The 55,137-nt window shown below is 43.1% G+C and carries 42 protein-coding genes and 1 pseudogene (1 of these 43 only partly in view); 29 read left to right on the top strand and 14 right to left on the bottom strand.

Annotated elements, in window-relative coordinates; all coding sequences use genetic code 11:
• Window positions 1-125: 125 nt before the first annotated feature.
• Window positions 126-470, top strand: a pseudogene (locus AACW75_RS04425) (diguanylate cyclase); the annotation flags it as partial.
• A gap of 91 nt (window positions 471-561) precedes the next feature.
• On the opposite strand, the gene AACW75_RS04420 reads toward AACW75_RS04425, so the two are convergent.
• On the bottom strand, window positions 562-1,821 hold the full coding sequence (locus tag AACW75_RS04420; RefSeq protein ID WP_145568304.1) for an adenylosuccinate synthase: 1,260 nt from the start codon (window positions 1,819-1,821) through the stop codon (window positions 562-564).
• A gap of 214 nt (window positions 1,822-2,035) precedes the next feature.
• Here AACW75_RS04420 and AACW75_RS04415 point away from each other — a divergent pair, with 214 nt between their 5' ends.
• From AACW75_RS04415 to AACW75_RS04400, 4 genes are all read left to right on the top strand, one after another.
• Entirely contained in the window at window positions 2,036-2,908 is an 873-nt protein-coding gene (locus AACW75_RS04415) for a LysR family transcriptional regulator (protein WP_108194186.1), read from the top strand.
• 282 nt (window positions 2,909-3,190) lie between these two features.
• Window positions 3,191-4,189, top strand: coding sequence for a CDF family Co(II)/Ni(II) efflux transporter DmeF (gene dmeF / locus AACW75_RS04410; protein WP_145568305.1), 999 nt, complete (start codon window positions 3,191-3,193; stop codon window positions 4,187-4,189).
• Window positions 4,167-4,583 (top strand): MarR family winged helix-turn-helix transcriptional regulator, encoded by a 417-nt coding sequence (locus tag AACW75_RS04405; RefSeq protein WP_017070724.1) that lies wholly within the window; start codon window positions 4,167-4,169, stop codon window positions 4,581-4,583. The genes dmeF and AACW75_RS04405 overlap by 23 nt, the downstream gene beginning before the upstream one ends.
• Window positions 4,584-5,219: 636 nt before the next feature.
• Window positions 5,220-6,944, top strand: coding sequence for a methyl-accepting chemotaxis protein (locus AACW75_RS04400; protein WP_029224161.1), 1,725 nt, complete (start codon window positions 5,220-5,222; stop codon window positions 6,942-6,944).
• Between the two features lie 140 nt (window positions 6,945-7,084).
• On the opposite strand, the gene AACW75_RS04395 is transcribed toward AACW75_RS04400, so the two are convergent.
• From AACW75_RS04395 to AACW75_RS04380, 4 genes are all read right to left on the bottom strand, one after another.
• Window positions 7,085-7,324, bottom strand: a complete 240-nt coding sequence (locus AACW75_RS04395; protein WP_004733935.1) for a PAS factor family protein — start codon at window positions 7,322-7,324, stop codon at window positions 7,085-7,087.
• A 112-nt stretch (window positions 7,325-7,436) separates the two neighbouring features.
• Complete coding sequence (locus AACW75_RS04390) at window positions 7,437-8,081, bottom strand: HAD family hydrolase (RefSeq protein WP_102497870.1); 645 nt, start codon at window positions 8,079-8,081, stop codon at window positions 7,437-7,439.
• A 20-nt stretch (window positions 8,082-8,101) separates the two neighbouring features.
• A complete protein-coding gene (locus AACW75_RS04385; RefSeq protein WP_145568306.1) occupies window positions 8,102-9,187 on the bottom strand; it encodes a class I mannose-6-phosphate isomerase in 1,086 nt (361 codons plus the stop codon).
• A gap of 2 nt (window positions 9,188-9,189) precedes the next feature.
• On the bottom strand, window positions 9,190-10,644 hold the full coding sequence (locus AACW75_RS04380; RefSeq protein WP_145568307.1) for a mannitol dehydrogenase family protein: 1,455 nt from the start codon (window positions 10,642-10,644) through the stop codon (window positions 9,190-9,192).
• 223 nt (window positions 10,645-10,867) lie between these two features.
• Between AACW75_RS04380 and AACW75_RS04375 the strand changes: the two genes are divergently transcribed.
• The 4 genes from AACW75_RS04375 to AACW75_RS04360 all read left to right on the top strand — a co-directional run bounded on the left by AACW75_RS04375 (window position 10,868) and on the right by AACW75_RS04360 (window position 16,864).
• Complete coding sequence (locus AACW75_RS04375; protein ID WP_145568308.1) at window positions 10,868-12,640, top strand: sodium:solute symporter family transporter; 1,773 nt, start codon at window positions 10,868-10,870, stop codon at window positions 12,638-12,640.
• 66 nt (window positions 12,641-12,706) lie between these two features.
• A complete protein-coding gene (gene uxuA / locus AACW75_RS04370; protein WP_145568309.1) occupies window positions 12,707-13,888 on the top strand; it encodes a mannonate dehydratase in 1,182 nt (393 codons plus the stop codon).
• 142 nt (window positions 13,889-14,030) lie between these two features.
• The gene (locus AACW75_RS04365; protein ID WP_017075017.1) at window positions 14,031-14,573 is read left to right on the top strand and encodes an acyltransferase; all 543 of its coding nucleotides are present in this window, start codon (window positions 14,031-14,033) and stop codon (window positions 14,571-14,573) included.
• Between the two features lie 11 nt (window positions 14,574-14,584).
• On the top strand, window positions 14,585-16,864 hold the full coding sequence (locus tag AACW75_RS04360; RefSeq protein ID WP_145568310.1) for a heparinase II/III domain-containing protein: 2,280 nt from the start codon (window positions 14,585-14,587) through the stop codon (window positions 16,862-16,864).
• 37 nt (window positions 16,865-16,901) lie between these two features.
• Here AACW75_RS04360 and AACW75_RS04355 read toward each other — a convergent pair whose 3' ends face one another.
• Complete coding sequence (locus AACW75_RS04355; protein WP_145568311.1) at window positions 16,902-17,660, bottom strand: FCD domain-containing protein; 759 nt, start codon at window positions 17,658-17,660, stop codon at window positions 16,902-16,904.
• Between the two features lie 414 nt (window positions 17,661-18,074).
• Between AACW75_RS04355 and AACW75_RS04350 the strand changes: the two genes are divergently transcribed.
• From AACW75_RS04350 to AACW75_RS04335, 4 genes are all read left to right on the top strand, one after another.
• Window positions 18,075-19,076, top strand: a complete 1,002-nt coding sequence (locus tag AACW75_RS04350) for a DHH family phosphoesterase (RefSeq protein ID WP_237297608.1) — start codon at window positions 18,075-18,077, stop codon at window positions 19,074-19,076.
• Between the two features lie 488 nt (window positions 19,077-19,564).
• Window positions 19,565-21,754: an immunoglobulin-like domain-containing protein gene (locus tag AACW75_RS04345; protein WP_237297607.1), complete on the top strand. Its 2,190-nt coding sequence runs from the start codon at window positions 19,565-19,567 to the stop codon at window positions 21,752-21,754.
• Between the two features lie 233 nt (window positions 21,755-21,987).
• On the top strand, window positions 21,988-22,908 hold the full coding sequence (locus AACW75_RS04340) for a LysR family transcriptional regulator (protein WP_135458500.1): 921 nt from the start codon (window positions 21,988-21,990) through the stop codon (window positions 22,906-22,908).
• 239 nt (window positions 22,909-23,147) lie between these two features.
• A complete protein-coding gene (locus AACW75_RS04335; protein ID WP_237297606.1) occupies window positions 23,148-25,196 on the top strand; it encodes a TonB-dependent receptor domain-containing protein in 2,049 nt (682 codons plus the stop codon).
• A gap of 144 nt (window positions 25,197-25,340) precedes the next feature.
• Here the strand turns inward: AACW75_RS04335 and AACW75_RS04330 are convergent, their stop codons facing one another.
• The gene (locus AACW75_RS04330; protein WP_145568315.1) at window positions 25,341-26,084 is read right to left on the bottom strand and encodes a class I SAM-dependent DNA methyltransferase; all 744 of its coding nucleotides are present in this window, start codon (window positions 26,082-26,084) and stop codon (window positions 25,341-25,343) included.
• A gap of 113 nt (window positions 26,085-26,197) precedes the next feature.
• Window positions 26,198-27,493: a sensor domain-containing diguanylate cyclase gene (locus tag AACW75_RS04325; RefSeq protein WP_145568316.1), complete on the bottom strand. Its 1,296-nt coding sequence runs from the start codon at window positions 27,491-27,493 to the stop codon at window positions 26,198-26,200.
• Between the two features lie 220 nt (window positions 27,494-27,713).
• On the opposite strand from AACW75_RS04325, the gene AACW75_RS04320 reads away from it, so the two are divergent.
• Window positions 27,714-28,172: a GNAT family N-acetyltransferase gene (locus AACW75_RS04320; protein WP_145568317.1), complete on the top strand. Its 459-nt coding sequence runs from the start codon at window positions 27,714-27,716 to the stop codon at window positions 28,170-28,172.
• 220 nt (window positions 28,173-28,392) lie between these two features.
• Here the strand turns inward: AACW75_RS04320 and AACW75_RS04315 are convergent, their stop codons facing one another.
• Window positions 28,393-30,111 (bottom strand): S8 family peptidase, encoded by a 1,719-nt coding sequence (locus AACW75_RS04315; RefSeq protein WP_145568318.1) that lies wholly within the window; start codon window positions 30,109-30,111, stop codon window positions 28,393-28,395.
• 457 nt (window positions 30,112-30,568) lie between these two features.
• On the opposite strand from AACW75_RS04315, the gene AACW75_RS04310 reads away from it, so the two are divergent.
• The 7 genes from AACW75_RS04310 to AACW75_RS04280 all read left to right on the top strand — a co-directional run bounded on the left by AACW75_RS04310 (window position 30,569) and on the right by AACW75_RS04280 (window position 39,630).
• Window positions 30,569-31,165: a LysE/ArgO family amino acid transporter gene (locus AACW75_RS04310; protein WP_145568319.1), complete on the top strand. Its 597-nt coding sequence runs from the start codon at window positions 30,569-30,571 to the stop codon at window positions 31,163-31,165.
• A gap of 512 nt (window positions 31,166-31,677) precedes the next feature.
• Entirely contained in the window at window positions 31,678-32,247 is a 570-nt protein-coding gene (locus AACW75_RS04305) for a porin family protein (RefSeq protein ID WP_017075005.1), read from the top strand.
• 243 nt (window positions 32,248-32,490) lie between these two features.
• Entirely contained in the window at window positions 32,491-32,904 is a 414-nt protein-coding gene (locus tag AACW75_RS04300; RefSeq protein ID WP_017075004.1) for a VOC family protein, read from the top strand.
• A 218-nt stretch (window positions 32,905-33,122) separates the two neighbouring features.
• Window positions 33,123-34,376 (top strand): exonuclease subunit SbcD, encoded by a 1,254-nt coding sequence (sbcD, locus tag AACW75_RS04295; RefSeq protein WP_145568320.1) that lies wholly within the window; start codon window positions 33,123-33,125, stop codon window positions 34,374-34,376.
• A 6-nt stretch (window positions 34,377-34,382) separates the two neighbouring features.
• Window positions 34,383-38,105 carry an SbcC/MukB-like Walker B domain-containing protein gene (locus AACW75_RS04290; protein ID WP_145568321.1) on the top strand — a complete coding sequence of 1,241 codons (3,723 nt, stop codon included), beginning with the start codon at window positions 34,383-34,385 and terminating at the stop codon, window positions 38,103-38,105.
• A gap of 206 nt (window positions 38,106-38,311) precedes the next feature.
• On the top strand, window positions 38,312-38,446 hold the full coding sequence (locus AACW75_RS04285) for a DUF2256 domain-containing protein (protein WP_102551758.1): 135 nt from the start codon (window positions 38,312-38,314) through the stop codon (window positions 38,444-38,446).
• 296 nt (window positions 38,447-38,742) lie between these two features.
• On the top strand, window positions 38,743-39,630 hold the full coding sequence (locus AACW75_RS04280) for a PA4780 family RIO1-like protein kinase (protein ID WP_017075000.1): 888 nt from the start codon (window positions 38,743-38,745) through the stop codon (window positions 39,628-39,630).
• 297 nt (window positions 39,631-39,927) lie between these two features.
• On the opposite strand, the gene AACW75_RS04275 is transcribed toward AACW75_RS04280, so the two are convergent.
• The 4 genes from AACW75_RS04275 to AACW75_RS04260 all read right to left on the bottom strand — a co-directional run bounded on the left by AACW75_RS04275 (window position 39,928) and on the right by AACW75_RS04260 (window position 44,302).
• On the bottom strand, window positions 39,928-40,668 hold the full coding sequence (locus AACW75_RS04275; RefSeq protein WP_145568322.1) for an SDR family oxidoreductase: 741 nt from the start codon (window positions 40,666-40,668) through the stop codon (window positions 39,928-39,930).
• Entirely contained in the window at window positions 40,668-42,227 is a 1,560-nt protein-coding gene (locus AACW75_RS04270; protein WP_237297605.1) for a cryptochrome/photolyase family protein, read from the bottom strand. Before AACW75_RS04270 ends, AACW75_RS04275 begins: the two co-directional genes overlap by 1 nt.
• The gene (locus AACW75_RS04265) at window positions 42,224-43,639 is read right to left on the bottom strand and encodes a DASH family cryptochrome (protein ID WP_145568324.1); all 1,416 of its coding nucleotides are present in this window, start codon (window positions 43,637-43,639) and stop codon (window positions 42,224-42,226) included. The genes AACW75_RS04270 and AACW75_RS04265 overlap by 4 nt, the downstream gene beginning before the upstream one ends.
• 240 nt (window positions 43,640-43,879) lie before the next feature.
• A complete protein-coding gene (locus AACW75_RS04260) occupies window positions 43,880-44,302 on the bottom strand; it encodes a universal stress protein (RefSeq protein WP_017074996.1) in 423 nt (140 codons plus the stop codon).
• 243 nt (window positions 44,303-44,545) lie between these two features.
• Here AACW75_RS04260 and AACW75_RS04255 point away from each other — a divergent pair, with 243 nt between their 5' ends.
• A complete protein-coding gene (locus AACW75_RS04255; RefSeq protein WP_145568325.1) occupies window positions 44,546-45,688 on the top strand; it encodes a PcfJ domain-containing protein in 1,143 nt (380 codons plus the stop codon).
• Window positions 45,689-45,720: 32 nt separating this feature from the next.
• Window positions 45,721-46,170, top strand: coding sequence for a GNAT family N-acetyltransferase (locus tag AACW75_RS04250; protein ID WP_135458472.1), 450 nt, complete (start codon window positions 45,721-45,723; stop codon window positions 46,168-46,170).
• 146 nt (window positions 46,171-46,316) lie between these two features.
• On the opposite strand, the gene AACW75_RS04245 is transcribed toward AACW75_RS04250, so the two are convergent.
• Window positions 46,317-47,060 (bottom strand): 4'-phosphopantetheinyl transferase family protein, encoded by a 744-nt coding sequence (locus AACW75_RS04245; protein ID WP_145568326.1) that lies wholly within the window; start codon window positions 47,058-47,060, stop codon window positions 46,317-46,319.
• A gap of 241 nt (window positions 47,061-47,301) precedes the next feature.
• Between AACW75_RS04245 and AACW75_RS04240 the strand changes: the two genes are divergently transcribed.
• The 6 genes from AACW75_RS04240 to AACW75_RS04215 all read left to right on the top strand — a co-directional run.
• Window positions 47,302-48,081: an ABC transporter ATP-binding protein gene (locus tag AACW75_RS04240; protein ID WP_017074992.1), complete on the top strand. Its 780-nt coding sequence runs from the start codon at window positions 47,302-47,304 to the stop codon at window positions 48,079-48,081.
• Window positions 48,078-49,106, top strand: a complete 1,029-nt coding sequence (locus AACW75_RS04235) for an ABC transporter substrate-binding protein (protein ID WP_237297604.1) — start codon at window positions 48,078-48,080, stop codon at window positions 49,104-49,106. The genes AACW75_RS04240 and AACW75_RS04235 overlap by 4 nt, the downstream gene beginning before the upstream one ends.
• Window positions 49,103-51,079 carry a Fe(3+)-hydroxamate ABC transporter permease FhuB gene (gene fhuB, locus AACW75_RS04230; protein ID WP_145568327.1) on the top strand — a complete coding sequence of 659 codons (1,977 nt, stop codon included), beginning with the start codon at window positions 49,103-49,105 and terminating at the stop codon, window positions 51,077-51,079. The genes AACW75_RS04235 and fhuB overlap by 4 nt, the downstream gene beginning before the upstream one ends.
• A 170-nt stretch (window positions 51,080-51,249) precedes the next feature.
• Entirely contained in the window at window positions 51,250-52,905 is a 1,656-nt protein-coding gene (locus tag AACW75_RS04225; RefSeq protein ID WP_145568328.1) for a multidrug ABC transporter permease/ATP-binding protein, read from the top strand.
• Window positions 52,906-52,964: 59 nt separating this feature from the next.
• Window positions 52,965-53,177 carry an MbtH family protein gene (locus tag AACW75_RS04220; protein WP_017074988.1) on the top strand — a complete coding sequence of 71 codons (213 nt, stop codon included), beginning with the start codon at window positions 52,965-52,967 and terminating at the stop codon, window positions 53,175-53,177.
• A 92-nt stretch (window positions 53,178-53,269) separates the two neighbouring features.
• Window positions 53,270-55,137, top strand: the start of a protein-coding gene (locus AACW75_RS04215) for a non-ribosomal peptide synthetase (protein ID WP_145568329.1). It continues 9,079 nt past the right edge of the window; 1,868 of the gene's 10,947 nt are visible here — the first part of the coding sequence; the start codon lies at window positions 53,270-53,272; the stop codon falls past the right edge of the window.

The following is a 55,137-nucleotide window of genomic DNA, read 5'->3' as shown; positions in this document are numbered from 1 at the left end:
AACTTACGCGATGATAAAAGCGTTGAACAAGCTTATTGGGTTAGGTATGCCTGAAACTTGTCGTATTGACTAAGAAATACGCGAAACGGGGTGGCTCTATCTCTAAATTTAATTACGCAACAAAGCCGTACATCAATGATACCTATGGTCACTTCAAAGGTGATGATTATATCTCTGGCTTTGCGTCATGCATAAAAAACAATGCAAAGTACAACATCATATCGGCTAGGGTCGGTGGTGATGAGTTCATTGTCGTCATACATTCAGAAGAGGCTGGTTATGCTTCTGAGTTGATCAATAAAATTCACGCTGAATTTTATGACTTCATTGAAAGCTTTCGTTGTGATGATGAGGTGCCACTCGGTTTTTCATATGGTTGTGGTACGGCGGATTCCCGAAGTTTCAACATCATAAATCTAATAAAGTCTTCCGATGAAAACATGTACCTCAATAAGAAAAACAAGATTTAGATGTTCGTGACAGGCGTAAAAAAGCCCACTAGTGTGGGCTTAGATGTAGATGTAGATGTAGATGTAGATGTAGATGTAGTAGTCTTCTCAACTAAGCTCGAATGATCATTTGCTCGCGCTCAGGACCTACCGATACCATCACAATTGGTACACCCATCAGCTCTTCGATACGTGTAACGTAATCTTGTGCTGCTTGAGGAAGGCTCTCAAACGTGCGGCAACCCGTGATGTCTTCATCCCAGCCAGCCATATCTTCATATACAGGTTTTAGCTCAGCCGTTTGTGGCCAAATCGGGTTTTCAGTGTGTTCACCAGAGTAAGCCGTACAGATCTTAAGTTCAGACAAACCAGACAGGCAATCAATCTTAGTCAGTGCGATTTCCGTTGCAGCTTGCAGGTCAACACCGTTGCGAGTTGCTACTGCATCAAAGTAACCCATATCACGTGGGCGACCCGTAGTTGCGCCGTATTCGTTAGAGCTTTCGCGGAAGCTGTCTTGCTCTTCCATTGCTGTTACTAGCGTGCCAGTACCAACAGACGAGCTGAAAGATTTAGCAACAGCAATAACACGCTCAGGGCGAAGGGCAGGTAAACCGCTACCAATGCCTGCATAAGCTGCAGTTACATTCGAAGACGTTGTCCAAGGGTATTCACCGTAGACAAGGTCACGACCTGCACCTAGCTGAGCTTCAAACAGTAGGTTCGCGTCTTGTGATTGCAGTGCTTTTAGCGGCTCAGTTACGTTGCAGATGAACGGGCGCCACGTTTTAGTTACTTCAAGTAGCCATTCTGTCATTTCAGAAGCAGTCTGGGAGAAGTCACATTGAGGGTATAGCGCTTTAAGCTGAGGCATCTTCCAATCAAGCAGGAATTGAATACGCTGCTCTAAAATCTCAGGTTGATTCAACCAACCGACAAGAATGCCTTTCTTCATCACGCGATCGCCGTATGCTGGTGCAATACCTTGACGTGTTGAGCCGTAAGCGCCGTCACCCAAACGCTCTTCTTCAAGGGTATCTTCAAGGGCGTGTAAAGGGAGACACAGTGTCGCACGATCGGAGATCGCCATTTTCACTTTGATGCCAGCCTCTTGAACTTCTGCAATTTCTTGAGTTAGCGCAGCAGGGCTGATCACCATGCCTGGGCCAAGAACCGCCGTACAATCAGGATTAAAAATACCACTAGGTAGTTGGTGCAGTTTGAATGTACCGAAGTCGTTTACTACGGTATGGCCTGCATTGTTTCCGCCTTGAAAACGAATGCTAGCAGAAGCTTGGTCTGCTAAAAAATCGACGATGCGGCCTTTGCCTTCATCACCCCAGTTTGCGCCCACAACAACGATAGATGGCATAATTTTTCTCCTGACTGATTGAGAAATCATGTTAGGCCTACAAAGTGGATAAGAGAAATTAATTATCTTTATTATCTTGATAAGGATTTCATATATCCTTAAAGTCTTAACCTACAAGCGAGATTCCCTATTGCGTTCGTTCCTCACTGTATGGAATGACGATGGGGCATTCTTTACTTTTAGGGAATGATATTAGTGACACGAGAGAGAGGACATGATGCTCGATATTAATTTGTTGAAGACGTTTGTGACGCTAGCGGAATATAAGCATTTTGGGAAAGCGGCCAATGCACTGCATATGACACAACCCAATGTGAGTTTGCACCTAAAACAACTGGAACAACAAACACGCATTAAGTTGATAGAGAGAAGCCCTTTTCAATTGACTCAAGCGGGTGAACGGCTATTGGAAACAAGCCAAAGAACGTTGCTCGAACTGCAGATTTGTCAGGCCGATCTCAACGCCATTAACGACCTTAAAATAGGGACGTTAACCATTGCCGTAAGTGACATTATTTCCCGATTCTTGTTGATTCGTCCTTTCCAAAAGTTCAAAGCGCAGTATCCGGGTATTGACCTTACCTTGTTGAATACCACCTCATCTCAGGCATCGAGTTTAGTTAAAAATGCTCAAGCGGATATTGGTTTTGTTATCGCCAAAGAACAGCACAACGAGTCATTGTATTTCACTAAGCTACAAGAGCTTTCTTGGTGTGCGCTTGGCGATGGGTTTGATATCCAAGACTCTGATGTAGAGCTCACTTTGATTCTACTTGGCCATGATACGAGAACGCGTGACTTCATTGATGAAGGTTTACCAAGCCTTAATCTGCCTAATTATAGGGTGATGGAAGTAGGGAGTGTCGACGCTCAAATCGATTGGGCAGAAGCCGGTTTTGGTGTGGCTATCGTGCCTGAGTTTGCGGTATCCACCAAGCAGTATCTGCATTCGAAAGTGACACCGTTGACCAACTTCTCGAGCACCAGCCTCGGTTATATTGTTCGGCAGAACCAAGTGTTGTCGAAAGCCACCAAGCAGTTGTTAGGTTGGGTGAATGATGAGATTACTCTGTTGCAAAACCAATAACTCCATCTGATCTATCTAAGCCCACCTCGCGTGGGCTTTTTTGTGTCTGCAAAGCGCAGCTGTTTCTCCACCTAATAGGCTGTCGAGCTAATTAGATCTCCCTATAAATTATTACTCTCCCAAATCAGAGCCTTAAAATTCATCGTTGACAATGTTTGATAATCAAACTAAATTTCATTTATTGATTTGATACTCAAACTACTTGTGAGTCAAAGCACTTTTTTGATCAAGATTAATCAGTAATGACTCCTAACATTGAACACACCAGCTAAGGACGCCATTTTGAGCTTTCCAACACGTCACCAACACAACTTTTCTTCACATAACAGCCAAGGTGAAAAGCGTACTTTCTACGTTCTCTTGTTAACTATCATCACCATGGTTGTCGAGATCGTTGCCGGTACTATTTACGGCTCTATGGCGTTACTTGCCGATGGTTGGCACATGGGGACGCACGCTGCAGCGTTTGGCATCACCTTATTCGCATACCGATATGCGAAGAAACATGCCGAGAGCGAACGTTTCTCTTTCGGTACTGGCAAAGTTAGTGTGCTAGGGGGCTACACCAGCGCGATTGCATTGGGGATTGTGGCATTGTTGATGCTGGTGGAATCGGTACATCGCTTGTTTAACCCACAAGCAATTCAGTTCAATGAAGCGATCATCGTTGCTTGTATTGGTTTAACCGTGAATGTAGTGAGTATGTTTTTACTCGGCGATCACCATCATGATCACGGACACGAGCATGGCCATGATCATAGTAAGAACCATGGCCATTCGCACGGTCATTCACATAGTCATGATCACGACAGCGACCATGGTCATAAACATGGTGAGCACCATCATGACCACAACCTACGCGCAGCCTACATGCATGTGTTGGCGGATACTCTGACGTCTCTGCTTGCGATTGTTGCGCTGCTATTCGGTAAGTTTTACGGTTGGAACTGGTTAGATGCGGCAATGGGTATGGTTGGCGCATTTGTCATTGCTAAGTGGACGATGAACCTTATGAAACAAACCAGCCCAATCCTGCTGGATGAGAATATCGACCAAGATTATCGTGACTCAGTGACTGAAACCTTAATGCCTTATGCGTCGGTCACCGATTTCCATATGTGGAAGGTGAGTGGGCATCACTATTCAGCAGCGATTACTCTTGAATCAAACAGTGATAAAACCGTCTCTGAATATAAACAAATGCTCGCCAAGTTTGATAAGATTAATCATCTTACTCTTGAAGTGCATTCAAACGACCATGCGAAATATAGAACAGCTTAACCAAATACTGACTGAGTTCTACGATAAAATGTCTTCGTGGGAGCAGTCTGTTGTCAAAGAGACAGGTTATTCCCTTGCTCAAGTTCACACCATTGAAGTGCTTGGTATGCATGGCGCGTTAAGAATGAAAGAGCTCGCTGAAAAGTTGGGTATCACCACGGGTACGCTTACCGTTCAAATCGAAAAGTTGGTTAAAGCTGAATTGATTGAGCGCCATGAACACCCAACAGATCGTCGTGCGATTGTGGTTGCTTTGACTGATGAAGGGCAGAAGATACACGTTCACCACAATCAGCTTCACTTGAATTTGGTTAATGGACTAACACAAGACATCGAAGAAGATGAGAAAGCGGTGTTATTGAAGTGCCTAACCAAGATGGTGAAAGCGTTTTAGTCAGCCTTGAGTTCGCACCCTAACTCTTTAGTAGCAAAGCAATTGACTAGACAATCAAAAAATGGACCTGACTCGAATTAAGTAGGTCCATTTTTTTCACCGTTTACGCTCTACCGTACAATCATCAATAGACGGATTCATTGTTTAAAAACCAAGTCAAAACCTCCACTATTGCGCTTCGCTCGTGCTCTTCTGGAGAGCCAAAAAAATGTCATGCATAAATAATGCATCCAAATGTGCGTCAAAGTCTTTTAATTCAATGCCTTGTATACCATGACATTCAAGCCATTTATGTTCCGTCAAATAGCTGTCTCTCACTTTTATCATTCAACTAATGTACATGTATTCAATTTGTGTTATTGATGCTTTTATCTTTAGTGAAAAGATTCATTCTCTGTTTGAATGCCATTGAGAATGTCACTGCTGGTGGGCTGAACAGTCGCTAGATTTAGTGCTCATTACTGATACAAAAACCATAACCATAACCATAACCATAACAATAACCAGGTCGCACGAGTTGTATTCCATGCTTCGATGCGATCAATTAGATACTCATAGTTAATTTAGTAAAGACGAGCCACGTATATGAATATAAAGAAAAAGCTCTATTCGTTGGGGATGTTCTCCATCTTCGGCATGATTTCATTGTTGTTTACCACATCGCAATTTGCAGACACCACCGCTCAAATGAGCGAAGCCAAACAAATCACCAAAGAACTTGAAGTGCGACTACTCAATCTTCGCCGTAACGAGAAAGATTTCCTATTACGTAGTGATATGAAGTACCTCGCCAAGTTCGACGTAAACTACAACAAATTCTTAGCGTCTGAATCTGAGCTAGATACAGTGCTCAGTGATTTAGGCTTAGCCAACAGCACACACCTACGTGAAGACATCGAAACTTACCACACCAGCTTTGTTAACCTAGTTAAAGCGAGCGAAGTCTATGGGCTAGCACGCGACAAAGGCATGCTAGGCGAGTTTCATGTTTTACTCGATAACATCAGCGCGACAGCCAGTGCTGAACAAAAAATCGAGCTTTACCTGTTCAATGACTTAATTGAAAAGGGTGAGTTCGATCCGAGTGTTCTTTCTATTACTTCTAATGTTGGAAGCTCAACTGCTTTGATAGATGCTGCACGTCAAGTGGTTGAACAGAAGCGAGTGATTGGCTTGAAGCACAACGAAGGTCTGCTTGGGCAAGCTCGCTCGGGTTCTCATGCTATCGAAACTCAATTTAAAGAGTTCTCCGCGGTGCTAGACCAACAAACGCAGCAAGAGATGGACAAACTATCGCTGATCAACAACATCCTTTGCGTCACGCTACTCGTGTCGATCATTCTGTTCAGTTGGTTAATTGTCCGTTCTATTATCGGCAAGATTGAGTCATTACTCTCGGTGATTCGCAACATCGTTGATTCTAACGACGTGTCTATTCGTTCTCACCTAGATGGTAAAGATGAACTCAGCACGCTAGGCCAATACTTCAACCAATTGCTTGATCAACTTGAAGGCCTTATCGCTGCCTCCCAATCTAAATCACTGCAACTGACACAAAGCACGTCGAACATGCATGACGAGCTAGAGTCAGTCATCAAACAGTTTGAAGTTCAAGCAAATCATACCTCTACAATGACAACGTCAGTGCAAGAGATGGTACTCACAATAGGTGAAATCTCAGAAAGCACATCAGTTGCGGCTGAAGGTGTTCATCAAGCAAAAGTGAATGCCGATAAAGGCCGTGAAGTGGTGGTTGATACGATCAGCAACATTACTCAGTTGTCTGAACGCCTTTCTAGCAGCCAAGATTCGATCAGCTCATTGAACCATCATGTGGATCAAATTGGCGATGCGGTAAACATCATCCAAGGCATTGCAGAACAAACCAACTTGTTGGCACTGAACGCAGCCATTGAGGCAGCACGTGCCGGTGAACAAGGCCGAGGCTTTGCCGTGGTTGCCGATGAAGTTCGTGCTCTTGCAAGCAGAACGCACCAATCAACGACTGAAATTACCAGTGTAGTAACGGCAATTCAAAGTCAAATGAACGCTTCTATGACCGAGATTGGTGAATGTAACCAACAAGGCCAACTGACTCTGAAAGATTCGGAAGAGCTCGATGCTAGCCTGCAGCTTATCTTAAGCGACATGGAAAGCATCCAAGGTAACTCTGAGCGTATTGCATCAGCGATTGAAGAGCAGGGTGCTGTTATGGCACAAGTGAGTGACTCAATCACCGAGTTAAACACCATCTCAAGTGATAACAACGCTTCGGCGCAACATTGTTTAGTTGAAGTGGATAAAGTCGCAGAGCAAGCCCATGAGATGGATAAAGCGGTGGCGCAGTTCAAGACTTCTTAAACATTTAGAATAAACTAAACCAAAGGCGTGGATCATCTGCGCTTTTTTGTGCCTAAAATTCAACTAGATAAATGACGAGAATAAAAACGGCCCGATCTGGGGGAAGATCTGGGCCGTTATATTACGTATTTAAAGGGGAATTACTTATTTCGGCCTTCCAGCACATCCAGTGCCAGCTCAACCGCTTTATCAATATTGTCGCATCCCGCTAACTTACCTGAGCTGATAGGACCAAGCACATTAGCGTATAACGAGAGCTGCTTGTTAAATGGCAGGCTCAACTGCTCATATAACCGCTGTCTAATCTCGGCATGTTGCTCAGGAGCGTGAGCAGCAAGGCTTTTCAAAGTGTCATAAACAAGAGTGGTGGTAGTGTTCATATGGCGCTTTATCTTTGAGTGGGGGAATTCTATTTTAATATCATTTGGGTACAAGTTTCTGTGATATATGTCATACAATAAGTCAAATGAACTTAGGGTGAGAATTTTGGTCTTAACTGACAACTGAGAAATCATCAATGATTTCTAACGCCCTTGAAAAATCATTGTTTATATTGAAAGAATGTTGAAAGGCAATGACTTCACAACCGCTAGCTAAACCAGCCTGAAGTCCTGGTGCCGAGTCTTCAAAGATAATAGCTTTATCTGCGGTGACATTTAATCTAGATAGCGCCAACAAATAAGCTTCCGGATCTGGCTTATGCATTGAAACATCCTCTTTAGCGATGACCAGATCAAACAAGTGTTCAAGTTTACAATCTTTCAGTATTTGGTTAGCCATCCACTGTTGCGCTGAGGTTACAACCGCACATTGCTTCCCAGAAGATTTTAATTGTTTTAGAAGTTCAACAACACCTTTGTTGATAGACAATTTGTGTGAAAGGAGTGATTGATAATGTTCCTTAAATTTATCGTTAAACTCTTGTACATCTGGCTCAATCCCTCCAATTTTGAAAAAATACTGAACGACATTTTCCCATTTCATACCCATGACATGCTGATAAATGCAGTAGTCAACGATGGAACCATAGTCTTTACAGGTCAGCGCTAATGCTTGGCCTTTGAGCGGCTCGGAGTTTACTAATGTTCCATCCATATCAAAGATAAAGGCGTCGTAATAAAGGTTTATTGATTCCATTTCAATACGTTAACTCATGATTAATTCGTTAATGGTGGGTAGCATTCAATAATCTCGACGCCATCGTCTGTTTCTATCGTTATATTTTCTATGCTAGCCGGACAGAAAAATTTATCGTACTTATCGAGTACTAAAATTTCTTCGTCTAATTTAATCGTGCAACTGCCAGCAGCAATAACACCGACATAAAAATCGGTCTCAGATTTGGTGATGCTGTTAATGACTTTGGTGCGACAAACTCGATATCTGTCGGTTGTTTTGTCATCAATGAGAGACTCTTTTACCGAACCGTCAACATAAGTTGTTAATAGTCGAGGTGTTTTTTTGTTCTGAGTTGCCACCGCTTCAACCGACTTCTCTGAATAGTCAAAAACATCAAGGCAAAAGTCCAAATCTCGCTTCATGTAGCGAGCTTCTTCAGGAAGTGTATAACCGGCTCGTTCAAACTCAAATCGAACAGCCCAGTCCGATGGTTCCATTATCTCAATCATTAGAATGCCTTCGCCTATCGCGTGAGGCATTCCTCCTGGAATAAAGTAACACTCTCCAGGAGAGACTTTGATTTTTTCGAAGCAAGTTTTCAGTCGGTTGATGTCTTGTTTAACAATGATCTCTTTCAACGTTTCTTTAGTCGGAGGCGTCTGAAATCCGAGATAAATATAAGGATCATCAATTTCTTCACGAACTTGTAAAATATAGTAGGCTTCAGCTTTACCTGAATTTGAATCTAGGTGCTTTTGGGCAAACTCTCTGGTTGGGTGTGCTTGGAAATGTAAGCGAATTGAAGAATCTAGAAACTTAATCAAAACCATAGGGTTAGGGCCGAATCTACTGAAGTGCTCTTTACCTAAAAAATACTCAGGATCTAGATCTAATAATTCGGCGAAATCGAGTGAGTGATCGCCGATAATCGCAGTTGATTGACCTTCACTGATTGTTTCTCGACCTGGATTAACGGCTTTAGTGACCGATGCAATCCAGTCTTCAGGAAAATGAGAGTCGACCGGAACGCTTTCGTTATTAATTTGGTCTAAAACCTTACCACCACTGTAAGAGCGCCAAACGCGGTTTTGACCAAATCGAATTAACTTATTTTTGTATTCCATGCCTAGCCCTTTAAGTTCAGTGTTTTTGTTAAGTTATGTAAAGTTTTCATTGCACCAACCTCTTGAATACGTTCGAAAAAGTCGACTATCTTATTTACGAATTCGACATCTGCAAGAAGGCTAGATTCAAAAATACTATCAATGCTTAATAAAGAAACGACAGCTTCACTAGGCGTTTTACTTTCTTGTTTGATTTGCTTGAACACGCCAGCCATTGGATCATGAACCTCGATAGTATCGCCGTTGTCATCCGTGCCAATCACATAAGCCATCCACCCTGCAATGCCCAACTCTAACCAAGTTGTTTGAACAGCATTTTCACGGTTATATTTGAGAGATTCACAAAATCGTGGTGGTAATTTCTGACTTCCATCCATTGCTATCTGAGAGGTAAGATGCTTTAAATTTGGGTTAGAGAAACGTTCAATCAGCGAATCTGCGTAAGCTGCAATGTCAGTTTCCTTTGGTAACGACAATGAAGGCGCTTGCTCATTCATCATGAAGTCTAGGATCACCTTCTTAAAATATGGGTCTGAAATCGCTTCTGACACATACTTATAACCACTCAAGTACCCCAAGTACGCAAGAAGTGAGTGACTACCATTTAGCATGCGTAGCTTCATCTCTTCAAAAGGTATGACATCATCGACAAATTGCGCGCCCATTTCATCCCAATTTGGTCGACCAATTGTAAACTTATCTTCTATTACCCATTGTCGAAAAGGTTCACAAGTGATGGCACATGGATCCGAGTAGCCGATAGCTGTTTCTATATAAGATAAGCTTTCTTTGCTCGCCGCTGGAACAATACGGTCAACCATAGTGTTTGGGAATGTGACATTAGCCTCTATCCAAGAATACAACTCCAAGTCGACCAATTTTGCAAAACTAAGAATAGCCGACTTCGCTACTTCTCCATTGTTTTGAATATTGTCGCAAGACAATACGGTGAACGCGTTAATATTCCTTTCTTTTCTGAGTCTTAAACCTTCAACGATATAACCGATGGCGGATACTGGACGAGAAGGTGAGTCGAGATCGAGCTGGATAAGACGATTGTTAACATCAAGACAACCAGTACTTGGTTCAATGCAATAGCCTTTTTCTGTGATAGTCATTGAGACTATACGAACGTTTGGATTCGCAATTTTTTCGATGATACTCGACTGACCGTCTAGATCTGGATGTAAGGATTGAGTGATTGCCTTTGATATTTTTATTTGTTCGCTTGTCGCACCTCTCTCCAAAACAGTGTAGCAATGACCTTGCTCTCTTAACTGCTGAATAAGCGATTGTGAACCAAATAAGTTAATGGAACAGATCGTCCAGTTAGACTTTTTATTGTCTAACAATTCGCTTGTATATAAAGCTTGATGAGCTCGATGAAAAGCCCCTAAGCCAATGTGAATAATTCTCTGTTCTTCTTTTAAGTGTTGATTTAAAACATTTTTATTCATATTCCCGCACTCTTGCTCCAATTTTTAAAATCAGACGGCTATAAAAATTACCATTAGAGAGTAACATTCATTTGTATTATTTAAACGGCATATCATCAGAGATTTATTTTTTTGTGAGAAGCGTCAACCAATTGGTAGACCAATTTTGACAGCCAATATCTAGGGGCGATATAAAAGAAAGCGAAAGGTGTTTAGTTTTTAAATATCACGGTTAGGGCTCATTATGAATATCGATATACTTATAGTTATAGGCTACTTCGTTTTCCTCCTCGGAGTAGGTTGGATGTTTCGATCAGCAACGTCATCGACAAGTGATTACTTTAGGGGGGGAGGCAAAATGTTGTGGTGGATGGTTGGGTCCACAGCATTTCTTCAAGCACTGAGTGCTATGACGTTTACTGGCGTAATGGGAAAAGCTCTTGATGTTGGCTTATCCATCTCTGTTATCTTTTTTGCGAATGCTCTCGGTTACTTTTGTAACTACTTATTCTTTGCTGCAAGAGCTCGACAGATGCGAGTTATCAGCCCAATCCAAGGCATTCGCAAACGTTTTGGTCCTGTTAGTGAGCAAGTTGTAACGTGGGCGACGGTACCGTCGAGTGTACTTCAGGCTGCGCTATGGCTTAATGCATTAGCGATCTTTGCAAGTGCGGTATTCAATATCCCGATTGAAACAACGATAGTTGCTGCGGGTATGGTTGTACTTCTTATGTCTTTGGTCGGGGGAAGTTGGGCTGTAGTTGCTTCAGATTTTATACAGATGATCATTATTACTGTTGTTACCTTCATAGCGACAATCGTAGCGATATACAAATCTGGTGGTGTAACACCAATACTAGAAGCAGGTTTGCCTGATCAAGCGTTTGTTGGAGAAGGGTATAGCTATACCTATTTATTTGTTGGCTGGTTTATCTGTATTTTCATCAAACAGTTCTTCAGTACAAACAATATGATTGATTCTTACCGCTATATTGCAGCAAAAGATACTAACAACGCACGTAAAGCTGCAATCCTAGCGTGTTGTCTAATGGCGTTTGGACCTTTCATTTGGTTCCTCCCTGCTTGGTATGTAAGCGGAAACTATCCAGACATGTCTACATGGGGCCTCGATGTTCTAGGCAAAGACATTTCTAATGCCACTTATTTTGTCTTTGTTCGTAATGAAATGCCTGTTGGCATGGTTGGCTTAATGATGTCAGCTATGTTCGCTGCAACCATGTCGTCAATGGACTCTGCATTAAATAGAAATGCTGGCATATTCATTAAAAACGTTTATGAACCTTACATGGCAAAAGACAAATCGGATAAATCGATCTTGTTTGCAAGTAAAGTTTCTACCGTGGTATTCGGCTTGTTGATTATTGTTTGTGGCTTGTTCATGAGCAAACTGCAAGATTTTGGTCTATTTGATGCACTTATGATGGTGAGTACGCTTGTCGCGTTCCCTGTGCTTATTCCTTCACTGCTTTGTTTCTTTATCAAGAAGACTCCAGATTGGTCATGTTGGGCAACCATTGCCGTAGGCGCTTGTGTTTCAGCCGTTATTGCTTCAACAAATGCACCAATGATCGAAAGCTTGTTTAATTTATCTGAACCATTGTCTAGTCGTGAATTCGCTGAAATGAAATCGATAACCATGGGCGTAACAGGGCACATTATTATCACAGGTGGTTTCTTCTTGCTGACTCAACTTTTCTATAAAGAGCCAACAGGTAAGCGTGCTGAAGAAATCGCAGAGTTCTTTAGTAACGCAGAAACTCCAGTAATTGTCGAAGATTCGCCTCAAAGCTTCGAAGCTGATAGACAACAGTACATCTTACTTGGTCGAGTGTTATTGGCGACAAGTGCAGCGCTTCTTCTATTAACGCTGATACCAAACCCTATGTGGGGAAGAATGTTATTTGTATTAATGGCAGCGATTGTCGGGTTTATATCTTGGCTATTATTACGAGCTGGTAAGTTAAATGATGTAAAACTAAAAGCTTACACTGTCTAATTAAATAAAATATCAGATGAAGCCTTAATAAGGCTTCATCAAAAAATTAATAATAGGTAATAACTTATGAAGCAAACTTGGCGATGGTATGGTCCAAATGATATTGTAACGCTTAATGATATTCGTCAGGCTGGGGCAATAGGAATCGTAACGGCATTACATCATATTAAGAATGGTGAAATATGGCCTAAAGAAGAAATACTAGAACGTAAAAAGTTAATAGAAGAAAATTCACTTACATGGGAAGTCGTCGAAAGTATCCCTGTTCATGAAGAGATCAAGACTCAAACTGGAAACTTCATTCAATGGATAGAGCACTATAAGCAATCTATTATCAATTTATCTGAATGCGGAGTTGATACAGTTTGCTATAACTTTATGCCAGTTCTTGATTGGACGAGAACAGATTTAGAGTATGTACTCCCAGATGGCTCAAAAGCATTAAGGTTTGACCATATTGACTTTGCTGTTTTTGAGCTATGCATACTAGAACGAGAAGGTGCACATGAAGAGTATTCAAAAGAAGACATTGCACTTGCTCGAACTCGTTTTTCTAACATGCCTGATGACAAAATTGCACAGCTAACATCGAATATCATTGCTGGTCTACCAGGCGCGGAAGAAGGCTATACTCTTCAGCAGTTTAGAGAGCAATTGGATCAGTACCAACACATTGATGGCAATAAGTTACGTGAACATTTAGTTTACTTCCTAAACGAAATTACCCCAGTGTGTGAAGAATATGGCGTGAAGTTGGCGATTCACCCTGATGATCCACCACGCCCAATTCTTGGTTTACCGCGAGTGGTATCTACGATTGAAGATATCGAATTCTTGACGCATCGTGTATCGAGCAAAATGAACGGTATTACTATGTGTACCGGGTCTTATGGTGTGCGAGACGATAACGATCTTGTGAAGATGATTGAAACTTTTGGTGATCGAATTTATTTCACGCATCTACGTTCAACAAAGCGCGAAGAAGAACCCGGCAACTTCCATGAAGCAGCTCATCTCAATGGTGATGTTGATATGTATGAAGTGATATTTGCACTTCTTAAAGAAGAAAATCGTCGTACTAATAATGGACAAAGTGATTTAATTCCAATGCGGCCTGATCATGGTCACCAAATTATTGACGACTTAAATAAAAAAACAAACCCAGGGTATTCTTGCATAGGCCGTTTAAAAGGCTTAGCTGAGATTCGTGGTGTCGAGTATGCATTGACTCGGTCTCATTTTAATTAATGTGTTTTCAATTCGATATTGGGTTTTGAAATTAAGCTAACCCAGGGATATTATCGGCTTAGCTTATTTAGTGTCAGTGAAAATATTGATAATCAATAAGGGAAGTCGTTACTGTTACTTCCCTTTATTTATAGGTGATGATGTGTCGGTTCAACAAAAATTTGGCGGTGAACTTTCGGATGAGGAATTTAGAAAATTCACCCTATATACAACACAAAGTAATAATAAACATGATGACGAGTCGAGAGCTAAAATATTAGGCTTCACCAACAATAATGTTCGAATTGCTCCAGGAGCTATCGTTCGCATTGGTGAAAACCAAATCGGAACACGAAGTTATATAGGCCTATACAGTTACATCAATGGTGATGTGGAGGTTGGTGAAGACGTTTTGGTAGGGCCACATGTTTCTGTCGTTGCGTCTAATCATGTATTTGACCCGACTACAGAGAGCTTTAGTGATCGTAGTGATTTGGAAAGCGGAAAGGTCACAATCGCAAAGGGTGTTTGGCTGACATCTGGTGTTGTTGTCACTCCAGGAGTGAACATCGGAAAATGTTCACTGATTTGTGCTAATTCGGTAGTGACATCCAATGTGCCTCCATATTCGATTTTTGCAGGGACCCCAGCGAAGCAAATTGGTCATATTGATGCAGAGACAGGGCAATATCATTGGTCGAAATAGAGGAGTAACACATGCTACAACTAGAAAGAACGCATGATTTCCAAGTTTTTTTGTCGCCTTGTAACGAAATTTCCTCAGTCAATCCCCCGAGTTTCAATTGGCCTCAAGGAGAGTATGGTTCTGCGTATAACATCGAACTCGAAGACAAAGACGGTGAGCAAACATGGGATTGGAAATCGGTGCAGTCTCCTTTACAACCGACATTTCAGTTACCTCAAGGCAGCTATCGCTGGAGAGTGACTTGCCTCAATACTTTAGCGAAATCTGATTGGATTGTTTTTGAAATCACGACGGAGTCAGAAGACTACTTAGCACCGGACGCTATGTCATTATTCTCGCTGTGTACTAATAAAGACCAGTTTATGATGTATCTCGATGAAGATATTGACGCAGTCAGCAATGCTTCATTAAGTGCAAGAGACAAGTTACGCAATAGTGTTGAACTAACTGATATAGATGACATTTTATACTCTAATCATTATCGCCGCGGTAATGAAGAAGGGAAGCGTACAGCTATCGCTAACGTAAGACGTTGGATTGATCGCGATCTTATCGCACTAACATTACTATATAAGGTGTGGGGTGATGAGGAGGCAGGACATAAGGCATGCCAAATTTTATTGCGCTTATCCGAGTGGAGCCCTGAAGGCCCGGCGTCACTGTTAAGGCCTTGCACATGGGGAGATGAAATTGGCCTGTCAATGACGCGGAATTTGTATCTCGCCTATCATTGGTTGTCTCCATTGCTGACGACCGACGAGTGTTCATTCGTCAGGCCGCTCTTAGTTCGATATGCCTATCAAATGGAAGAGCGCTTAGAGCAAGATAAATTCAAACAGTACCCGGGACATTCGCACACATCGCGTTTGCCTGCTTACTTAGGCGTTGCTGCCCTTGTGTTACACAAAGAGTTTGAAATTAAAACTTGTGAACGTTGGCTTAATTACGCCTTAATGATTTACCGAGGTGTGTTGCCTTTCTATGGCGGAAAAGATGGCAGTTGGGTTGAGGGGCCTTTTTATTCTTCTTCCTATACCAAGTGGCACCATCCGTTTTTCTTGTCGGTTGAGCGTTTAAGTGGCTTTTCTTTCTATAATCACCCGTTTTATAAGAATTACGTTAAGTTTGCTTTGGACTTTGTGGCGAATAACGATCGAATTCATCCCTTTGGTGATGGCTTCTGGTGTAAGAGAGAAGGTAAAGAGTGGCCTGGTTTCTTTGCGCAAAATCCACTCAGAATATATGCACCACGGTATGGTTGTACGAAGTCGATATTAGAGTCCAAGAAGTTAGAGTCCAATATTGAGACTTACAAGCTCCATTTATTAGATATAGTACCGACGTATCCGCAGTTACAATTTGAAAACTCGGATCAACATTCAACAGTTTCTAATACGCTAATGGCTTTAAATGAGGCGCTTGCTTCTGACGAGACTGCTCTTTGTGTGAACCCTGAGTCGAACAACATTTACTATTCATACGCAGGGTTAGGTAAAACTGCCCACAGTAAAATGTCGGTGTACTACCGAGCAAGTAAGTTTGGCAATAGTTCTCATCGTCATGCTGATCAAGGGAATGTTGCACTAGTCGATGATGGCGTTAACGTTCTTACTCCGAGTGGCAGTTATGGCTATAGGTTTGGTAGCAAACATCATAGTTTATGGACTCGAACTACGCAGGCGCATAATTTACCCTTATTTGGAGGTGTAAATTTAGACGATAACGTTACCTATGCGAGTGAGGGCCAGAAGATAGATTGTGCAACAGCTCAAGCAGAAGTAATCACTCGAATTGATAGCAACGAATTCCAATGTGTCGTTATTGACCTCGCGAACTCTTATGAAAGTTGCGAGTCGTTTGTGCGAACAATAATACAAGTTGCAGATAACGGGGTCGTTATTGTCGACAAAATTAGGCTATCTGAACCCAAATCGATGCAATGGCGAGCCCATACCCCACTCGAAGTTGTTATTAAGGGGGGGAGTGTTGATTTGCACCATGAACAAGAAACTTATTATCTCGGAATGATGAGCGATCCTTCTTGTGTGGTTAAGTTAACAAGTGAAATTGATGACGGTGATGGTTTCAAAGGGAATGTTGAATCTGACGCTCAGAAAGATATTAAACATCTAGAGTGGTTCATAGAAGAACAGCAGCGACATCAAGTCGTTATGAGTTGCTTAAAACAACCAATAGATTACGTGTTAACTGACGAAAATACTTTGATACTTGCTCATGCGGGCCAGTCTTTTAAGTTTAATGTAGAAACTGGTGAGGAGATCACTCAGTAAAAATCAGGTGACATAAGTATTTTATGTCACCTATTTTCTAAAGATTGTCTTTTGATGTCGCGATAGCGGGAATGGAGTTAAACAGATAACCATCAAAATTAGGGTCGGTAAAATCAGAAAGCTCTAAAAGCCTAATCTTCACATGTTCTAGATGTTGCCACATCGCTTGCTTGGCTTCTATTGGGTTCTTGCGTCTCATCGCTAGCAAAATAGCAGCATGATCATTTAGCCACTCTTTTCTGTAGTCTTGGATCTCGATATGTGTATGAAGTGCCTTCCACATAGGGCTAGACTCACGACGTTCCCACGATTCTTTTAGAATATCGACCAGCACAGAATTCTGTGTCGCTTCAGCAATACACTGATGGAACATTCTGTCACCAACCGGATTCTGGACATTGTTTTCAATTTCTCGGCGCTCAATTTCTAGAGCTTCACGCATTTTTTCGATATCAGCAGGGGTTGCTTGTGTTGCTGCAAACTCAGCAATACTGCTTTCCAATAACTGTCTTGCTTGAAGCATTTCAAAAGGGCCTACATCTTCATTTTGTGCCACTGTTGATGTGGTAGGTAAGTTAACGATGTACACTCCCGAGCCTTTCTTTACTTCAACGAGCCCCTCAAGTTCCAGCATGATAATTGCTTCTCTAACCACGGCTCTGCTCACGGATAGACGCTCAGCAATATCTCGCTCGGGCGGTAAACGACTTCCAATTGGGTAAAGACCATCAGATAGTTCTTTTCTCAAGATAAGACCGAGGGTTTGATAAGGGCGTTTGGGTTCGAAGTTGATCATGGAAATGCAGTGTACCTTTGGATCTATGGTTTGAATTGAAAGTTTTCGCTAACTCGAAAGTCATTGTAAACGCTTATAAATGTCAATTCGAGTAAAAACCTAACTAATCCAGCTCTCATTGTATCAAAGCGTAACGGTTCGTTGTGGTAGCTTTTATGTACATGAACAAAAGGTTATCAACTTCGATATTAAACTTTCAAAAGCCATACGAGGAACGCGCTCATAGTTTTGAAGTGAGATTAAGCGTATTGCGTATAATCTTGAGTTTTTGATCAATAGCACAAGCCGCGAATAACCGCTATGTTCAATAGAGTTATATCACCTAACAAGTTGATATTGATAATAAACAAGGGTGCTTGTAAAAATACAGATATAAACTTCAAGCCTAAACTGATTGAGAGTAAAAGGAACAACATGCACTACGACGTATTCAATGGAGATGCAGACGGCATCATCGCTTTACTGCAACTGCGCTTAAACGAGCCGAAAGAAAGTGTACTGATCACCGGTGTAAAGCGTGATATTAAGTTGGTTTCTCAAGTTGTTACTCAAATTATGGAGCCGGGTAAGCAAGGCGGTGTTTCATCCGTTACCGTTTTAGATGTGTCGATGGAGAAGAACCTACCTGCATTGCACTCATTGCTAGACGCCAACATCAATGTATTTTATTGCGATCATCATCGCACGGGAGAAGTACCGAAATCTAAGTATCTCGAGACTTTGATTAATACCGCACCCGAATGCTGCACTAGTTTATTGATAAATAAAAAGCTGAATGGTGCGCATGTGGCTTGGGCAATCGCGGCTGCTTTTGGTGATAACCTAAAAACAGTGGCCGCGCGGCTAGCGGATGAAAATGGATTCGATCAATCTCAAACAGAGTTTTTAGAAGAGCTAGGTACCTTGGTTAACTACAATGGTTACGGTTCTTCACTCAGTGATTTGCATTTCACGCCAGTTGAGCTCTACAAAACCCTTTATCAATACCCGAACCCTTTTGACCTTTTAGATGACAAAAAAAACTCTGTGTTTTATCGACTACGAGCTGCTTATCAAAATGATCGCCAACAGCTATCAAACTTTGCTCCTGTTTATGAAAGTGAAGTCGCACGTGTGTTTGAACTGCCAGGTGAGACGTGGGCAAGGCGCATCAGTGGTGTATTTGGTAATGAAATCGTTAATCAAGATCCAAACCGAGCGCAAGCAGTATTAACGAAAAACCAAGATGGCTTGTCTTACACGGTGAGCTTACGGGCACCATTATCAAACAGAACAGGCGCAGACGAAATTTGTTCTAGTTTTGATACGGGTGGTGGAAGAAAAGCAGCAGCGGGTATCAATCAACTCAATGAAGAAAATAAGATGAATTTTATTTCATTTATTGATACTTATTATTCACCTGATGTTAAAGGCTAACTGAAAAATAGTCGGGGTGATCATACAAAATTCCACAAATTTTCCACTCCTATATTCCGTTATACGTGTGTATCTCTAGCACATGTATGACGACTATATCCAAGCTATTTTAGTGATATCACTCGCAATGGTATCTGGTCTGAGGTCAGTAATTACGGTGTGTTTGAATCGATTTTTGTCGATTTAAAGTTCGTTTTTTCCTATTGGTGATTTTTTATGTTTTCGGTTAATTATCTATGTGAATTAAGGTTGATTAAATATTTGCATGGTCAATGTGTTCGGCCAAAAATAACAGCTTTTAGCATTTTATTTTGAATGAAAAGTCAAAATCATATTGATTCTGATATTCAATCTGTGACTTAAAATCACAAGTTAAATCAAAGGTCATCTTTTCCTATAAATTCCATTACTTCTCTATAAATATTCATGATTACAATGAATTGGTTCGGTTGTGATTGGCACAGCTGTTAAGTAAGGAAGTGGGACTAATGTTGAAACGTAAAGCTCTACAATTAGCTGTATCGGTCGGCATGGCCGCAATGTCTGGCGCTGTTTATGCGAATGGTTCAGATATGACGAATCCAGATTCTGGTGTCGTGGTCGGTTATTGGCACAACTGGTGCGACGGTGGTGGTTACCAAGGTGGCAATGCGCCTTGTGTGACATTGGATGAAGTAAACCCAATGTACAACATCGTGAATGTGTCATTCATGAAGGTTTACGATGTGGCTGATGGTCGAATCCCAACTTTTAAACTGGACCCAACCATTGGGCTGTCAGAACAACAATTTATTGACCAAATCTCAGAACTCAACAAGCAAGGCCGTTCTGTACTGATAGCGCTGGGTGGTGCTGATGCACACGTAGAACTAGAAACCGGTGATGAAAGAGCCTTTGCTGACGAGATCATTCGCCTAACTGAACGCTACGGTTTTGATGGCCTAGATATCGATCTAGAGCAAGCGGCAGTAACGGCGGCTAACAATCAAACCGTGATTCCAGATGCGCTTAAGCTTGTTAAAGATCACTACCGCACTGAAGGTAAAAACTTCCTTATTACCATGGCGCCTGAGTTTCCTTACTTAACGTCAGGTGGCAAATATGTCCCATACATCGACAATCTAGAAGGTTACTACGATTGGATTAACCCTCAGTTTTACAACCAAGGTGGCGATGGTATCTGGGTTGATGGTGTAGGTTGGATTGCTCAAAATAATGATGAGTTGAAAGAAGAATTCATCTACTACATTTCTGATTCTTTGATTAATGGTACTCGCGGTTTCCATAAGATCCCACACGACAAACTAGTGTTTGGTATTCCTTCAAGTATTGATGCTGCAGCGACGGGCTTCGTGCAAGATCCTCAAGATTTATACGATGCGTTCGAGACTTTAACGATTCAAGGCCAACCTTTGCGCGGCGTGATGACATGGTCTATCAACTGGGACATGGGCACCAATAAGAACGGTCAACAATACAACGAACAGTTCATCAAAGATTACGGCCCATTTGTTCATGGTCAAGTGACACCACCACCGGTTGAAGGTGAGCCAGTATTGAAAGGCATCGAAAATACGCGTGTTCTTCATGGAACTTCATTTGACCCAATGGAAGGCGTCACGGCAACAGATAAAGAAGATGGCGATTTAACGTCTTCAATCGATGTTGAAGGATATGTTGAAACAGCGGTTATTGGCACTTATGTTCTCACTTATCGTGTGAAAGATAGCGACAATAACGAAACAACCAAAGCGAGAACGGTAGAGGTTTACAGCCAGAAGCCTGTGTTTAATGGTGTGTCTGACACTACTGTTGTGTTGGGTACTGCGTTTGATGCTATGGCAGGTGTGACTGCCAATGATGTGGAAGATGGCGATTTAACAAGCACTATCACGCACACTGGAAGTGTTGATGTGAATGAAATCGGCAACTACACGCTTGTGTATAGTGTGACAGACAGCGCGAATCAAACCGTTACTGCTGAGCGTAAAGTGTCGGTTACTGATGGCTCTAACTGTGCAGCAGCATGGGATGCCGACACCGTTTATGTTGAAGGCGACCAAGTATCACATGACGGTTCAACGTGGGGAGCTGGCTGGTATACTCGTGGCGAAGAACCGGGAACAACAGGTGAGTGGGGCGTTTGGAGAAAAGTTTCAGACTCTTCATGTGGTGGTAACCCAGATCCGGGCGATGACTTAGAGCTTGCAGTTTCAGGCCTTCAGTCAGAATATGCGCCAGATAACGGCAATGTACGTTTGGATCTGACACTGACATCAAATGAAGCAATGGATGTGACTGTGAAGGCGCTCAACAGTGCGGGTAGCGTGGTTGAACAAACCAAAGTAAGCCTAACTGACAGCCGTTCAATCACAATGGACTTGCACGATGTGGCGGAAGGTCAATATTCACTTGAGGTTGTTGGCACAGCAACAGACGGCGAAATAGTGATGCTAAACAATTCGTTCACTGTGAAAGACGGTGGAGGAACGACTCCACCTCCAGGTGATTACCCTCCGTATGAAGCTGGTACAAACTACGCAGCGGGCGATATTGTAGTAGGCCGTGACAATGGTTTATACGAATGTAAGCCTTGGCCATACACGGCTTGGTGTGCAAGCGCATCCTACGCTCCAGCGGACAGCCAATACTGGCAAGATGCTTGGACAAAACTGTAAGCTTAATATAGCTAGACGCTAGAAACACAAAATAAACGATTAAAGAGAGGCTATTTGGCTTCTCTTTTTTTATGTTCAAAGCTTTCTCACTTAGAGCTTTTAAATCGACTTAACCTTAAATTCTGCTCTGCATATTGCGATAGATCAAAATAAGAGTGATTATCAATTGTATTAATGATGTGGCAAATGCACTATGCGTTCATTGAATTTTCTATATAACCAATATTTAAATAATGAATCTTGCCCAAGTCGACCTCAACCTCTTAGTCATCCTCAAGCACCTTTTAGAAGAAAAGCATGTTTCTAACACGGCATTAGCGCTTGATATGAGCCAGCCAACGGTGAGTCGTTCTCTGCAAAAACTGCGCACTGTATTTAACGATGACTTGTTGGTGAGAGCGGCATATGGCTATGAATTAACGCCAAAAGCGGAAGCGATTAAGCAAGATTTGAATTCGGTACTGACTCGGCTAGAAAAGTTGGTGCATGGCGATGTGTTCGAACCTCACAGCAGTGATACTACGGTTCGATTTTTTGGCCTTGTTCCTCAAGTGGCGCACTTGCTTCCTAAAGTGGTCGCGGAGATACGTAAGCAAGCGCCGAACATGATTGTTGATATTGATTCTATTCCTAAAAGACACTTCGACCCTTTGTTATCTGGGGACGCTCACTTTGTATTGTCGACTCATGAGCCGTTGAGTTCAGAGCAAAATCTGTATCGAATGTTCGTGATCAGCCGCGATTACCGCTTATTGATGAGCAAAGACCATCCGTTGGCTGACAAAGAAATAACGGTCGATGATTTGCTTAACAGTCACCTTGGTCAAATTTCACTGCAAGGAGACAAGAAGCTTTCTATTGAGAGTCGATTTAAAGATCTAGGCTTGATTGATAAGCAACGCCAACTCTCGATTCCTATCCAGTTGTCGAACTTTAATGTTGCGCCTGATATGGCGGAAGCGACCGACATCATCTTCCATTTACCGACGCCTTTTGCACTACAAGCCGCAAAGCAGAGAAACCTAATTTGCAAACGTGTTCCTAAGGCACTTCGTCACCCGTCTGAAGATGTTTATTTATATTGGCACAAACGTTTTCACAACGATCCAATGTGTCGCTGGGTAAGGGATCTTTTTAAAGAGGTTTACGCCTAGTGATTGGCTTTAATACTAGTAACTAGTAACTAGTTCTATTAAGGCTTTAAGCCCATCACCAATAGGTATGTTCAATGCAACCTTAATGATTGAAAAATATTGAATATATCTATTTTCTTTTATGTGTATATTGAATAGCGAGAATCAATTTTTGGAATGAAAATTTCGTTGATAAGAATGGTACTAGGTTGTTTAATGCAAACCATTATCATTACCAATCACATATAAGAATGAATATCATGTCTGAGAGATCTCTTTTGATTCGCAAACCCCTTTTGGTTCGTAATCCCCTTTCGATCGCAGTCGCTGTTATATGTACGTCACTTTCAGCTAACGTGTTAGCGCAAGAAGAAGCAAAACCGACAGATGAGCAAATGGTGGTTACGGCAACTCGTACTGAGATGGCACTGAAACAAGCACCAGCTTCAATGTCGGTTATCACCGCTCAAGATATCGAAGACAGCCCAGGTATTACCTTGGCGGACATCGTTGCTGAGTCAACGAGTGTTGAGTCTGACTTCGATAGCACACGTGCTGGTCGTCAAATGATCTCTATTCGTGGTATGGATTCTGATTACACGCTTATCATGGTCAATGGCCGTCGTTTAAGCTCTGCAAGCGCCATCATCCGCGGAAACGACTTCGACCTTTCTACCATTCCTGCTGATTCAATCGAACGTGTTGAAATCATCCGTGGCCCAATGTCGGCGCTTTACGGTTCGGATGGTATGGGTGGCACAATCAACATTATCACCAAGGCTCCAGAGAATGATTGGAGTTCAACGCTAAGCATGGACAATTCTTCACCGATGGATGGCAACGGCGGACAAGAGTACTCGGTTGGCCTAACCACTTCTGGTGCGCTGATTGAGGATGAGTTATTTGCCCGTGTGTCTGTTAACCAAACTAGCCGTAATGCGTGGCAGCCATATTCTGGTACACATAGCTCTGGCTACGACCGTTCAGATGTTACGGCTTTAGAAGAACGTGACACACTAAGCTTACTCGCAAGCCTGACTTGGAATGCGACAGACAATCAAACGATCGACTTTGATTTTGGTTACAGCGACGACGAGCGTGAATCAGCGGCAGAAAGCGCAAAATCGGTTATTGAGTCAGACACTCGCGTAGTTCGTCACAGCCAAGCGATTACGCACAGTGGTTTCTGGAGTTGGGGTGATACTCAAGTTCGCTATTCTCGCGAGAACGTGACCGATAACGATGCGGCCGATCTAGGCAACAATTTCAGCAGCGATATCGAAGAACTGACTCAAATTGTTGAAGCATCTGCGACCACTTACCTTGGTGACAGCCACACGCTTACGTTTGGTATGGATTACCAATTAAGTGAATTAACCAACAAAGAAAACTTATCAAGCGGAACATCTGAAGCGTATCAAGGCGCGTTGTTTGTTCAAGACCAATGGGTAATGACGGACAAACTAACTGCAACGATCGGTGGCCGTTTGGATAAACACGAACTGTACGGCGAAGAGTTCAGCCCTCGTGTGTATCTAGTTCATCAAACGACGAATGACCTCATCATTAAAGGTGGAGTGGGCAAGGCGTTCAAAGCACCAACATTGACTCAAAACCAATCTGACTACACAGTATCAAGCTGTAAGGGTGGATGTGCGCTGGTGGGTAATGAAGACCTAAACCCAGAAACCAGCCTCAACTACGAACTTGCGACTGTATACACACAACAGCGTTGGAATGTAGAAGCTGCGTTATTCCGCAACGAGATTAATGACCTTATCGAAAGAACAGAAGGTTACTGCCCACAAGGCGGTGATTGGAATGAAAGTGCTCTGCAATGTGAAAACCCTGACGGCACACCAACGGGTGATTTAGGCGCGAAGACGTACCAAAACGTTTCTGAAGCTATCATTCAAGGTGTTGAGTTAGGGGGGATGTACCAAATCTCTGACGAGTGGGCCGTTTCTGGTAACTACACTTACCTAGACACTGAAGACAAATCGACAGGTGAGCAACTTCTTGAGCGTTATAAGCATTCTGGCTTTGTTAAGCTTAACTGGAGCCCAACCTACGACTTAAGCACTTTTGTGAGTGCGCGTTACCGTGGCGAGCGTCAAATCGAAAGCGACCTTACTCAAGACGCTTACACGACGCTAAACATTGGCACGGTTTACAATGTTAACGATTCAGTACGTCTTCGTGCGGGTATCTCAAACCTAACGGACGAGTCAGTATCAGACGATCTAGAGTACATAGGTTATGTTGAAGAGCCACGTACTTACTACGTAGGTATGACGGCAGACTTCTAATTTAAAGTTCAGCAACCGATAGTTTAGTAACAGATAACTTGATACGAAAGAACCCACACTGGCTGACGCTCTATAAGGAGAACGGCGAGTGTGGGTTCTTTTTTGATCTCATTGTTTGGCTTAACTCGTTGTGTTTCTATTTGTTTAGATTTTCACACACGTAATCAGCGCGTTGCCTGAAACCTTATCCCAAGGTAAAAGCTTGTCGTAATCGTGTTCGAAGGTATGAACTTCAAAGTAGGGCTCTAATATTTCTATCAACGCTTTGAAGTTGAACGCTACCATTGGGTGCTCATCATTCCATACCTGAGTTTCACCAGCGGTCGTTTTTTCAATACTGAGTTTCAGTGCTTGTTTGTCACCTTCGCCTGAGTAGTACCAACCTGAACGGAAAGTAAAATCAATTTGCTCTTGGTTTGTGGTGTGTCGAACGAACAGATCGTTGCTGATCTTGTCTTTGTCTACTACGTTAAAGCAGAATACACCACCAGGTTTAAGTGCTCGATGAACACTCGCAAGGCACGCTTTTAAATTCTCAATGCCATCGTTGTAATGGATTGAGTATAAGAAACAAGTGATAAGATCCAGAGGCTCAGATACTTCAAAGTTGCTCATGTTCTGCACTGAAAATTTGGCTTCTGGGCAGCGAACTTGAGCGATGTCTAGCATTGGTTTGTTTAGGTCAAGACCACTACTTTGGTAGCCATAATCAATGAAATGACGAACGTGTGGGCCAGTGCCACAACCAAGGTCTAAGTGAGTTTTTCCATCATTTCCGAAAATTTGATGTAGCCTACGAACGCAGTTACTTTGCGCTTGATAGTCAATATCGACACACATTAAATCATAGTAACCAGATAGGTCGGTGTAGAGTGCGTTGGCGGACATAGTTGCCTACAGCATTTGCTGAAATAATTGGGGTTGCGCATAGTAAACTAGAACCTAAAAATAACAAGTAAATATTCGATAAAGTTATGCGTATTAACTCTTATTCTTGATGGCTAGCCAAGTGCTTCAAGACACACCACATCATCATTGACTGACATTTGGTTTTTACCGTTCGCTTTCGCGCGATAAAGGGCGTCATCGGTTACTCGGATCAGGGTGTCAATAGAATCAGATGAGTGACAAATACAATGGTTGGTAAGACCGATACTAACGCTTGATGTAAACTGACGACGATTATTCCCTAAGAAGAGATGTTGATTGAAACTCTTGCAGATCCTTTGGGCAATGATTTTTGTATGCTCAGATTTTGCTTTAGGAATAAACACAATAAACTCCTCGCCACCCCAACGAGCAACCACGCCGTTCAGTGTTTCCACATAAGCTTTGATGGTGCAAGCTAAGTATTTAATGACGGTGTCACCAACGGTGTGACCATAGGTATCGTTAATTAACTTAAAGTCATCGATATCAAACAACAGACAAGACATTTCTGTTTGCTGATTCACTGGTTTTTTCAACCAGTCATAAATAGCTCGTCGATTGAAGACGTCCGTTAAGTCATCATGCATTGCGCGATGCAATAGCTCTTTCTCTAACAATACTTTACCCGTGATATCTTCAAGGATGACTTGAATAGCTTTTTTGCCTTCCCAGTTAATGACGTTATCGTAAGCATTAAAGTACTTCTTAGTTCCATCGAAGCAGTGGTTGAGTATGACTGAGCTAAAACTTGGCGGATTACCTTCAGTAATACTCTTACAGCGCTTTATCGTACTTTCACGCTGCGATTCAGGAACTAGCGATAAGATGGAGTCCATGTCGAGTACTTGTTCGATGGATTCTGCGCCAGTAATTTCTACCCAAGCTTGATTCACCAGAAGTGGTTTGAAATCTTTATGGATGATGATTCCTTGTTTGGAGGTTCTCAATAACTCCAGATACATGCGATCATTTTCATGACGCTTTCGTTCGGCTTCTACGACGGGCGTAATGTCGATTATCGTGATTTGAAGAGCGGGCTTGTTATTCAACTCAATAATATGCGATAGACAGAATATTGAGATAACACGGCCGTTGGCAGGGATGTCTGTGTACAGCTTCCCTTTTTTTAGCTTTCCTTTGATCGCATCTAGGTAACGCTTTTTTGCCAGGTCTTGGTGGCTGTCAGGAACCAGTGCGTACACAAACTCGACATTACGCAGCAGTTCTTCTCGGTTTTGGTAACCGAAGATATGAGCTATCTGATTGTCGACATCGATTATTCGGTGATTTTGAAGTGTCATACGCCCTTGTGCAGAATCGAAATTCCGGCAAGGTATTGCGGTGGTTAAATCTAGTTGGATACTCATATCGACCTGACTGCTTATTTTTTCATTGAAAACAGGTGCTTCAAGCAAAAGCTAATGTCGTGCTAATGCTTGTCTTGTTGTCATGTATGTGTCAAAAAGGATGCACGAGAAATACAGCGACACTCCATTGTTACAGTATGTTATTCGCTAGGTCTTAGGATAGAGTAATTTTACGGTATCGAAAATTGATTAATAATTTATTAAGGAAAATGAATCAGTTATGGATATAAAAATTGACGACTTATCGGGCGGAGAAGTGATTGAGTTGCTCGAAGAGCATTTGGCGGATATGTATGCGACATCTCCACCAGATAGTGTTCACGCATTGGATATTAAGGACTTAAAGTCGCCAGAGATTACTTTTTTCAGTGCTTGGAAAGAGAACCAACTACTTGGCTGTGTTGCAATTAAAGAACTTGATACTCAACACGCCGAGCTTAAATCGATGCGTACTACACAATTCGCTCGTCAATCTGGGGTTGCGAGTAAGTTACTGCAGCACGTTTTGGATACGGCGGCAGCCCGTCAATACCAACAAATCAGCTTAGAGACAGGCTCAGAAGACTACTTTAAACCTGCTCGCAATTTATACGAGAAGTTCGGCTTTGATTACTGTGAACCTTTTGCTGATTATGAGTTAGACCCTTACAGCCAGTTTATGACTATTGAGTTACGCTAGCGCAAGCTAAAGTTAAACCTAGAGCTACAGTTAAACCTAGAGCTACAGTTAAATCTAGTGCTGAAGGTAAAAGCTAAAGCGAGATTCCCTATAACGCACGTACCTTGCTTTAGGGAATGACGGACACCCTTGTCGTTTGAATAATGATGCTAATGGGGAAGAAAAAGGTTGCCATGAGCAACCTTTTTTAGCTATCAATCAACGGCTAACGCTAAAAGCGTTATCGAGTTTCTAGCTCTGCGAAAATGGCTTCGGCATCGACAACGCTTCCTGAGATAGAAAGTGTGCTGAACGGAACCAAATCTTCAGGGGTAGAAGGCTTTTTAACAAGCAGCTCTGGGTAGATTTTTGCATCACCCATCAACATCGCTTTGAGCTCTTTGACTGACAAATCAGGGTAGCGAGACCAAACCAAAGCCGCGACACCGGAAACAACAGGTGCAGCCATGCTGGTGCCACTTTTCGAACCGTAACTATTACCTGGTGTGGTTGATAAAATGCGGTACCCTGGTGCGAACACATCAACCGTTTTCTGGCCGAAGTTACTGAAGCTCGCCACTAAGGTTTCGTCGGCGTATTTCGCTGATGCTCCCACATCTAACCATGTTGAAATAGGCTTTGAACGGTAGTGCTTAGCGTAGCGGTTTGGAAAGCTTGGTTTGATATCGTTGTCGTTTCGGCTATTTCCCGCTGAGTGAACGATAAGCACACCGTTACGAGCGGCATAGCGGAATGCGTGGTCGACAATGTATTTGCGTGGTGAGTAGCTTTTTCCGAAGCTCATGTTGATGATCTTCGCGCCATTATCGACGGCGTAACGCACCGCATTGGCAATATCTTTGTCTCGCTCATCGCCGTTTGGCACCATACGTAAAGCCATGATTTGAGCGTAATCTGCCACACCATCAATACCCACTGAATTGTTGCGTTCAGCAGCGATGATTCCAGCAACATGCGTACCATGTGACCCCACTGGGCCCTTAACATCGTTGTTACCGTAGCCTTTTTCCCAAGGGTTGGATATATCGTCTAAAACAATGTCGGCACGAGTATCGAAATCAAGATTAAGATGGAAATCTAAAGAGTCTTGATAACGGCTACGACGTGATTCTAAGTATTCGAACGAGTACCAGGAATCAAATACACTCAAAAGCCCTTCAGCTGCTGTAACAACGTTAGTATTCTCGCTATCTAATAGTGTTTTTAGACCGTTAATAGAAAAGTCTTTTTGATCGACGAATTGAAGAATCTCTTCTTTGTATTCATTCGCTTGTTCCGTTGCTGTCACAACACGATTAAGCGCATCTTGGTCATCTTTTAAAGACGACAAGTAATCAGCTTCAACAGTTTGATAATACTTTCGTTTCTTGCGCGGAATCCAATGTCCATTCTCTTTCAAGTCGAGGTATTTTTTGTATTCTCGGGTGACTTCTAACGTGTCGTGGTCAACGTTGATCCCAAGCGAGTTCCCAAGATAGTTCCAACCATGTACATCATCAATGTAACCATTGCCGTCATCGTCAATACCGTTGTCTGGGATTTCGTTTACGTTGGTCCAAAGTTTGTTCTTTAAGTCTTCATGTTCAATATCGACGCCCGAATCCAAAACAGCCACGATCACAGGCTGAGGCATAAGAGGGGGCATGAGGTAATCGTACACAACATTGGAACCTACACCTTGAAGTGTTGTGTAACTTGCCGATAAGTTGAACCAATCGCCTCGTTGTTCATCAACATTACTTAACATTCTCAGAGAGAAAAATGAAGGTTGAGGTGTTTTTCGTGAGTAATCTTCAACGATTGTGCCTTTAACGTCTTGGATGAAAGGCGAGTTAACAGGTTTCGGTTCAATACTGCTGTTGTCTATCGCTGACGCGGAAGCGCTGGCAGAAGCCAATATAGCTAAAACAAGAGTCGTTAATCTGTGTCCATGATTCATGCGTGTTGCATCCTTATTGTTATGCGACTAAATAGCTGTGGAACTAAATAGCTGTGCGACTAAAACTGACGTCTTCGTAAATTTTCGCGATAAAGTACGTAGCGAGTCAGTTATGTGAGAGGGAAGTACCCGCTCAAAAAGCCACCAAAAGGTAATATGCAATTAGATTTATCTCATTCATCTAGTCAATGAAATGGTAGTAAGATCTCACTGTAAACGAATTTTAAGGTTCAAAGTATGAGCCAAATTCTATTAATAAATTCAATATTTATAAAATACTAAAGATCATAAAAATCAATTGATTAGTTTGTTAATTGGCTACTGGGATGGGGGAGTCCTATATATAAAGCAAGGAGAACTGTGTGGCTATAACCGAGTGATTTACATGTTAACAAGACGAAAAGTTAGCTAACATTACGGACAACTTCTATTGTCACTACCTTTAAAGACCCAATTTATGTCGACTTACTTTGCTGGTTTCACTCTCGGGCTTTCGTTGATCCTCGCGATCGGCTCTCAAAATGCTTTTGTTCTTAAACAAGGCCTGAAGAATCAACATGTGTTTGCTATTTGTTTGGTCTGCGCTATTTCAGATGCACTTTTGATTAGCTTTGGTGTGACAGGCTTCGGCGCTATTGTGAAGCAGTTTCCACAAATAGAGCAATTTGCTCGTTACGGTGGGGCAGTATTTTTAGGCGTGTATGCGTTCTTGAGTTTCCGTTCGTCTTTCACCGAGACTCATGCGCTTGAGGCAGTTGGAGATACCAATGAATCACTAATAAAAGCGATGGCGATGTGTTTAGCGTTTACATGGCTGAACCCGCACGTTTATTTGGATACTGTAGTCTTGCTAGGGTCGATCTCTACGCAATATCAACCTAACCACATGCTATTTGGTGCGGGCGCGATCACCGGATCATTTGTGTTCTTTTTCTCTCTTGGCTATGGCGCTCGCTTTTTAGCTCCGCTGTTTAAGAATCCAAGAGCGTGGAAAGTGTTGGAGTTTGCGATTGGTATGATCATGGCGTCGATTGCGGTTTCTTTAGTTATTTAGCTTTTTAGTCATTTAACCATGTAGTCATTCAGCTATTTAGTTAGTGGGCTCTTGTTCTTAGATTATCGAGCTCTTGCGCGTCTAGTTCTGTGTATCGAACTGTTAGGTCGGCCTAGTTTACGGTCTTCTAACTTTTTTTAACTTTCTGTCTTCAAATACTTCGCCTTATAAGCTCCTGTCCCACATGAAATTTCAAGCTTATCTAACCTAATTGTTGCTCGTCTACTTCCGTTTTCTTGATTGTTACTTAACCAGAAACACCCCGAAAATTGACCATGGTGAGCGTAAAGTCTCACTTTTAAGACTGATCAAATATGGCTACAGGTTCGCTTGATAGCGCTAAAATGTTGTGCTAATTTCCCATTCGCTTTCTAAATGAACACTGTTTTATTATTCATGGAAAGCGTTGTTTTTCATTTTTTTAAACAGTAGTGCAACAGTTGGATTGGTGTCGGAATACATCCAAAGACAGTGACAGCACTATTGTAGGACAGACTAAAAAGGGTATTTACATGCTTAAATCAACATTTCTATTAGGCCTAGTTGGCTTGGTTTCACTTCCTACTTTTGCTGCTGGTATCGAAGGCGGTCCATACATTGGTGCTGGCCTTGGCGTCTACCAAGATTCAGACACTGACGGGGCTGGTAGTTTAGATGCTGAAAGCATGGGTTATAACCTTTACGGCGGTTACCAATTTAACCGTATTGTAGGCATCGAACTTGGTTACACGGATTACGCTGACTACGAAAAGTTTGGCACTAAAGTGTTGTCGCCGACCTCTTTTTCTGTTGCTGCAAACGTAGGTTACACATTTGATAACTCAATCCGACCTTTCGTGTTGGCTGGCCTGAGCTATGTTGACCTAAACGCTCATGGTTCGAGCTACATTGATGACGATTCTGGTGCTGGTTTTCACTTCGGTGTTGGTGTGGAATATACCCCGATTGAGAACCTGACATTACGCCTAATTTCACAGGCAGATGCCGTAAACATCGAATTCTTTAATAACAATGGCAATAGAATCGCGAGCAGAGATGTGGCGTTCAACAGCGTTACTTTAGGTGCTTCGTACAACTTCTAACGGCTTCACATTTTGGGTCATTGAAATAGCTCAAATTTTAGTCGTCAGTTGATTCAGTCATCAGATGATTTAATTATTAGTTAAGTGAATTTAATGAGTGACTAACTAATTTGTTTACAAAGTGACTCGTTAGTTTTTAGCTCACGTTATCAAGCGATAGCGTGGGCTTTTTTGTAGCTCAGTAGGTTCGTAAAGAAGGTATAATGTGTAGAATCCTATTTTTGACAGAACTGAGAATGCTAGATGTCTGAACCAATCCAACAACAAATTGGAAATATCGCACTAGTCGTCGAAAACTATGACGATGCAATCGAATTTTATACTAAGAAACTTCAGTTTACTTTGGTTGAAGACACGGATTTAGGTGGTGGTAAGCGTTGGGTTCAGGTGTCGCCACCCAACTCGAACGGCACTAACTTGTTATTAGCTCAAGCGAGCAATGAGGAACAGGAAAAAGCGATCGGCAACCAAACTGGCGGCCGTGTATTCTTGTTTTTGCAGACCAATGATTTTTGGCGTGATTATGAGTTAATGAAAGCGAAAGGTGTTGTGTTCAATGAAGAACCACGAGAAGAAGCGTACGGAACGGTCGTGGTTTTCCAAGATCTGTATGGTACTAAGTGGGACTTGCTACAGTTGAATCGTCCCAACCATTAAGTTCTAAGTTAACTAGATTTGCACATCAAAACCGTTCTAACTTTGAGCGGTTTTTTCATATGAAAAATACCGATTGATGGCACGTTGAACACAAAGCCTACAAAGCCCGAATTTAATTGTTTTTCACAAGCTTATAAAAGGGAAATAATGCGAACCCATTTGGTAGTTGATCGGTATTTTGGTAAATTAAAGCTATTACAGACTTCCAGTGAGCAACAATGAAGATTCTTCACACGTCCGATTGGCACCTTGGCCAAAACTTCTACAATAAAAGCCGCAAGAACGAACATGAACGGTTTTTACAATGGTTGCTAGAGCAAGTTACTGATCGCGATATCGACGCAATTATCGTGGCTGGTGACATCTTCGATACCAGCACACCGCCAAGTTATGCCCGTGAGATGTACAACAAGTTTGTTGTCGACTCGAATAAAATTGGTTGCCAGTTAGTGTTATTGGGCGGTAACCATGACTCTGTGTCGGTACTTAAAGAAACACAGCAATTGTTGAAGTATATGGGCGCGGACGTGATTCCAAATACCAATGAAGATCATGCGACTCAGGTTGTCGAGCTGAAAGGTAAGGGCGGCGAGGTTGAAGCGCTCGTCTGTGCGATCCCTTTCATCCGCCCTCGTGATGTTTTAACCAGCCAAGCAGGCGTGTCGGGTGTTGAGCGTCAGAAACAGTTGGGCGACGCGATTAAGCAGCATTATAAAGATGTCTACGATGCAGCAGTCGAAAAACGCGATACTTTTGCTAACCGCGATACAATGCCGATCATTGCGACAGGGCACTTAACCGCAATGGGTGTGAAGCAATCTGATTCGGTGCGTGATATCTACGTTGGTAATTTGGATGGTTTTGCTGCAGACGGTTTTCCAAATGCCGATTATATCGCGCTTGGCCATATTCACCGGCCTCAAGTGGTTGCTAAGCGTGAACACATTCGTTACTGCGGCTCGCCAATCCCGCTCAGTTTTGATGAATTGAAATCTCAAAAGCAAGTGTGTGTGGTTGAGTTTGTTGAAGGCGAACGCACCATTTCTCAATTGTCTGTCCCGACATTCCAACCGTTGGCCGAAGTCAAAGGTGATTTGAGCGAGATTGAATCTCAACTGAATCAATATATTGGTTTGGAAGAAGGTCAAAGCGTGTGGTTGTCGATTGAAGTTCAAGCACAAGACTATCTATCGGATTTGCAAGAACGCATGCGTGCCTTAACCGAAGGCTTAAACGTTGAAGTACTTCAGTTAAGAAGAGCAAGAGAGCGCCGAAACCAATCGTTAGAGCAAGAATCAGCAGAGACATTAGCGGAACTCACGCCAATGGATGTGTTTGAAAAACGTATCGCACTCGAGGAGTTTGAAAGCGATACAGAGAAAGCGCGCTTAGAAAGAATGACGGTGAAGTTCAAGCAAGTGATTGTGGAAGTATCTCACGGAACTGACGATTTAACCGGTACAGAAGAGTAATCAAGAATGAAAATCTTAAGCTTAGAATTTGAAAACTTAAACTCTTTGAAAGGTCGTTGGAAGCTCGATTTCACACAGTCACCTTTTGCCGAAAACGGCTTGTTTGCAATCACGGGCCCTACCGGGGCAGGTAAGACGACGATTCTTGATGCGATTTGTTTGGCACTGTTTCATCGTACACCACGATTAAGAAGCATCGCCAAAGGCACCAATGAGCTGATGACGCGCGGTACTGGCGAATGTTTTGCTGAGATTGAATTTGAAGTAAAAGGGAAAACTTACCGTTCAAACTTCCATCATAAAAGAGCTCGTGGTAAGCACGATGGCGCGCTGCAAACGCCAACTTGTGAGTTTGCAGATGCAGACAGCGATGCGGTTTTAGAAACGCAGCTGACTAAGAAAATTAAGATGGTTGAAACCGTAACGGGTTTGGACTTTTCTCGCTTCACTAAATCGATCATGCTTTCACAAGGTGAGTTTGCGGCGTTCCTAAATGCCAATGCAAATGACCGAGCAGAACTCCTTGAAGAGTTAACCGGCACAGAAGTCTACAGCCTGATTTCAGAGCGTATTTATGATCACTTCAAATCGAGCGAAGAGTCTCTTAATCACCTAAAAGCTAAGGCTGAAGGTGTTAGCTTGTTATCAGAAGAGCAGATTCAAGCGCTGACGACTGAGCGTGGGCAGTTAGAAGCCGATCAAACTGTCTTGGCTCAACAACTGGTTGAATGGAACGCGCATTTAAGCTGGTGGAGAGATGTCACCAAAGCCGACCTTGCTATCTCGAATGGCGAACAAGACTTACAACAGGCGCAAGATAACCTTTCTGAAAACCAACCCTCACTGGATCGCTTAGCTAAAAGCGAGCCTGCAGAAAAATTGCGCCCACTGTATAAAGATGTGCAACGCAGCGACCAAGACGTAACAGCGACTCAAGCTAACCTTGAAGGCAGCACGAAAAGATTAGCAGAGCGAGATGCAGAGAAATCAGCTGCGAGCGACAAGCTCAAAACGCAAAGCGCACTGGTTGAGCAAGTAAAACAAGAACAGCAAGATCAAGAAAAGATCATTGAGCAAGTTCGACCACTCGATAACCAAATCTCGGTACTCAAAGACAAACTGGCTGCGGCTGAGAAAAACACAAAAACACTAAACGAACAAGGTGTTGAACAGCGCCACAAACATTCCGTATTGAGTGAAGCTATTGCATCAGTGCAACAGAAAGAAAAGATCAGTGCTCAGTATTTGGAGGCTCATCAAGCTGACAAGCAACTCGAAAAATACCTAGGTCAATGGCAGGCTAAGGTTGACCAAGTTCGGACACTTGAAAACCAACACCGCGAATTACTCAGTGGTGTTCAACGCGCGAATAAAGCGTTAGACGCACAACAAACGTTAGTACGAACCTCTAATGAGTCGAAACTTGCCCAAGACAAAACATTAGCTGAGCTTGTTGTTGTCGAGAATCATGCCAAGCTTCAGTTGGAATCGTTGCAACAGCAAAGCAGTGAAGTGTTATTGAATGCGAACAAAGATCTGCTCGAGTATTGGAGCCGTCATACCAATACATTGGTTGATATTAATCGAGGCTATCTACAAGCTACTCAACGTATTGAAGTTAAAAATGCAGAGCTTGTTACCAAGGTTCAGCTGTCAGATACACTGACCAAAGAGCGTGAAGTGCTGGTTGAGCGTTACCAAAACAACAAAACATCACTCGAACGCTTAACTCGCTTAATTGATCAAGAAGGTGAGCTAGCAAAATATCGTGCTGCGCTGAAGCCGGGGATGGAGTGTCCGTTGTGTGGCTCAGCTAATCATGCAATTGAACAGTCACAAGATCTGACGGATTTGATTTCGCAAAAAGAACGTGAAGAACATGAGCTCGCGGTGATTCAAAAAGACGGTACAGAACATCGTCAGCAGTTGGATTCTCTTGCGCCAATCATCAACGGGCTTAAAGACGAGCTTCAACGTGCACAAGCTGACGTTGAACAAACCCAATCAAATTGGGTGAATACTCTAAGTAAACTTGAGCAAGCCCATGCGAACTTTATGTCTCAAGGCGGTTCGTTAAATATCACGTTACCGTTTATTGAGACTCTAGGTGATAGCCAAACGATCAGCCTGTTTGCTGAATCTTGTGAACAACAACTCAACGACGTCATTCGTCAGCTGCGTGTAATGGCTGAAGCGAGCAATGCGTATCTCGAAGCTGAAAAGCAACGTGCAACTGTAAGCATGATTGTCGATAAAGCATCGGCGAACTTGGAGCTAGCACAGCAACGACTCACGGATTTGACAACGCAATTCCAAGGCCTGAATGGGCAGGCTGAAAACTGCGCTCAATCCAAGTCAGAGCAATGGACGAAGCTCAAAGAGAGTATTGTTGAAACCTCGATTGAAGCGCCAGAACTAGAAAATATAGATGCTTGGTTTACTCAAAAACAGGAAGCCTCGAACCTTTGGCAAACCACCAAGCAACAACACGATGACTTTGAGAAACAGCTGATCACTAAGCTCGCTGAAATGAAATCGTCCGATGAAAAATTGGAATCGCTAACCAAAGATATTGCTAACTCAAACCAAGAGACCGAGGCGTTAACTAAAGAGCTAGTGACGATCACTGAATCAAGAAAGCAGTTGTTTGGTGATAACAATGTCCAGTCAGCGATTCAAGCGATGAAGCAAAATCTGAATGACGCTGTCACTAACCTTAACGCATCTCAAGTGGCGTTCAACCGTTGTGAACTCGATCATCGCTCTGAACAGACTAAGCACATCAGTTACACCGAAGAACTGATAGCTAAACAGCAAGCACAAATCGAAGTGAAGCAATTGTGGGAACAGGCATTAGCGTCGAGTCCTTTCGCAACTGATGCCGAGTTCGAGTCGTCATTGCTTGATGAAGCGCTTACCGTGCAGTTGCAAAGCTTGAAGAAGACACTTGAAGAAGCAAGCGTAAGCGCAAAGGCGAGATTGAACAGTGCTAAAGCGAATAGAGCTGAACTGCAAGCTCACGAGAAAGCCGAAACATGGAGCGCCTTACCGCAAAGTGAAGTAGAGCTAGCGACGGCTCAATGTCAAAATGAACAGCAACAACATGCTACTCAAATAGGTGCAATTTCTGCGAACCTAGAGACCGACCGTCAGAATCGCAGCAACCAACAAGACTTGTTCAAACAGATAGAAAAACAGCAATTGGAGTTTGATGACATCTCACGTTTGAACTCTTTGATTGGCTCAAGAAATGGCGATAAATTCCGTAAGTTCGCTCAGGGCTTAACACTTGAGAACTTGGTGTACTTAGCCAATAAACAGCTACAACGCCTGCACGGTCGTTATGAATTGAAACGTAAGGCTGATGACGGTTTAGAGCTGCAAGTGCTGGATACTTGGCAAGGCGATGTGATGCGAGATACCAAAACGCTCTCGGGTGGTGAAAGCTTCTTGGTGAGTTTGGCACTAGCATTAGCACTATCTGATCTTGTAAGCCACAAAACCAGTATTGATTCACTGTTCCTCGACGAAGGCTTCGGAACGCTGGATAGTGATACCTTGGATATTGCTTTGAACGCTTTAGATAACTTGAACGCTTCAGGCAAGATGATTGGTGTAATAAGCCACGTGGAAGCACTGAAAGAGCGCGTGCCTGTGCAACTTAAGGTGACTAAACACTCTGGCCTTGGCTTTAGTGAAATGGAAGCGCAATACAAGGTGGTTGTTTAGTTAGGCTATTGCTAAAAGTGTAAATACAGACATTTAGACAGATAAAGCAGTTCTCCGATTCAGCCTTTCTTCCTTTTCGAGGATGACGGAGTCGGGGGGCTGTTATCAATCACACAGCAGTCATTCCCTAGAGCGAGGTACGAGCTTAATAGGGAACCTCGAGTAAACATAGAAAGTGGAAGTGAACTCATCGAAAGGAAACGGCCTTGCACAAAAAATCGTATTTACCAACCAAGACATGTCCAATCTGCCAAAAACCATTCGCATGGCGCAAGAAGTGGGAGCGTTGTTGGGAACATGTCATTTACTGTTCAGAACGGTGTCGTCGTAACAAATCCTAATCAAACACAACCATTTCCAAGCTAAGCGGCCTGAATTTTTAAGCAAGCTAGATAAAGGTCAAATTTCCTCGACGCATAGCAATATCTACCCCCGTTTGTCTTCAAGACTACCTACGTTTGACCCGATTTACTTCCAAATAAGCCAACCCTACGTGTTAAGTGAAACTAACGCCAAATTGCCGTTTTAAGAGCCAATCAGTGTTGTTTTTCTACGTTTTGAGAACCAATTGATAATCACTTCTTCATTTATTGAGTTAATATTTCTATCTGTAAGATAACTGCTGTATAAAGGCGGCATGAAGATACCAAAAAGAATACAGCCTTTAGTTGACGATGGTTTAGTCGACGAGGTGACAAGCCAACTTATGAGTGGCAAAGAAGCGTCAGTGTACATAGTACGCTGCGGCGATACGATCCGTTGTGCCAAGGTTTATAAAGAAATAAGCCAACGTAGCTTCAAGAAAGCGACAGCATATCGAGAAGGGCGCAAAGTCCGTAATAGCCGCCGAGCTAGAGCCATGGAAAAGGGCTCAGGTTTCGGTCGTGAGCAACAAGAAAAAGTATGGCAAAATGCCGAAGTTGATGCCTTGTATAAACTCGCAGAGGCAGGCGTTCGTGTACCACAACCTTTTGGCTGTTTTGACGGCGTGCTTCTTATGGAGCTAGTCACTGATGATGACGGTTATGTCGCGCCAAGATTAAACGATGTCGTAATGCCTGCTGAACAAGCGATTGAAGATCACCAAGTGATGATGACCTATGTGGTCAAAATGCTGTGTGTTGGTTTGATTCATGGCGATTTGTCTGAGTTCAACGTGCTTGTGGATGAATATGGTCCAGTGATCATCGATTTACCGCAAGCGGTTGATGCATCTGCCAATAATAATGCAGAGTGGATGCTGACTCGTGACGTTAATAATATCCGTGATTACTACGCTCAGTTTGCACCAGAGTTATCAACGACAGAGTATGCTAAGGAAATATGGGCTCTGTACGAGAAGGGCGACCTTAAGCCAGATACTAAGCTAACCGGTGAGTTTACAGAAACCGACGAATTAGCGGATATCGAAGCCATCATGCAAGAGATAGATGCGGCAAGAGTTGAAGAACAACACCGTCGCGAACGTGTTAAAGAAGAAAAAGAAGGTGTCGACGACAGCAAGTTTAATTGGTCTGAGTCTTAGTAAAGACTAATTAAATCAAAGCTAAACCTAAGCTATGCCTTTTTTGATAAGACAACGTTACCTGTAACGAACTGCTTCTTCCAGACGACTAAACCCAATAGAGCCACAACTCTGTTGGGTTTTCTGTTTTTATACCAATCACAGTAAGTGATTTAACAAAGATAGCTTAGAAAAAGCTAGAGAATGAAGCTGTTTTTTTCGATAAGTAATGATTCTAGAATCAAAAATTCAAACGAGGTTATCGGATTTTTTAACAATCTATGGTCAGGAATTATTTACCACGATCGGTAGTACTTATCACCAAGTCAATTGCTCACCATCGTATGAGTAAAAGTTACCACTGTTTTCCGGTGCTGCACTGCTGATTATGTCGACCAGTTGGTGGGCGACGTAGCTCGATTCAAACAGTTTTCCTTCAGGCACATTCGTTTGAAATGGCTTTGACAACGCGGTATCGGTTGTACCTGGGTGCAGTGCTAACACGGTTCCTTTCTTGATAGTCCGTTGCCATTCAATCGACATGGTTTTTATAAACATGTTTAACGCGGCTTTTGATGACCTATAGCTGTACCAACCGCCTAATTTGTTGTCTGAAATACTGCCGACCTTAGCTGAGACGACCGCGAACTTTGGATTGTCACTGGATTTTAGAATAGGCGTGAAATGTTTAGCCAACAGTAAGCTTGGTAGCGTATTAACCGAGATGTTTTTCAGAAAAAATTCTGGGTCGATAGACGACAAGTTCTTTTCAGGCCCAAGATTTGGCGTGTGAAGCATTCCTACGCAGTTGATTAACCAATCAAGTTTATTGAACCTTGCGCTTAGTTGTGCAACTTCTGTTTCGTTGGTTGCATCGAGTTGATGCCAGTGAAGTCGGTTGTTTTCAAGAGTGGGGCATTGCGAGTGGTAAGTTGCATTAACCTGAACATCGAGAAAATCGAAATGAGACAGCTCAGACAATAGGTGTTGAACCACTGCGAAACCAATCCCGCCGCTGCCACCAATGACTAATATTTGTAATCTGAGTTGTTCCACCATTATAAGTTCTCCAAGTTAGTCAGTCGCTGTTCTGCAGTATCGAGAATTGCTTGTTGGTCTTGCTCATCCATGTTGTCCCAAGAGCGATATAACATGCCCATGCGCGGATTACGGTTTAACGCATCGCGATGTTGATTCATAAAGCGCCAATACAAGCTATTGAATGGGCAAGAAGATTCACCGCTGCGCTCTTTTATCTGATAGTGGCATCCTTTACAGTAATCACTCATACGGTTGATGTACGAACCGCTGGCAGAGTATGGTTTGGTTCCTACGATGCCGCCATCCGCAAACAGTGCCATACCTCGCGTATTTGGCATTTCGACCCATTCAATCGCATCTACGTAAATGCCAAGGTACCAACTGTCGACTTGGTCAGGTGCTATGCCAGTTATCAAGCAGAAGTTGCCAGTGATCATCAGCCTCTGAATGTGATGTGCATAAGCAAACTCAAGAGATTGACCAATCGCGTGCTTCATGCAATTCATCTTGGTTTGACCATCCCAAAAGTAATCAGGTAATTGTCGGTCGGCTGAATAATGGTTTTTATTGGCATAAGCGGGCATGTTGGCCCAATACACGCCTCGAATGTACTCACGCCAACCAAGTATTTGGCGCACGAAACCTTCGACCTGAGCGATATCGATGCTTGGTTTATCTTGAGCTTTTGACGCTTCAAAAGCCGAGAGTGCCGCATCAATGACTTCGCGAGGGCTAAGCAGCTTGCTGTTCAAAGAAAAAGAGAGGCGACAATGATACAAGCTCCACTTTGAATAGTGTTCTGTAGTCATTGCATCTTGAAATTGACCAAACAGTGGCAAGCAAACTTGGCAAAAATGAGCGAGTAGAGACAAGCTTTGAGCTCGGTTTACTGGCCATAAGAGTTGCTCACCAACTTCGCCAATGGTTTGTACGTGATGACGTTCGATGCGCTTCAAAATGTGCGAGATATCGTTAGCGAACATCAAAGGCTGCGGTAAGTTGGCGATGTCTTGCTTCTTAAGTTTTTTACGATTGTTGGCATCGTAGTTCCACTTACCACCAACCGGTTTTTCATCTTCCAATAGAATGTTGAAACGTTTTCTCATTCGACGATAAAAGTGTTCCATCATGATGTGTTTGTCTTTCGGAAACTGCGCTTCAATTTCCTCAAACGGAAATAAGAAATGCTCAGTATCGCAACATCCTTTGGTAGCATTAGTTAGCTTAAGTTTCGCCATTTGCTGAAGCAGACGATATTCATCCGGTCTTTGGTATTCAAATTTTTCGGCGTCGAACTCGTGTACATAGTTTTGAAGTAGGGCATCTAGGTTTTCGAATTGCGCCGTGTCATCCAATGTTAAATGCAGTACCTGATGACCTTGTTGAGTGAGTTCTTTGGCGAAGTAGGACATGGCAGAGAAAAATGCCGCGACTTTCTGAATGTGAGACGCGACATAATCTGTTTCTTGTTTGAGCTCAGCGATCAGATAAATCACACTGTCGTCGACTTGCTGAAACCAAGAGTGTTCAATGTTGAGTTGGTCACCCAAAATAAGGCGTACAGTTTTGAATTTCATAGCTTGTCCTGCTTAGAGGCGGAGATTGTATGCTGGTCCGTCTCTTTCCATTGATTAATAAAGGCGTGGTCTGGATCGTACATCTCTGTCTGCTTTGCTAAATCAAAGTGGCGTGATTTAGGCTGTGATTGGTTTTTACTTTGATCGCTGTGGACTGGTTGATTGAGGTCCCCAGCGATATACGCCCAATTACCCCAGTTCGATGCCACGTCATAATCGACTAGCTGGCTTTCGAAATAAGCGGCGCCGTTTCGCCAATCCACCCCTAATTCGTAGATCAAACAACTCGCTGTCAATTGTCGGCCACGGTTAGACATATATCCCGTTGCATTGAGTTGGCGCATGCAAGCATCGACAATCGGATAGCCCGTATTGCCGCATTTCCAATTAGCGAAGTTTTGTTGAGTCGTGTTGGTTGCCAGGCCCGAATCGATGTTTTGGTTGTCTGTGCCGTTTTGAAATAGGGATGGCCCTATAGATAAGCACTTCCAATAGAAATACTCACGCCACAGCAGTTCAAAAAAAATCCAATAAGTTGAGTCATTTGAACCATGTTTCGCTTCAAATTGAACAAGACTTCGGTAAATCGTTTTAGGTGAAACACAGCCGAGTGCTAACCATGGTGAGAACTTGGTTGAATTTTCTTTGCCATCGAACGCGTTTCGGGTCTGTTTATATTGATGAGCGTAGGAATGTGAAAAGTAGTCGTGTAAATGCGCTAGGCCTGCTTGTTCTCCGCCTTTGAAGTTATTGTTGTTTAAACTGCTTCCGTTTGTGTTGCTCACATTTAAGCTGCTCTCTTCGAGCTTTCGGTCAGTTTGTTGTATTGAGTGATACTGTGACAAAGCTTCGGGCGTTGGTGGTAGTTTGGTGATAATCGGGCTTTGCGTATCAATAGGTAAATGCTCGACCAGCTGTCTAAACTTCGTGAACGAACGGGGTAACTTAGATAACTCAAAGGGGAGCTGTTCCAGTTCAAACAAGGTCGAATGATGCTGCTGGTATACAATTAGATTTGGGAAGCTAACGTGTGTAGATTGCACAAGCTTACGTTCATCGAACCCACAATGATTACTCACAAACAAGTGTGTGACGTGCTGTGATTTGATGATCCCACTCAGTGTGACCTCTCTACTAATTTCCTCATCAGTTAATGCTGAAGATCGCAGAACAACCAGCTTGTGCCCTAGGTTAGCCAAGCGGCTTTCCAAATCAATAATAGACTGAGAAATGAATTTTGCTCGGTGGGCCCCATATTGATGCTCTTTCGCAAATTCTCTAGAGAATGCGGACAGATGCGGCTCAATCACAACGCATGTCAGTTGATTAACGAATTGTGACGCTTTATGAAGCAACGCGTTATCTTCGATTCTTAAATCGTTGGTGAAAAGATAGAGGCCAATCTTCTTCATTGCTTACGCTCTGTTTTGTTAATTATTAGACGCTTACGAGTTGATCAGGCGTTAAGATCACAAAAGAATGTTGAGCGTCAATGATAGTAGTGGGAGAGTGAAAGTGAGAACTAGAACGAGGTTAATGAGTACATAAGCGAAAGAGCGAATACGCCAATAATAAAATGAGCGTACAAGCCAACCAATGATACCGATAGAGGTTGGCAATGTGGGTTGTTATTAAGTTTCGACTAGCAGAATCTAATCCATTGGAACGATTAGAATATCGACTGGAGATGTATCTATGATCTGTTTTGAATGGGAAATGATCTTATGCCAAAAATCATGGTGGTGACCACATAACAATAGGTCTACGCTGTTTGCTTCAATGGTGTTTTTGAGCTTGTCATTCAAATCGCCAGTTCCCACGAAAATATGCTTGATTGGGTGTTTGGCGTAGGCCTCAAACTCTTTCAAATGCTTAATGGCATCTTCATTGATCGGTAGATCGCCTTCATTTCCCTGAATATCAACGAGTTCTGGATAAATCTCTCCATGTGTACCGTCGATATAAACAAACGAAATCCCAGCCTCTAGTTTGTCTGCAAAGAAGGTCGCTCGATCAATAAGAATCTTAGTGTCGTCAGACATTTCAACGGCGACCAGAATATGTCGGTATTCCATAATTAAAGCCTCTTGTTGTAAGTTATGTAACAAGCATAGTTTTTGTTGGCGCAAATGATATCGAAGATGTCGCATATTGCGCAAAAACGTCATTCAAAGATCTTCTAAGCGCTATCGTATTTATATCGCTTTGATTGATAAGAAATTTACAAAAGGTTGTTATAGTAACCTGAGGTCGATCTTTACTGCTTTGGCTATTAGATAAGCTCGACAGTCCGGCGCGCCATTAACAAAGAGGCATCAATGACAGCATTACTTACCATTCCCACTCGCACATTAGGCTTTGATTACGATATTGAGATCAGTGATTGGTCGCAAAAGCTCATCGGCTTTCATGTGTTTGAAGATGGTAGACGACCGCTTGATGGTGGCATTGGCTTAAGCTTAAATCTTGTCGAGCAGTTTGATGTTGATGGTCGCTGGTTAAACTCATTGCCGGCTCGTTATCGTGAGATCACAGACGACTTTCCAGAGTACCAATATCAAATGCTGTGGTTGGCTGCGAACACCTATGAGGCGGCACAATTGTTGGAGTTGCGCCCGGTCATCTTGGCGTTGATTTGTATGAAATACAGCGTCGATAACCAAAAAGCATTGGCGCTGAGTCGTTTAGGGCAAAAGAAGATCCTCGAAATGTTGGGCTTGGACAGCAGCAAGGCTACTCTCAAATTCATCGATAAGTTAGAGCTTAACTATGACGTGGGTGATGAGCTTGACCATATTGTGCGTATTCTTGAGCGGCTGCAAAGGCGTGTACTTAAGTTTAAGCATTATTCCAAAGTGGGTTACACCGCCTTAAGGTTGGATCAGGTTCATCCGTTTCTAACCGGTAGCCGATTGGGTATCGCCATGGTTAAAGAGGGAAGGCTCAATGCACCATCGAAAATGGCAATGTTCCAAGACGCGATATTGTTAGGGCAAGATTTAGAGATTGATGACCCATTGCGTTTTATCACCAGTCAGAGTTCATTCGCCATGTTTGAGCAGCTTCATGACCGTTGGACGGAGCAGCGTCAGTTACGCCGTTTAGAAGGGAACCGCCCCGTGGATAGGGACATACCTTATCCTGTTCCTTTGTTGGGTAATGATAATATTCACCCCCTCACTGATTATTACGATTTGGAACGCGAAGGCATTGAGCAGAAGCACTGTATTGGTGTGTATCACAACCGAATCATGAGCGATCGTTATGTGGTATTCCGCATGCTCAAACCTCAACGATTAACCATAGGTTTACGCCGTGTTCCGAGCAAAGCATTTCCGTTTGAAATCGACCAGATATGCGGGAAACGAAATGCACCACCATCCGAGCCTGCTCGCCAAGTCATTCATGACTGGTTAGAAGCCTGCAAGCTACAGTTGAATCAGAGATTAGAGTCCCTCTAATTAAAAACATACTTGCTCACGGAGAGAGTTAAATGCAAAGAGTGATATTCAGGCAATGCGACGAGCATTCATCTTACTGGGGATACCTCGAAAAACTATTCCAAAGTGAATGGTCGGATTTTAAATTTAACGTTTCTGTTTCTAGTAATACCGATTCTGAAATCGCTCAATTACCGCCGGTGATCGTGGTATTGAGAGACAATGTGGTGATAGGCGGTTTGGCTTATTCCCACTTTCAAGAGCCTCATCAAGTGAATGATGCGATTTGGATTAACGCTGTTTATGTCAATTCACTGTGGCGTGGTCAAGGCATTGCAAGCGAGTTGATCAATCGTGGTGTTAAGCAGGTGTCGGCTACGACTCAAAGTCACCTCTATGTGTATACCAACGTCAAGGCGCTTTACCAGGGGCTCGGGTGGTCTGTTGTCGATATCGAGTCAGAGCCAAACCATGAAGTGATGAGCATTGCACTGAGTTCTTGAGCTGATTAGCTTAGTTTATCTTATGAACTTATTAACTTATGGGTTTATAAGCTTATGGGAAGGTGAGCCTATAGAGCCTGACAAGTTAACAACGTAAGAAGCTAAAGGCCTGAGCTCTTAGCTCTACCATCCTCGTCATCATTAAATCATTCGAGGAAACAGTAACACGCTGTAAGATACACTTGGTGTGATTCCAAATATTGGTAGTCGCAACAGAGTGAATGCAGCCCCCCTTGCTTCAACGTCACCTCAGAACTCAATTCAAATTGCATTGATGCTTTGTCGATAGCGCAAAGCCTAACGGATTTGAAATCCAAAGTGGTTTCTGAAAAAACCATTAGCGCTTTGTAAATCGACTCTTTGGTCGAGAACAACAGCGCTATCGCGTCTTCCAGGCTCCAACCTTGTTTAAGTGCGACATCAACCTCTTCAGGTGTCGCGACAATACTGCCAATTTCTTCAGCGACAACACGCGAGATCTTAGGTTGGATGTCTATTCCAATATTCTCTTTATTGTTCTGTAAGCTTGTCTCTACGACAATCGCGAGCACTCCTTCAGCATGAGAAATCGATCCAATGGTTTCACTTGGCCAAGCCGGGCTTCGGTCAGGGTAACTCGTCAGTTGGTGATCTTCTTTATTTAAAGTCTTGAGCTTTACTGCCGCGAGATAACGCCCCGCAAAGTATTCAGCTTGTCTGGTTTTTACTGACCGACTGATTTTAATGGGCTGGTGGATGTTGGTGTGTTTGAACCAACTGGAATCAAAGGTTTTGTGATCGAATGATGTGATGTTGATATTAAACCGTACACCTAATGAGGGCAGGTGAGCTCTCAGTTCGTTGTCAAAAAATTGGGTGGGTTTCGACATAGGGATGAACATCTGACTCATAAAGCGATTAACCCATTTATAACAAAGTGAAAGTGGAATTGTGTCGTGTTGTTACCGAGCTTACTTCGCTAACCCTTTAAATTATAGGGAAAAAGCTCGTATGGCATATAGTTTAATCTAAATGAAAATCGTTTGCATTTGATTTTTTGCGAGTGTATAAAAGCGTGTCTGTTAATGATTTTATGAATATGTTCATATTTCATTAAATGTTTAGTGAATGATGTGTTTTAAGGTTGAAGGTATGCTCGAAGCAAAGGGACTCGGTTTTAGCGTAGGGGATAAGCAACTGCTTAAGGCGTTCAATGTGTCTTTTGAACAAGGAAAGATTTACGCTTTGGTTGGGCACAATGGTTCGGGGAAATCGACCTTATTGAAGTTGTTAGCCAAGCAACAAAGTGCAACATCAGGTGATATCTTTCTCAAAGATAAAATCATCACTAAATGGTCAGACAAAGACTTCGCTCAGCAGATTGCATATTTACCTCAACACTTGCCGGCAACCGACAGTTTGTCTGGTGAAGACTTAGTCAGTTTTGGTCGTTACCCTTGGCACGGATTGTTGGGTCGACTCTCAAGTAAAGACAAGCAATATGTTCAAGAGGCGATGCAGCTGACTGATACCACCAAATATTCAGACCGTTTGGTTGATACCTTGTCTGGCGGAGAACGTCAGAGAGTCTGGTTAGCGATGTTACTAGCACAGCGCACCAAATACCTTTTGCTCGATGAGCCTCTAGCAGCGCTCGATATCGGTCATCAGATTGAAATGCTAACGCTGATTAAACGACTGAGCGAAACGTTAGAGATTGGTGTGATCATCGTAATTCACGACATCAACATGGCAGCACGTTTCTGCGACCATATCATTGCCCTACATAGTGGGGAATTACTGATTGAAGGTGAGGTTGATGAGGTCTTTCAAGAGTCGGTACTGAGAGATATCTATGGGGTGCCGATGCACATTACTCAGCATTCAGCCGGTTACCCAGTTGCGATGCCTGGTGATTTGGAGCCAGCATGATGTCCAGCTACTCTCTTCCATTAAACGTACGTCACTTGCAGATCGTGCGTCCGATTATCTTTACTATCGTCATATTGGGCTTATTGGTTGCTTCTCCGCTATCTGTTGCTCAACAGGAAGCCCTAATTAAGCCAGTATCGTCAGTTAAATCTGTGTCATCAAATAAACCAGTATCATCCGTAAAACAAGGCTCGCTGGTAGAACAAGAGGCGCCAACAGTAAATGAGGGTGCTACACCTCGCTTAGTATCCATCGATTGGACGCATACGGAAACCCTATTGGCGCTGGGTGTTGTCCCTGTCGCAGTAGCGCAAATAGCCGATTACAATTCTTGGGTGAAGTCTCCTGAAATTCCCCCAACGGTCGCGGATGTCGGCTTACGAACGCAACCCAACCTTGAACGTATTCATGAGCTCAAACCCGACAAAATATTACTCTCTCCAATGTTTTCAACGCTGGAGACTCAACTTAGCAAAATTGCCCCTGTCACGACCATTGGTTTGTACCGAAGTGGTGATGTCGATTGGTCGGCATTAGAAACGGTTACTCGAAAGCTAGCAGAGGTCTCTGAAAAGCAACCTCAAGCTGAAGTTTTGATTGAGGAAGCGAATGCTGTAATGGATCGTTTAGGATCTCAATTGCCAAATGATGCGCCCGCGTTGTTGATGGTGCAATTTATGGATACAAACCACGTGCGTGTTTTTGGTGACAACAGCCTTTACAAAGCCTCGGTCAATAAGATTGGCCTTGAGTCAGCATGGAAAGGGAAAACCAATTCGTGGGGATACAGTTTAGTTGGCGTCGATCAGCTCATTGGTGTTAATGGGCAGATAGTGATTATTTCTCCAATGCCAGCAGGAACCGAAGAACACCTTAAAACGAATCAGTTTTGGCAATACATAGTGAAAGAGTCAGGCTATCCCGCACTCCAAGTTCCTGCTGTCTGGAGCTTTGGCGCGATTCCTTCAGCGACACGTTTTGCAAAGTTCATTGCTTCTGAGCTGAATGGAGGATCTACGTTATGAGAGTGCTAACGTTCGGTGTATTAGCTCTGTTATTGGTTTCAACGCTAACTTTGATAGGTCAGCATTTGGCTGTCTCCCAAGTTGGGCTCGGACACCTTGCTAGTCTTTGGATTGCTGATTTCACTTCTCCGGATTCGGTGAAATTGCATTTAGCGTGGTGGCCGAGATTATTCACCACATTACTCTCTGGTGCTGCATTGGCGATCGCAGGTGTCTTAATGCAACAAGTGTTAAGAAACCCATTGGCTTCACCTTCTACATTGGGTGTCGCGAGCGGTTCTAGCTTTGCGCTGATGCTAGCAACGCTTTACGCACCTTGGTTATTAGAGTGGTCATACTCTTTGGTGGCGTTAGTAGGTGGTGTTACTACGATTGGCTTGGTGTTTGTGCTGTCGTGGCGCAGAGCGCTGTCTCCAACTGTGGTGATTGTGTCCGGCTTGGTCGTGAATCTCTATTTCGGCGCTGTGAGTACTGTCTTGTTGATGATGAATCAAGACAAGTTGAATGGTTTGATGATTTGGGGCGCAGGCTCGCTTGTTCAAACTGGCTGGGAAGACGTCCAGTATCTTGCGCCACGTTTAGCTATCGCTACCTGTATTGCATTCTTGTTTGTAAAACCACTGAGCTTGCTTCAGCTATCAGAGCAGGGCGCAAAAAGCTTAGGGGTGTCGTTACCTAAGTTACGAGTGGTTTGTTTAGGGTTGGCAGTATTACTGACGGCTTGGGTCGTGAGTGCGGTTGGCGTGATTGGTTTTGTTGGCTTAGCCGCGCCAGCTTTGACGCGCTTGATGGGTGTTCATCGTTTAGTGCCGAAGTTATTGGTTTCTATGGTGTTAGGTGGTTTGTTACTGACCCTTACCGATCTGCTGATACAACAATTGCCGGGAATGATGTCGATGTTTGTGCCTACGGGTGCAGCAACCGCAGCTTTGGGTGCTCCGCTTCTTTTATGGCTATTGCCTAAGTTGTCGATGAAGAGCCAATCACAAACGCAAACTGTTTTAACGCGTCATAACGAAGTTGCATCACGCCTAAATAAACACTCTGTGACGCTCGCTAGTTTCTTTATTGTTTTGTCGCTCATCGTGTTCAGCTTGTTTTCGGTACAAACCGAAGGCTGGCGTTGGTTATTGCAAACCCAAGATTGGGCGTTGCTCGAATGGCGTTTACCTCGATTAACAGCGGCGGCATTGGCCGGTGGTATGTTAGCGGTAGCAGGAACTATTGTTCAAAGATTGAGTGGCAACCCGATGGCGAGCCCGGAAGTGATTGGTATCAGCTCGGGTACTGCATTAGGTTTGATCATCGCCATTTTTGCGGGTTTCGGAAGCAATGTGGTTGGGCTTTATACCGGCGGATTTATTGGTGCGGTCTGTACATTGGGTATCATTGTCGTTCTCAACCAAAAATCAGGCTTTCAACCTGAAAGAGTGTTGCTGACAGGCGTTGCGATAACGGCATTGATGAACGCGGTGCAAAGCTTTGTGTTGGCAGGCGGCGATCCAAGAAGTTATCAAGTTCTGGCTTGGTTGGCAGGCTCCACGTATTACGTTACCGAAGCAACGCTTGTTCCGTTATTTATATCTTCAGTTGTATTTATCTCACTGGGTTTTCTGTGTGCTCGTTGGTTAGATGTGTTACCGCTAGGGCAGGCGAGTGCGCAATCTCTTGGCTTAAATGTCTCTCGATCTCGAATTCTACTATTGGTGCTAGTGGCGTGTTTAACCGTTAGTGCGACGTTAGTGGTTGGTCCATTGAGCTTTATTGGATTGATGGCCCCCCATATGGCGAGGTTGTTTGGTTACAGTCGAGCGAAAGAGCATCTGATCTGTTCTTCGTTAATTGGTATGGCGCTGATGTTGTTCTCGGATTGGCTTGGTAGGCAGTGGCTCTATCCACAAGAGATTCCGGCAGGGCTGGTTGCTTCGATCATTGGCGGCATGTACCTGATGTGGGGTTTGAGAAGGCTTTAGACTATTAGCTTGTGATGACATCAGGTGACTGATAGCTAGCGAGTCTTGCGTTCTAGAGCTAAAGACAGAAACAAAAATAACAACGTGATTAAGTTTGGTTTAAACGAGGGTTACTTATCAATTAATTGATAATGATAATCACAATAATAATTAATTGAATGGTGTGTGAGATGGGACTGATCCTATTGTTGGCTGAGAAACAGAAAAAATCATTGTCTCTGGTCATCTTGTTGAGTATTGCGAGTGCGTTCCTGAGTGTGGGAGTGATTGCGTTTATTCAACATAAATTACTAGAAAGCAGTGGGTCGCTTTCCGATACGTTAATTCAGTTTACTTTGCTGCTGAGTGGGTTGTTGGTGACAGCCACCGTTGCTCAAGTCGCACTTCATAAATTGGGTCATAAGTTCGTTTACAACAAACGTTGTGAGTTGGTTTCTCAGCTGTTGAACACGGATATTGAGCAAGTGGAAAAAGTAGGGAGCGCAGGTGTGCTAGCTTCACTGAACACTGACATTCGCAACATCACCATCGCTTTCGTACATTTACCTGAATTGATTTACGGCTTGGTGCTCACGATTGTCGCTCTTGGTTATCTGGCTTTTCTATCGATGCCTTTGTTTGGTGTTAGCGTGCTGATGTTGTCGTTAACGGGTGTCATTGGCTACACGCTAGTGACGAAAATTACGACACACGTCAAACAGGTTCGAGAATACGATGACAAGTTATATCACGATTACCAGTCCTTGATTGATGGCCGCAAAGAGCTGTCGTTGAACCCATTCAGAGCCAAACGCTATTTCGACGAAACCTTCTCAGTGAATGCTGAAGGGTATCGAAACGAAGTGACACAAGCCGACATCTTAAATGGTTTTGCTGCCAACATGGCGAACACCGTGGTATTGGCGTTGATCGGTTTGAACTTTTACCTAGCGACTGGCTTAGGTTGGGCGACCTTAGAAGTCGCGTCTACATTCGCGTTGGTCGTGTTGTTTATGAGAACACCATTGATGTCTGCAGTAGGGTCTATCCCTACATTGATCACTGCCAACATTTCGATGAAGAAGTTGTCGTCGTTAGAGTTGAGTACCGATCGAAGCCTGAATCCGAAACCGGCAAAAACCAAAGTATTCAATTCACTAGAACTCGTGGGTGCTAGCTATCGTTATCGCTCAGATTCTGATGGCGATGCATTCGGCGTAGGTCCAATTAATTTCAAAATAGAACGCGGCGAACACATCTTCATTATTGGTGGCAATGGCAGTGGTAAATCGACCTTTGCTCGTTTGCTTACCGGGCTCTACCGACCGCATTCTGGCCAAGTTTATGTCGATGGTAATGAGGTGACTCGAGCGCATTGGCAAGATTATCGCCATCAATTCTCGGTTGTGTTCAGTGATTTTCATCTATTCCATCAAATTGTCGATGGCGAAGGTCAAGACATCGATAGCAAAGATATTGACGAATGGATGGTCCGTCTTGAAATGGCACACAAGGTTGACCACCAGCAAGGTAAGTTAAGTGACGTTCGCTACTCACAAGGTCAACGAAAGCGACTGGCACTGATGATGTCAGTACTCGAAAAGCGCGGTTGTATTCTGCTTGATGAATGGGCCGCTGATCAGGATCCACGTTTTAGAAAACTGTTTTACCGTCAGTTATTACCACTGCTTAAACAACGTGGCGTGACTGTCATCGCGATTACTCATGATGACGCTTATTTTGATGCCGCTGACCGTATTTTTAAAATGGACACCGGCAATCTTATTGAGTTGAGTAAAGGGAATTTGGCTCAAGCACACCAAGCACTAGAGAGTGTTGTGGCTTGAGTATTTAAGAGCCGAGTTAGGTTCAGCAAACACAATAAATAAAGTTAGTTGAGGAAAACATGAGTATTGATAACCCAAATACAGAATTCACCGTTGTTATTAACGCGCAGGAACAATACAGCATTTGGCCGACGTACCACTTAGTACCAAATGGTTGGACTGAAGTAGGCGTAAAGGGCAATAAAGAACACTGCCTTGAACATATCCGCGAAGTTTGGACCGATATGCGTCCGAAAAGTCTGCGTGACGCGATAGATGCTCTAGAAAACTAAACCCATTTAACCTTTAGTCAGTACCTGTACTTTTCGCCTGTAGCGGGCGAATTGTGGATTTCTGCAACCAAATTTCATGTTTAGGTAATAAAATGTCAGTGGATGATGAACAAATTTTGGACTCCGTAAGCCCTTGGAGCCCGCTCTCATACTCTCAACAACGCTTGTGGTTATTTCAGCAATTACAACCGATGAGCCTGGCCTATAACTTAGGCGGCTTACTTTGGTTTGAAGGTAAAGATATTACCGTTGAAAAGCTTCAACATTCATTAAATGAAATGGTGTCGGCATTTCCTTCGTTACGCAGTCAGTTTGCTGAAGTTGAGGGAAAAGCGGTTCAACGAGTGATGCCTTTTAGTCCTGTTGAATATGATTATATCGACATGCAAGGTGACTCGAATACCGTCGAGTTTATCAATCAAGATGCTCGCCAACGTTGGCAGCAGACTTTCAACTTGGTGGAAAGTAACCTAGCACGCTGTTGTATTTATCAAGTCACTGAGCACCGCTTTGCTGTGTTGCTTGCGACTCATCACATTGTCACTGATGCTTGGTCATTTCAAATCACCATTAAGATGCTGGTGAATTCTGTAGCAGGCAAAACTTACCAAATGAAAGTGGTTCAAAGTTACCTCGATTATGCGGCTGAGCAGGCCAGTGCAGAAAAGTCCGCTTTTTATGAGCAGCAAAAATCTTCATGGTTACAGAACCACTTTATCGGTGAAGAGTCGCTGTCGTTATCGAATCTTAATGATCAACCTCAGGATACCTATGGTGCGAGACATGAGCTTGTTCATTTATCGAACGATATCAACGACTCGATCAAGCAGTTAGGGAGTGAGCTAGGCGCGACCAAGTTTGAGGTTTTAGCGTCTGCAATGATGCTAACGCTACGCCAGTATTCTTCGAATGTTCATCCTTCTATTTGTGTACCTGCGCTAAACCGTAATGCTCAGAATCGCAGAACGGTTGGCTTTTATGTGAATAGCGCTGTGATGGGCTATCGCATTGACGCAGAAATGACGCTGTCTCAGTTAGTCAACAACACTCATGCTTCAATGAAAGCGTCGCTAGCCTACGAAAGCACACCACTAGAAGCATTAGCGGGTGATTTACCGCTACCTACAACCGCTTTAAATTTCAGAAATCACGGTGATAAATTATCGATTAACACAAACGGAGTGTCTGCAGAATTTGAAGAATTTCCAGTACTAGAAACACCGTTTGAATTGGTGTTGGATGTCATCAATAAAGGCGATGCTCCGCTGCGGTTTGTCTATGCGAAAGAAAAATTTACCCGACCGTTTATTACCAAATTTATTGAAAGCTTTAAGATTAATTTGGCGACCATTGTTCAATCGCCTAACGCTGCTGTTGCCTCAGTTAATGCTCTATCAAGTAAAGACATGAGATTGATTGATCAACATGGTTCAGGTGACTATTCATGGCAATACCGTCCATTCACTGACTTGGTGACTGAGCAAGCAGTTAAGTGCCCGAACAGCATCGCATTGAAACACCAAAATGAGTCAATGAGTTACTTAGAGCTGGAGACTCGTTCTAACCAATTAGCGCATTCTATTTTATCTCAAGGTACAGCGGCCAAATCACCAATCGGTGTGATGATGGAGCGCGGTGTAGATATGATTGTCTCTATGATCGCAGTTTTGAAAGCGGGTTCGCCGTTCTTACCATTAGACCCTGACTATCCAACGGAACGATTAAGCTTCATGTTGGAAGACAGCGGGGCAGAACTACTTCTCACTCACTCTAAATCGGATGATAGATACAGAGACGTCTTGATTGGGAGTGACGGTGTCACTCAATTCTGTGTTGAAAACGCAGAGCTTGCGAGCTTGCCTTCAGATAACTCTTTTAATCGCCCGTTGGCAGAAGAACTGGCCTATATCATCTATACCTCTGGTTCAACGGGAAAGCCAAAAGGCGTCACCATATCGAA

Origin of the sequence: Vibrio sp. L3-7 (assembly GCF_963898195.1) — a bacterium.
In the GTDB taxonomy this organism is placed as follows: Bacteria; Pseudomonadota; Gammaproteobacteria; order Enterobacterales; family Vibrionaceae; genus Vibrio; species Vibrio echinoideorum.
This window is presented reverse-complemented; position numbering and strand designations above follow the sequence as displayed.

Coding starts and splice junctions, on each gene's coding strand:
- AACW75_RS04420 (WP_145568304.1), bottom strand. CDS start 1,821: ATGCCATCTATCGTTGTTGTGGGCGCAAACTGGGGTGATGAAGGCAAA.
- AACW75_RS04415 (WP_108194186.1), top strand. CDS start 2,036: ATGATGCTCGATATTAATTTGTTGAAGACGTTTGTGACGCTAGCGGAA.
- AACW75_RS04405 (WP_017070724.1), top strand. CDS start 4,167: ATGCGAAATATAGAACAGCTTAACCAAATACTGACTGAGTTCTACGAT.
- AACW75_RS04400 (WP_029224161.1), top strand. CDS start 5,220: ATGATTTCATTGTTGTTTACCACATCGCAATTTGCAGACACCACCGCT.
- AACW75_RS04395 (WP_004733935.1), bottom strand. CDS start 7,324: ATGAACACTACCACCACTCTTGTTTATGACACTTTGAAAAGCCTTGCT.
- AACW75_RS04390 (WP_102497870.1), bottom strand. CDS start 8,081: ATGGAATCAATAAACCTTTATTACGACGCCTTTATCTTTGATATGGAT.
- AACW75_RS04385 (WP_145568306.1), bottom strand. CDS start 9,187: ATGGAATACAAAAATAAGTTAATTCGATTTGGTCAAAACCGCGTTTGG.
- AACW75_RS04380 (WP_145568307.1), bottom strand. CDS start 10,644: ATGAATAAAAATGTTTTAAATCAACACTTAAAAGAAGAACAGAGAATT.
- AACW75_RS04375 (WP_145568308.1), top strand. CDS start 10,868: ATGAATATCGATATACTTATAGTTATAGGCTACTTCGTTTTCCTCCTC.
- uxuA (WP_145568309.1), top strand. CDS start 12,707: ATGAAGCAAACTTGGCGATGGTATGGTCCAAATGATATTGTAACGCTT.
- AACW75_RS04360 (WP_145568310.1), top strand. CDS start 14,585: ATGCTACAACTAGAAAGAACGCATGATTTCCAAGTTTTTTTGTCGCCT.
- AACW75_RS04355 (WP_145568311.1), bottom strand. CDS start 17,660: ATGATCAACTTCGAACCCAAACGCCCTTATCAAACCCTCGGTCTTATC.
- AACW75_RS04350 (WP_237297608.1), top strand. CDS start 18,075: ATGCACTACGACGTATTCAATGGAGATGCAGACGGCATCATCGCTTTA.
- AACW75_RS04345 (WP_237297607.1), top strand. CDS start 19,565: ATGTTGAAACGTAAAGCTCTACAATTAGCTGTATCGGTCGGCATGGCC.
- AACW75_RS04340 (WP_135458500.1), top strand. CDS start 21,988: ATGAATCTTGCCCAAGTCGACCTCAACCTCTTAGTCATCCTCAAGCAC.
- AACW75_RS04335 (WP_237297606.1), top strand. CDS start 23,148: ATGTCTGAGAGATCTCTTTTGATTCGCAAACCCCTTTTGGTTCGTAAT.
- AACW75_RS04330 (WP_145568315.1), bottom strand. CDS start 26,084: ATGTCCGCCAACGCACTCTACACCGACCTATCTGGTTACTATGATTTA.
- AACW75_RS04325 (WP_145568316.1), bottom strand. CDS start 27,493: ATGAGTATCCAACTAGATTTAACCACCGCAATACCTTGCCGGAATTTC.
- AACW75_RS04320 (WP_145568317.1), top strand. CDS start 27,714: ATGGATATAAAAATTGACGACTTATCGGGCGGAGAAGTGATTGAGTTG.
- AACW75_RS04315 (WP_145568318.1), bottom strand. CDS start 30,111: ATGAATCATGGACACAGATTAACGACTCTTGTTTTAGCTATATTGGCT.
- AACW75_RS04310 (WP_145568319.1), top strand. CDS start 30,569: ATGTCGACTTACTTTGCTGGTTTCACTCTCGGGCTTTCGTTGATCCTC.
- AACW75_RS04305 (WP_017075005.1), top strand. CDS start 31,678: ATGCTTAAATCAACATTTCTATTAGGCCTAGTTGGCTTGGTTTCACTT.
- AACW75_RS04300 (WP_017075004.1), top strand. CDS start 32,491: ATGTCTGAACCAATCCAACAACAAATTGGAAATATCGCACTAGTCGTC.
- sbcD (WP_145568320.1), top strand. CDS start 33,123: ATGAAGATTCTTCACACGTCCGATTGGCACCTTGGCCAAAACTTCTAC.
- AACW75_RS04290 (WP_145568321.1), top strand. CDS start 34,383: ATGAAAATCTTAAGCTTAGAATTTGAAAACTTAAACTCTTTGAAAGGT.
- AACW75_RS04280 (WP_017075000.1), top strand. CDS start 38,743: ATGAAGATACCAAAAAGAATACAGCCTTTAGTTGACGATGGTTTAGTC.
- AACW75_RS04275 (WP_145568322.1), bottom strand. CDS start 40,668: ATGGTGGAACAACTCAGATTACAAATATTAGTCATTGGTGGCAGCGGC.
- AACW75_RS04270 (WP_237297605.1), bottom strand. CDS start 42,227: ATGAAATTCAAAACTGTACGCCTTATTTTGGGTGACCAACTCAACATT.
- AACW75_RS04265 (WP_145568324.1), bottom strand. CDS start 43,639: ATGAAGAAGATTGGCCTCTATCTTTTCACCAACGATTTAAGAATCGAA.
- AACW75_RS04260 (WP_017074996.1), bottom strand. CDS start 44,302: ATGGAATACCGACATATTCTGGTCGCCGTTGAAATGTCTGACGACACT.
- AACW75_RS04255 (WP_145568325.1), top strand. CDS start 44,546: ATGACAGCATTACTTACCATTCCCACTCGCACATTAGGCTTTGATTAC.
- AACW75_RS04250 (WP_135458472.1), top strand. CDS start 45,721: ATGCAAAGAGTGATATTCAGGCAATGCGACGAGCATTCATCTTACTGG.
- AACW75_RS04245 (WP_145568326.1), bottom strand. CDS start 47,060: ATGAGTCAGATGTTCATCCCTATGTCGAAACCCACCCAATTTTTTGAC.
- AACW75_RS04240 (WP_017074992.1), top strand. CDS start 47,302: ATGCTCGAAGCAAAGGGACTCGGTTTTAGCGTAGGGGATAAGCAACTG.
- AACW75_RS04235 (WP_237297604.1), top strand. CDS start 48,078: ATGATGTCCAGCTACTCTCTTCCATTAAACGTACGTCACTTGCAGATC.
- fhuB (WP_145568327.1), top strand. CDS start 49,103: ATGAGAGTGCTAACGTTCGGTGTATTAGCTCTGTTATTGGTTTCAACG.
- AACW75_RS04225 (WP_145568328.1), top strand. CDS start 51,250: ATGGGACTGATCCTATTGTTGGCTGAGAAACAGAAAAAATCATTGTCT.
- AACW75_RS04220 (WP_017074988.1), top strand. CDS start 52,965: ATGAGTATTGATAACCCAAATACAGAATTCACCGTTGTTATTAACGCG.